This window comes from Spirosoma luteolum (assembly GCF_054778875.1).
Window position 1 is genome coordinate 1 of the sequence record NZ_BAAGZE010000006.1, and the last position, 57,671, is coordinate 57,671.

A 57,671-nucleotide genomic window follows, 5' to 3' on the forward strand; every position below is an offset into this window, starting at 1 on the left:
CACACATTATTGGCTCAGCGTATCGAAACCTTGACTGTTTTTCAACGAACTGATCCCAAACTTGGTGACGCTTAGTTCAGTACCCAACTTTACGACGCACAGCAGTACCTGAACCTTTACACACCCGTTTGGTTAGGCTGCAAACTTTCCTCACCGGCGAGCCTCCTGCCGCCCGAAGGCTACCATCTTTTTGCAGATTCAAAAACAAAGTCCTGCGACAAAAAATATGTAACAAAGGCTCATGACAATCATAAATATTTTTAAAGGCTCAGTCGATAGCTTTAATACATTGAATCCAAAATTACCAGTCAGCAATAAGCAGGGGACAAAGCCAAGCCAACCAATTCCACACAAGAATAGGACGATTAAGATTTGGATGATTATTGTTTCATGCCTATTCATGCTCACTACTTAATGCTGCCAAGCGGAAAACGAATGTAATTACTCTGTCGTACGGACGCTGCCCCGCAAACCTAAACCTGCTCAACCGGGATGATTCTCGTGTCGACTGAAGCTGAGCAACGAGCCAAACAGTTACCCTGTCGAGCCGTGACCCCTGTCGACCGAAAGCTCACCACTACGTTGTTTTTCAGCTTGTTGCACCACCCAACGCCACGAAGGGCTGATGGCCACAAGATAAGACAAACCCAAGTACGTCCCCCTCACCTTTTCACCCTTCGCCGGTTGGGCTGCCGCGTTAGCACTTCGAGTGATGCCTGTCAACGGGAAGATACCCCACGCGAAGCGCATACAACACACGGTCCGCTTTCGACGCCGAGCACGAAGCCAAACAACATAAGAGTGTGTTGGGGAATCTAAAAAGCTGGTAGTCAGGTCAACTTTGTAGCGACTAAGCAACGAAAGCATGACCTCTCAGTGGCAACCACTGACTGACTACCAGTGGGCGACAATATCGCCTTTTTTTGATCTTCAGCGCAAGCGCAAACATGACCTTCGCCAGATAGTCGATGCAATTTTATGGCTGCTTCGCACCGGCTGTCAGTGGCGCAATCTGCCTCCCGACTGGCCCCACTGGCAGGCGGTTTACTATTACTTCGACCGGTGGAAGGCTAAGGGTACCTTCGAGCAAATGAACGCTGCCTTAAATCAACTAAACCGAGTCAACGCTGGGCGCGAAGCCTACCCTTCGGCATTGTGTATTGATTCACAATCGGTTAAGCTGTCACCACTGATTAACAGCTACCGGGGTACTGACCCGAATAAACGGATCAATGGGCGTAAACGCACCTTCATCGTTGATACGCAGGGCCGACTCTGGCTGGTGGATGTGGACGCGGCCAATCAAGCCGATGGCCCGCTCGCTAAACAGCTTATTGTGTCAATCCTTTGGCGAGTCGGCGAGCGGCTGGAAAAGATTTTTGGCGACCAAGCCTACAATGGGGTGTTTGCCCGTGAGTTGGCGAACTGGAGTATTGATTTTGAGAAAGCCTCTCGACCTGAGTCAGCCCGCGGTTTTGTACCAGTGGCTAAACGCTGGGTGGTGGAGCGGAGCATTGCTTGGACAAATCATTTTCGGCGAATCGTCAAAGATTACGAACATACGGTATCTTCTTCGGCCAGTTGGCTATATCTGGCCAACAGCCAGATCATGTTACAGCGTATCGACGATCATTACCAAACTTAATTCCCCAACACGTTCTAACAAATCCGCTTTTCATCAACTGGTTTCACCGAACAGTCGGCCTATCGGCCCCAATATACCTACGCGATTAGACAAATCTGTCGAAACGTTCGACCAATTGTTACTGGATGATGAATAACTCTACAAAGTAATCTTATTTTTACTAATATATATATTTAAGTCCTCCATCCAACTTGGATCATTTTGTCGAAATTTCTTATATATTATGCTATCTCGATCCATATCATTGCTGACATATTTGATTAGTTTTCTTAAAAATAATTGTTTTTGTTTAAATTCGTGAGCCCACGAAAAGTCACCTTTCAAAACATTCTGTAAGTTATTTCTAATAATGTAAGCAATTTTTTCTAATTTTATTTTTGCGTCGTACCAAGCGTTGTCCTGGTATTGATCCGGGAGCAAATGTTTGTATACTGCAAGAACCGGATATTTGCTGTCATCTCCCAAATCTTTAGGATTAATAAAAAAACAGTATATATCTCCTCTGTCATAAGAGATATTAATTTCACATAGATTATTATACAAAATATATTGCCCTTCCTTTAAATGTTGAAAATTGAAATTATTTCTATCAATAGTTTCTTTAAAAGCTGTTTTAATATCATTCTCCAATTCTGGGTATTCCAGCAAAATATTCATATTTTTATTTTTTTATGGGTGGATTTATCCAACCGTCTTTATAGTCAATCGTGTAACCTTTATCGGAGAGATATTGCATCTCCCTGCCAAAAAAAGTTTCTCCCTTTACAACGTTTCCGTCTTGATATATTAGCATATCATAATTTGGATCATCAAATAAACGAAATCTCTCACCTTTTTCGACGACTTTATCCAAATATGGTTTATTGTGTTCATTCCAAAAATGCTCTCTGCCCTCTAGTGTTTTAAAACTTCCTAATTGTTTAAATTTTTCATCAGCTTCTAAGTTAGCGTTTAAATAAGCATACCGTGCATCAAATTCCTCCGATCCCTTCAACCTACCCCAGTTTCCCCGCCCTGCTCCAATAGATGGAATCTTACTATAGACTATTTCTCCAACTTCTGCCGTTTTCTCTACTTTTTCAATTCCAGCAGCTCCTTTTACAGCTTCGGCAAATTTAGCAGTTTCAACAACCTCCCCTGCTACGGCTACTTTTGCTTCTGGAACAAGTAATAATTCAGCAATAAATTCGGTTGCTTTTCCTATTACTTTACCTTTTTCGTAAGATGATGCTTTTTCATAATTATCATAAATATTTCCTAAGTAATCTTTAATCTCTACCCATGTTTCTCTCTTGGTTAGCGCAATCCATCTTTCTTTCTTGGATAAGGTAAAAATGATTGATTCCGCTAATTTGAAAATAGATTTTATGGTTTCTATTGGGTGGAGCAATACATTTATCAATCCTTCTACAGTATTGATTACTCCGCCAACAAAACCAACAACTAACCCCGCTTCAAATTTAAGATTGTCAAGGAATATATTAAGGAACTTTGCAAAGAATGATGGAGTCGTAAATGTCGGTCCTCCAATTAATACTGTTGGACAACCTACCACGATTCTTCCTCCATGAACGGTCATATCACCCAAACGGGCAGCCATCATACCGTTTATCAAAACTGTCTGGGCGCCCTGAACAATAATATCCGGGGCACTCGCACAAAGACAGCGGTCAGTAATGGTGGCCGCAGGCATTCCCCCAATTAGCACAGTGGGTTTACCTGGTGGCATTACTGCCCCCCCCAACATGCGGTTTAGGGCCATCGAACATTGGGCAAACGTGCATATCCCCTACACGAGCAGCGGGTTGTCCCATGCTTTTTTATGGTTTTGGTGTGAATGATATTTTTAAACTGTTATGATCGCAATCATCGACAATTGCTAGCAAGCCTTGAACTTAATCTCGTGTCGACCGAAACCCGCCTAACGAGCAAAAGCTTGACCACTGAGCCGTGCAACCTGTCGCCGAGACGCTGCCTTGCAAGTTAATTTATAGACCCGCACCCAACGACCCCGAGTGTCGCCCGCCAGCTAACCCACGCGAAGCTATTTTTGCGCCAACTTCATCAACAAGGTCTCGCCTTCAGACTTCGGCCGCTGGTTCTCCACAAGAGATTTGGCTGCGGCCAAATCTTGAGGAACTGGGCCAATCCCCCAACATCCGCACGAATAAAAATTATAGTTCTGCAATGAAAGATACTCAATGGCGGCCCACTTTTCGTCCGCTTTACGAGCGGGTAGTCTCAAGTCTTTGCCTAAGTTCTTCATCTCGCCCCCACAATCTGGACACCTCACAATATCACTGTCACGCCGGTCTTGGGGCAATATATCCTTGTCTAACCTGCGTTTGAATCCCTTTCGACAGGTGAAGCAAGCATAGGTGTCTTTGTAAGCGTTGAATCCGTATCTGCACATAGTTATTTCTTTACTACCTGCCTAACAGGTGCGTTTTGACTGTCGCACGCTACGTGGCCAATACACTTTGTAGTCGACCTAGCGGGGGCGTTTCTCGTGTCGACCGAAATAAACCAACGAGCCAAACAGACTAACTTAGGGACGTGCAACCTGTCGCCCGGATGCGGGAAATGAAAGCCCTGTACAGACGAACACTCAACGCCCACAGGGGTTGATGGTGAACACACTACGTTACTGAACAAAAACCAACTCCCAACCTTTACACTCCTGTTTGGTTGGGTGCTTGGCTTCCCAACCGGTGAGCATCCTGTCGACGGTAAGCTACCCCACGCGGAGCTATTGTTTGCTTTTGTTTCGCTCTTCTTGGTCTTTGTTGATCTTCTTTACGGTTTCCATTGAGATCACATTCAACTGGTTTGTTTCACAATTCCAGATATTTAAATATTTGGCTGATACTACGTTGTGCGTTTTCCACTTTGCATATTTTCCGTAAAGAATTAAAGTACATACATCCGTTGCAGTGATCAAGTCTCCTGTCTCCGGTAGATGGCTGTGCATGGTTGCCTGAGTTTGCTTATCGTCATTTTTATAAGGGATCGGTATGATATTTTTATGTAGCTGTTGCTTTGATTTTAGTTTGTTGTTCTTATCAAAAAGAAGCACGTAGTCATTTCCAAAAATGACTACTCCGTTTTGCTGTGGGCCGGTTAATACATATACCTTTTTATCGTCACGAATAATTATAGGGATAAGGTTTAGGCTCGTGTTATTATATTTTTTGAACAAGGTGTCTGAGTTAATCTCAGTTAAAGCAATTTTTCTTATCTCAAATAGATCTTTTTCTAAAAGTGTAAAATCCCTTTCATTCAAATCAACTTGGGCTGTTTTCTCATTAAAAGTGCTATCGAAAGATATAGTGCCAATGATTTTCGGCTCAGTAGATTTTGAGAAGAAAATATTCTTGGTTGTTACCCCTTCAGTATAAGATAGGTACCCACCAACATTGCTTCTGTCCTTATACTTTTCTAAAAATAGGTCTGTGCCATGCCATGAAGCTATCTCCGATTTATATAGTAATTTCCCTTCTTCAACAATTGATTGGGCTAGTTTGGAAGGGTCTTTCTGTCCAAAGACGTTAGTTGATAGGAGGGCAAGGATAAGGACTAAAACTTTAGTCATGGTTTTAGATCGATATGAATGGTGTAGACGGACTAAATGTACACTTTGTTCGTGAAAATATTCTCTATTGAAATGTGTTTGGACTGCCTAATTGGGGCATTTCTCGTGTCAACCGAAGTCGACTAACGAGCCTAAACCACCCTGTCGTGGGACGTGCCCACTGTCGCACGAAAGCCCACTGCTACGTTATTTTTGGCTACTATGTTCACCCAACACATCCATGTGCTGATGACGAGCGTAGCGAGACATTTACACACATGGGATGTTGGGCTGTCAACGCTGGCTCTGCGGCCCGCTGCCTGTCGCCTGCCCACGCGGATAGTATAGCAATACAGTTTATCGAACAACTGCACGTAGGCTTTTACCATCTGTGCCGCTATACATTTATTGACTTTTTGGTGAGTTCACTCACTCTCAATGCAAGGGATTTTACTATTTTAACATCTGACTTAATAGCAAATAGTCTGCTTATTTCAGAGTCTCTTGTTTGTATTAATATTTTCATTTGGTAATTTTTTCCGAGAGAAGACCTTTCTAGTTTCTCGATAGCATCCTCAATCGTCTCGTACTTGCTTTGTATTTTTACAGGAACAGGCATTCCTCCAAAGTGTTCCTTTAAAAAACCATCAATACCAGAATTTCTTTGAACAGGAAAAGCATTAATATCCTGCAATATCGCTATTTCTTCTTCTGTTTTTTCTAAATATTCATTTGAGCCTTTATTTAATAGATTCGATTCCGATATTATCATTTCCTGCAAACGAGAATTTGCTAACTCAACTGCGCTGGCTGATATATCAATTCCCAAATAGCGTCTATTTAAAGATTTAGCAGAGACGCAAGTTGTTCCACTACCACAAAAAGGATCTAGTACTAAATCTCCCTCATCAGTCGCTATATTAATAATTTGATTTAAAAGTAAGACAGGTTTTTGAGTTGGGTATCCGGTTCTTTCTTTTGCCTTCGGATTCAAGTAAGGAATATCCCAAACATCTGACAATGGGACACCTTTTTTTTCTTTCCCAAGTATTACATTACCATTGATATCTTTCTTATAAACGGACTTTCCATTTATGTTTCGTTCTCTGTCTTGTAATATTTGATCGAGATTCGTTGTTGCCGAATAATCAGTATATATAGTATTAAATTTAAAGTCTTCTGATTTTGAATAAAAGAATATTACCTGATGAGAGTTTAATAATCCCTTTTTAGAATTGGACCATCTTTTATAAGACCATATAATTTCACTTTGAAAATTTTCTGGTCCAAAGATCTTATCTAATGCTATCCTAATATAATGAGATGCAGTCTTATCACAATGCAAAAAAACACTTCCAGTATTTTTTAAAACTCTTTTACATTGTATCAGTGTATTTTCGATCAGCATTATGTATTCCTGTAATGATGGGTATATATCATTAAATTCGTATTTTTTTGAGCTATCTCGATTTGAAAGAGAATGCTTTTTTTGAGTAAAAAAAGGAGGGTCAAAGTATACTAAATCAACTTGGCAAGACTCTATGTCTCTGAGTCTGTCTGTGCAATTGCCCTGAATTATTTTATTTACTTCCATTTCCACTATCACTTTTTTTGATTTCAGCAATGCCTTCATTTAATTCCATACTTACGATGGGCACTCTTTCGTTGGCAATTTCCGTCAATACGGCTTTAAGATCAACTCCAGTGTATTCATGTAAATAGTTCCAAGCTTCATCCCCTCCGTAATACTCTCCGTCAAGGCCTGAATACAGTGTTTTCAACGTTTCTTGAATTTTGATAGCTTGTCCTCTCTGAGGATAATAAAACATCACCCTTATTGGCTTATAACCATGCTCTCTAATAACTTTAGCTCTAGTATGTTCCTTCGTGATATGGTCTCCATCTGTGGTTGCATCTCGCCACTTGATTTCTATTGCATCTTTGTCGTTTAAGAAATCTATTTCAAATGTAGCTGGGCGTTGCCCTTGAGTATTTTTTACCTTTGTTTTAACCCCATCTGGAAATTTATAATTGAAACATAAAGTAGCTGCTTCTTCTAAAAACGAACCTGCATATTTATAAAGAAAACGCCCTGTGTTTTGGTAAAGATCTATCTTTTGTCCTTCTTCTGTAGTTATGCCTAACACCCTGTATATTAGGTAGTGTGAGTTGTCGTCCGCCTTCATTTCCTCTGTTCTTTCCTCAATCTTCTCTTTTAGATTGGCAGAGTAGCTTTCGGCTAATTGTTGTATTTTTTCTTTTAATTCGTTCATCTGAATAGTTATCGTTTACAGTCGCAAAACTACGAAAATTTGCCTGCACGAAGGGCTTTAAGATGGCGCTTAAGTTTGAAATGGCACAAACTTGGTTTGCTATGAAGGAGCGAGTGTTGACCAAAACCAGACCATCGAGCGAAAGTTGTCAAACAAGCCTAAATCTGCCTGACTAGGGCTTTTGCCCTTTCGAACGCAACTTAAACCCCAACTGCCAAGACGTGCCCTTGTCGCCCGGTACGTTGCACACCCACAAAAAGGCTACCTACCGGGGCGTTTCTTGTGTCAACGGGAGCCCGAAATGGACGCCTTAGAGTTCGCTGTCCGAGCCGGACCTTGTGTAGACCAACGATGGCATAGAAGCACTGCTTTTGCTGTTCACCGTAACAAGTTAATGTACGCAAAGTAACTAAACTACAAGAAGCTCACAGTCAGCAGGATGTAGTTTAGTACAGTACCGTTCATACCTTTGCGGATGGAATGCCGTAATGATAGAAAGTTGGTGTAGTACTTGCAAATTTATGGCTCGAAAAATAGCTGCTACTTTACTAATCGTACGTGCTTGGGATATTGACGGGTTCCCCAATTACTTCTTCGGGGCCGATAACGAGCTATATCGCTACGATTCGCGGGGAGCTATCCATAAAAACAGGCGGTTGGTGCTGCGCTACACGCAGGGCTATTCGCTGTGTGGACGATTTTACAGCCTGTCGCAGCTGCGCCCCCTGCTCCGGCGGCACGTACCTACAGATCGTCCAGCGGACTTTTAAGCTGGCTGATCTTGTCGGCCGTTACGTGCGTATAGCGCATGGTGGTCAGTATGCTTTCGTGACCGAGCAACTGCTGTATGTACCGAATGTCGGTGCCGGCCTCCAGCAGATGGGTAGCAAAGCTGTGCCGAAGCGTGTGGATTCCCCCTTTTTTGCGGATGCCGGCGTGCCTGACCGCATCGCTGTACACAAACTGGATGGTGCGGTTCTGCAACGGCTCGGCCCGCTCGGGCTCTTCAAACAGGTAGGTGGCTGGCCGATACTGCGTCAGGTAGGTGTCGAGAACGGCCTGGAGTTTAGGTGTCAGCATGACAACCCGGTCTTTCTTACCCTTGCCGCCCCGAATCGCTATAAGGCCCCGGTGCCGGTCGAGGTCGGTTCGTCTAAGTCGGGCCACTTCGCTTAAACGCATCCCGGTGGCATACACCAGCTTAAACAGGGTTTGGTATTTCATGCTGGTTGTGGCCCTGAACAGCGCCTGCACCTCGGCAACGCTGTAGACGGTGGGTAGTTTGGTGGCCTGTCGGGGGTAAGCCACATCGTAAAACTCTTTGTCGCGCTGGAGCACCTGCTCGCAGTAGAACTTCCAGGCGTTGATATGGACGTTGATCGTGGCCGCCTGTAACCTCCGTTTGTCGATCAGAAAAAGCAGGTAGGCCTGAAAGTCGGCTTTAGTAAGCGTTTCGACCGGCCGGGGCTCGGCGTAGCGAATCAGCGCAATCAGGGCCTGCCGGTAGTTTTTGTAAGTCTTAAAACTGTATTGCTGCACCCGCAGGGCTTCGGTAACGGCCACAATAACGGGGTGCTGGTCGTACTCCCGGGCGGGAGGCAGGTACCGGAAGCGCAGGCGGTGGCGGGTAGCCCCGCGCTGACCAGGCGGGGGCCAGGCCGGGTTAGTCGCCTGCTCGACTTCTACGGCCGTGGCTGCGGGTTTGTACAGACGCACCACGGCCTCATCGAATCGGCAGTAGTCCCGCCCGAACAGGTGCCCCAGCTTTACGACCGATGCGCGGGTGTTGGGCACCAGCCAGCCCTGTCGCGAGTAGCTAAAGCGCCGGCCCGGCACCTGCCGGATCAGGTCGTTGCCAATGGGGTCTTCCGGAAAATACACGCCCAGCCAGGCCGAGTCGCGCTCATCGATGCGTATCGTGATCATACGTACTACGTTCAGGTGTTTAGCGCCCCTGCCTACTCCGGCGATACTGGCGGTCCCACTGCGTGCGGATGATGTACACTCCTCGGGCCGACAGAATAAAATAGCCGTCGTTGCGGGCAGGGTTACCCCGCTGGGCGCCGGCAGGGTTGGGCGGCAGCCCCAGTTCAGCGCGCCGGTCGGCGAGAGCGGCCGTAAGGGGGTCCAGCTGGGCGGGATCGGCGTAGACGGTGCTGACATCGTCCAGATAATCGCTCATGACGTGGGTATAGGTGCCTTCGAGGTGGAGCCGCCATCGTTTTTGACTGACCAGCGGGATGCCCAGGCCGTAGCGCAGCAGCCCAGGCAGGCGATTATAGGCTACGCCTTCGGTATGCCGCGGGGCCAGCGCATAGCATTGCCCACCGTAATCGGTTCGGGGCGAGAGGTAGGTTAGCCCCAGGCCCGCCAGCAGATACGGGCTATGGTGAACGGTCCGGTGGCTGGTGGGCCACCAGTCGACCTGAACACCCGCCCATACATCGGGGTTCAGGCTGTGAAACGAGAGGTTATTGTATTCGATTCGGGTGTACTGATGCCGCCCGTGGATGTAGTAGAGCTGGGCTTCGGCTCGCAGCACCACCCGCTCTGACAGCCGATACCCCGCCGAGAGGGCTACGGCCGTGCCGAGCCGCAGGTGCGACAGGTCGCCGGGCTCGTTCATGTCGCCGGTATAGCGGGTGGTGCCGAGCGCCACGGAAGCCAGCCAGGTATGGGTTTGTTCGCGGTAGATATTGTCTTTCTGAGCATAAACCGGCGGGCTGGCCCATAGACAGACCAGCCCCAGTACGAAGGGGGTTACGGATGATTTCAACGGTGGACAGGTTACGGTAGCAAGCTGTCACCAATATAGAATTCACCGATTACTTCACCTAAAAAAATGTTCGTAAGCGGTAAGCCTACCAAATCGATAAACCACTATCCATCAACCCGGTACACACTGCCGTTAGGCGCTTCACCCGGCAGCCAGCCGGTCGATAAGTCCTGCCAGCTGCCGGTCTTTTTCCGTGATGGTATTGCCGGCATCGTGCGTTGTGAGCCGGATCGTTACCTGATTATACACGTTGGACCACCACGGGTGGTGATCCATTTTTTCGGCCACCAGCGCCACCTTCGTCATAAAGCCAAAGGCTTCGGTAAAGTCGGCAAACGTAAAGTTGCGGACGAGTTCGTTGTTTTCTTCCTGCCACATACATCGAATTGGTTGATGAATCTCAGTACAACGGCTGCCGTCGGAGCAGCCCTACCCTACCCATTTGGCCACCCCGAAGGCAGCCGCAGCCGCCAGCGCCCCAATGAGCATGACCTTCACGGCGCCGGCCAGCGGAGGTTGGCCAGTTACCCGGCTTTTGAAATACCCGAACACAAATAAGCTCACCAGCGTCAGCGCGCACGAATACAGCAGCGCCTGCGCCGGCACGTCGATCAGGAAGTACGGCGACAGTGGCAGTAAGCCCCCCAGCACGTAGGCCCCGCCAATGGTGAGGGCGCTGCGCGTGGCCCGGTTGGGGTCGGGTTCGCTCAGGCCCAGCTCGTACTGCATCATGAAATCGACCCAGCGGGTTTTATCTTTTGCCAGCTCGTCGGCAATCTCATGCTGCAGGGCTTCGCTCAGCCCCATGGCGGCAAATACCTCCCGCACCTCTTCCTTTTCCTTTTCAGGCACGGTTTCGACTTCGGCTACTTCGCGCCTTCGCTCCGACTCGTAGTGATCGGCCTCGGTGCGGCCGGCCAGGTAGCCGCCCAGCCCCATGGCGATGGAGCCGGCCACAATCTCGGCAATGCCGGCCGTGACCACCAGCGACGAACTGGCCACGGCCCCGCTGAGCCCGGCCGCCAGCGCAAACGGAACAGTCAGGCCATCGGACATGCCGATAACCACATCGCTGATAAAATCGGAGCTGCGCAGGTGCTCCTCGTGGTGGTGCAGGTGCCCCGGCTGCACGCGGGTCGGATGCTGATCGGCCATGGTTATTCCTCTTCTTCGCTGTTGTTAAGTTTGGCCAGCAGGCTGTAAGCCCCCTGCACCACAATGGGTGTTTTGGCGGGGTCGATGGTGGCGGGCAGGCTGATGGCCACAAAGCCGTTTTCCTGCACGCCGGTTTTTACTTCTACCTGCTGAAACGTGTAGGCAACCGGGCTGCCCCCCTTCTGCTCCAGCACATACACGTATTTTTTGCCCCCGTAATTCACAATCGCGGCTTCGGGCAGGGCGGGCATAGGCTGGGTTTTTACGTCGACCTGGGCCGTAATATAGCCCCCCGGCATGTAATCCGGGCTATAGCCGCCGTCGGGGTGGGCCAGCACCGAAATGGTCCGGTCGGCTTCGATGGCCTTGCCGATCAGGAAAATCTCGGCCCGGTGGTTCATCGACTGGCCGGCTCCCATGCCGAACAGTACGCGCTGCCCGTTGCGAATCTTACTGATGTCTTTCTCGAAGATGCTCAGCCGAACGTGGGGGTGCGTGACGTCGGTAATCTGAACCAGCACATCGGCGGGGTTCACGAAGCGGCCGTTGTTGACGGGAACGTCCGTTACGTAGCCCGAAACCGGCGAAGGCACCGTCACCGTACGGGTCAGACGGGCGGGCGTCAGCGTGGCCGCGTTGATGTGCAGCAGCGCCAGCTTCTGGGCCTGGCCGGCCAGCTGGGCCTGCAGACTCTGGCGGTTGGCCCGCGTTTGCTGAAACACCTTCAGGGCGCCCACGTTGTCGCGACTCAGCTCCTGCTGCCGGGCAAACTCCAGGTCTTCGTACTCGAGTTTGGCTTTGGTGTCGAGGTAATCCTGCTGCAGCTGAATGTAGTCGGGGTTTTCGAGTACCACCAGCGTCTGACCTTTCCGGATCGCCATGCCGGGCTCGAGATCGATCTGGCGGATGTAGCCGCCAAACGGCACCGTTACCGACACCTGATTCTGAGCCGGCACGTCGAGCGAGCCGTTGACGCGCAGGGTGGTGCTGAGGCTACGCAGCGTAGGTTGCCCCAGCTGAATGGCAGCGACATTGTACTGCGCCTGGCTGAGCGCGACCCGCACCGGTTCGCCCGGTCTGGCTGCCGAGTCGGGGGTGGCCTTGTCGGCTTCGGCCTTGGCGGTGCTTTTTTCGGCCGACTGGCAGCCCGTCAGCAGCAGGAGCCCAACCGCCAGAACCGTCAGCGAGTGGGTAATAGGAGTAAGCTTACTGGAATGGATCATGAAGACTGTTCGGTGGAACGCACGGCTCAGGGATTGCCGGCGAGGTAGTTGATGTAAAGAACCGATTGGTTGTACTGGTGCAGCAGGTCGAGGTAGTTGAGCCGGATGGTCAGCGCCTGCTGGATAGCCAGCGAAAACTCGACGTAGCCGATGTCGCCACTGCGAAACGATTTGCGGGCGCTGTCCTGAATGAGCTGCGCCTGGGCCAGTCCGTTCTGCTCGTAGTAGGTGAGTGCATCGCGGTACTGGTTATACTGCGCCAGCGCCTGCGCAGCCTGCTGCTGAAGGGCAAACTGCTGACTCTGCAGCTGGGTCTGCGCCACCTCCTCGCCCACCCGGGCGGCCTGGATGCGGGCTTTGGCAGCCCCCGTCAGCAGCGGAATCGATACGCCCAGCTGCCCGCCCATAAACCGGTGGCCGGGCCCATAGTAAATCTCCTGCCCGTCGATGAGCTGGTTGCCGATAAGTGTCTGCGAAAACACGCCGATCAAAAAATCGGGTTTGAGCCGCGCCTGCTCCACCGAGCGGGTTTGCTGCGCCAGCTGTATCTGGGCCTGCAACTGGCTGAGCAACGGATTTTTCGCTATCAGGGCACTATCGGTGGGGAGCGTCAGCGGTAGTTTGGGCAGCGCCTGATCCGGAATGGTCAGGGGTTCGGGCCGGTAGAGCAGGGTCTGCAGCCGGGACCGGGCCGCCGTGGCACTGGCGTCGGTCTGCGCCTGCCGTACCCGCTGATCGGCCAGCTGACTCTCGGCCGTGGCTTTTTCCAGATTACCCGTTTCGCCCACCCGGAAGCGGAGGCTGGCGGCTTTGACAAACTCGGTCAGGATGGTGTCCTGCTGCCGGAAGAGGCTCTTTCGCTGCTGCAGATAAACCAGCTCGTAGTAGGTCGCCTTCACCTGATACTGCACGTCGTTGCGCGTTACCAGCCCTTCCGACTGCCGCACCGCCACCGTCTGATCGTTCAGATCGGCCAGCCGGCGCATGAGCGTCGGGTTTGGGATCGACTGGGTCAGGGTCAGATTATTGTCGAACCGGCGGCTGTTGTACTGCCCGAGCTGGGCCGTGGCCGACAGCCGCCCGGCGTCGTAGGCGGTTCGGCGCAGGGCCTGCTGCTGACTTACGTTGAGCCCCGACAGTTGAATCTGGGCGTTGCGGGTGCCGGCCTGTTGCAGCGCCTGCTCCAGTGTCAGGGCCTGCATGGCCGGCGACTGCGCCCGACCGGTCAGGCTACCCAGTACCAGCAGGGCCATTACGGTCAGCGTGGTTGTTTTAGCCGGCGCGGGCTGGGCGGCAGCGGCCTGGGCTTCGCGGGCGAGGGCCTTGCGTTCCATGAGCGAATACAGAATGGGAAGAATAATGAGCGTGAGCAGCGTAGCCGTCAGCAGCCCGCCAATGACCACGGTGGCCAGCGGTTTCTGCACCTCGGCCCCTGCCGAGTTCGATACCGCCATCGGGATAAAGCCAAACGACGCGACCAGGGCCGTCATGACCACAGGGCGCAGCCGGATTTCGGCACCCTGCCGGATAATGTCGATCATATCGGTCAGGCCCTCCTCGTGCCGGAGTCGATTAAATTCGGCAATCAGGACAATACCGTTCAGCACCGCCACGCCGAAGAGCGCAATGAAGCCAACCCCCGCCGAGATGCTGAACGGCATGCCGCGCAGCAGCAGGGCAAACACGCCCCCGATGGCGGCCATCGGAATGGCCATGAAAATAAGCAGGCTTTGCCGCAGCGAGTTGAACGTAAAAAAGAGCAGGGCAAAGATCAGCGCCAGCGCCAGCGGCACGGCAATGCTCAGCCGCTGCTTGGCGTCGACCAGGTTCTGAAACTGACCGCCGTAGGTTACGGAGTAGCCGGCCGGCAGGCGTATGTTCGCATCGACCTGTTGCTTTAGCTCAGCCACGATGCTTTCGACATCGCGCCCCCGCACGTTGAAACCAAGCGTAATGCGCCGGTGGGTATCGTCGCGCTGGATCTGGTTGGGGGCCTGCTGAATGCTGACCTGAGCCACCTCGGAGAGCGGAATCTGCTGCCCCGACGGGCCGGGCACGGCAATGTAAAGGTTGCGGATGTCGTCGATGCTTTGCCGCTTGCTGGCCGCCAGCCGCACCACCAGCCCGAAGCGCTTTTCCCCTTCGAATACCTGACCGGCGGTCTGACCGGCAAAGGCGGTGTTGATGGTGCGGTTCACGTCGGCCACGTTCAGACCATACCGGGCAATCTGGTTGCGGTCGATCTTGATCAGAATCTGCGCCAGCCCGGCTACCTGCTCGACGTACAGATCCTGCGCCCCGTCGATGCGTCGGATTAGCTTGCCTACCTGCCCGGCCAGCTGTTCGAGCCTGTTGAGATCTTCACCGTAAATTTTCAGGGCCACATCCTGCCGCGCGCCCGTCATCAGCTCGTTGAAGCGCATCTGCACCGGCTGCTGAAACCCGAACGTAACGCCCGGAATCACCGACAGCGCCTGAGCCATTTTTTCGGCCAGCTCATCGCGCGTGGTGGCCGATGTCCACTGGTCTCTGGGTTTCAGAATAACCATCTGGTCGGCGGCTTCGATGGCCATGGGATCGGTCGGTATCTCGCCCGACCCAATCTTGGCCACCACCTGCTCCACCTCCGGAAACTGCTCCAGCAGAATTTTCTCCGACTTCAGCGTGGCATCGACCGTTTCAGATAGCGAACTACCGGTCAGGGTGCGGGTGTCGACGGCAAAATCGCCCTCGTCGAGCTGCGGAATAAACTCACCGCCCATGCGCGTAAACAGGAAACCCGCCAGTACCAGCAAGCCAACGGCACCGGCCAGAATAGGCAGGCGGTGGCGCAGTGACCACAGCAGCGCCGGCTCATAAACCGATTGGATCCGCTTCATGATCTTGTCGGAGAAGGTTTCCTTGTGCACCACGTTTTTGCTCAGCAGCAGCGCCGAGATCATCGGCACGTAAGTCAGCGACAGAATAAAGGCGCCCAGAATGGCGAAGGCGACCGTCAGGGCCATGGGCCTGAACATCTTGCCCTCGATTCCCGACAGGGCCAGAATGGGCAGGTAAACGATCAGAATAATGATTTCGCCAAAAGCCGCCGACGACCGGATGCGGCTCGCGGCTCCGAACACTTCGTCGTCCATCTGCTGCTGGGTCAGGGTCTGGTCTTTGTTGCGCAGGATGATATGGTGCAGCGTGGCCTCCACAATAATCACCGCCCCGTCGACGATCAGGCCGAAGTCGATGGCGCCCAGGCTCATCAGATTGCCCGACACGCCAAACAGGTTCATCATGGCCAGGGCAAACAGCAGCGCCAGCGGAATCACCGACGCCACCACGACCCCCGCCCGCCAGTTGCCCAGCAGCAGCACCAGCACCAGAATCACGATCAGGGCGCCTTCCATCAGGTTGCGCTCTACGGTCCCGATGGCGCTGTTGACCATCTTGGTACGGTCGAGAAACGGAATGATCTGCACGCCTTCGGGCAGCGTCTTGCTGATATCGGCAATCTTTTCCTTGACCCGTTTGATGACCTCCGAGGAGTTACCGCCCTTGATCATCATCACCACCGCCCCCACGGTTTCGCCCTCGCCATTGCGCGTTACGGCCCCGTAGCGCACGGCCGACCCCATCGTTACCTGCGCCAGGTCGCGCACCCGCACCGGCAGCCCCTGGTTGTTTAGCTTGACCACAATGTTGGCAATGTCGTCGGTAGAGCCGATAAGTCCGTCGGAGCGAATAAAATACGCGTTGGGCTGTTTGTCGATGTAGGCCCCGCCCGTGCTCTGGTTGTTTTGCTGCAGGGCTGTGAAGAGGTCGGTGATGGTAACGCCCACGCTTCGCAGCCGGTCGGGGTCGACAGCAATCTCGTACTGTTTGAGCTGCCCGCCAAACCCACTGACATCGGCAACCCCGGGCGTTCCCAGCAGCCCCCGCCGGATAATCCAGTCCTGAATGGTGCGCAGGTCGGCCAGCGAGTAGCGGCTCTCGTACCCCTTTTTCGGCGATACCGTGTACTGGAATATCTCACCCAGCCCCGTTGTCACGGGGGCCATCGTTGGCGTGCCTACGCCGGGCGGAATGTCGCCGGCCACGTTTTGCAGGCGCTCGGCAATCTGCTGCCGCGCCCAGTACACATCGGTGGCATCGCTGAAAACCACCGTCACGATTGACAGGCCGAAGCGCGAAAACGACCGGATTTCGATGAGCCCGGGAATATTGGACAAACTGACCTCAACCGGAAACGTCACCAGCCGCTCTATGTCTTCAGCCGCCAGTGATGGACTGCTGGTTATCACTTGTACCTGGTTGTTGGTGATATCGGGTACGGCGTCGATCGGGAGTTGCGTTACCGACCAGCCCCCCCACCCGATCAGGGCGAGAGTCAGCAAGCCGATAATAAGCTTGTTGCGAATTGAAAATTGAATGATTGCGTTCAGCATCGTTGGTTACGAACAAATAAAGACCACGAAAACAGGCAGGCATCGACCGCGTGGAAAACGGGCCAAAAAACGACAGACAGGCCGTAAGCATGCAGGCGGAACTGCGTACCCGTCGGACGGGGTACACAACAGGGGGAGAATTGACCCGAACAGGCACACTACGGCCTGCCGGCACGCATCAGGCGTGTCGGGGTGGGTTGATCAGCGAGAAAACGCCCAGAAATGAATACAGATTGGCGTACCGGAAACAGGCTGTTTTGGCCAGCATAACGACCTGCACAGGTATGGATACCAGCAGTCGAATGGGTACGGGCGTGAAAGCCGCTACGGCATGACCCGCTGCGGGCAGGTTACTGTGGCTGTGGTTGGGGTGCTTCTGGTGCTCAGCGTTGGGGCCGTAGTGCATCTCCAGAAAATCGAGAAAGCCCAGCGAGGGCTGCTCCTGCCGGTGCTGCTGGTAGTGGTGCGCCAGTCCGGCCAGCCGGGTCGACTGGTCCAGCCCGAAGCCCGGAATCAGACTGTTTCCCAGTACCAGGGTCACCAGTAAAAGAGTCAGCACCACTTTCATAACCAGCTATTCGCGCGAAGCGTCTGCAAGGTAGGCATGAATGCCCGTAAAGCCGCCCCATTCGGTAATTTAGAGGCAATCCAGTCTGAGCCTGATGTTGCCCATCAGGGCCAGGGCGGCTGCCGGTGCGGATCAGCCCCGCGTCCGTAACGGGTCGAACAACCGCCCTGGCCCAAAAATCGCGACCAGCTTGCGACATGTACGTGCGCTTCGGGGTTATTCATGTATAGGCATTCATTCATTAGTCACGTATTGGCTATCGGCAGGCCTGTATTTTCTGACAACCGGTATGCCACAGTTGGTTCAACACGGCACGTACAACTCGTTTATCCTACAGCCCGGTAAACTGTTACCAGCTGTACATAGCAGAAATATTTCGGATTTTTTTCTGCGAATTGCTTTTTATTCATTTGGACAACCTGACCAACCGCATTGCTCAATTATTATGAAAAAAACATCATTTTCTTTTGAAACCGATCGCTATCCTACCCGCCTGCCCACGGCACAGCACGACGTTGTTTATGGACTCACTTACACCAGCGACGGACTGGAAGACTGTCATTTGCTCCTGAGTAGTTACCAGAATCCGGACATGAGTTCGTTATCGACTGACTCAACGTTAATTATTCTGTCAAAACGCGATGCGCTCCGGCTGGCGGCCGATCTGGTAAAATTATATGCCGATAATTAGGAACGGCTAGCCGGATTGATTAAGGCTGTTCATGAAAAAAGGGAAGTTCTTATGACAAGAACTTCCCTTTTTTTATACGGATACAGGTAACCTACACGGCTGCATCTTTCCGCTTACGGCCGCGGGGCTTGCCGGTGTAAGGCGCTTTAGGAGCCGTGTCTTCCAGTTGCAGTTCATAGCCGGTTACACCTTCCTGATAGGTGAACGGCTTGATCACAAACGTGTATTTAGTATTGGCGTAATCAATTTTGCTTTTCTGCAGAATCAGGGCGAGCGAGATGGTATAACTCTTGGCAGCCTTCTCCATCCGGAACGCACCGGTTTCGTCGGCACCGGCAGGCACCAGATACAGCACATTCACTTTCCGTTTGCCCTCCTGCGCCCCAATCATGAAGCTAACGTCTTCGGGGGTCAGCCCCAGTTGCTCAACCGATTTGGCGGGAAACACCAATTTGCCAGCCCCGGAAATATAGCCGGTGCTCACTACTTTTTTAGCTGTCGTTTTTTTCGATTCTTTTACAGCGGTATTCTCTTCGGGCTTGAAAAATTGAATGTTCTTTGCTTTCATCGTGTGTCTGTTCTAATTAGCCTGGGCAAATGTAATAAAGCTGACGTAGGATTCACCAGTTTGGGATCTCTTTTTAGCAGATTTCAAGAAATCGCCATCTGTATAAACCAAAACTTTCGCTTTCCGGCCCCTATTTATCCCGACTGACAGAAACACGATACACATTCGCCGGATCCTGCCCCAATTGATTACCGGGTCGGTGTGAATTAATCGATCGTCAAAAAAAAACGGATGCCTGACAGCATCCGTTTTTGCAAAAAGCCAGATCCGAACCAACAGAAGTTCAGTTGCTTACCGGGCGTTTATTTAGGCAGCATAATGCTATCGAGCGTTGTGTACCGGGCGCGATTTTTTTCCGTTTCGACCCGCGACTCTACGTTGACGTGCATAACCTCGGCCGGTTTGTTTGGTACAACAGCCGGCCATTTTGGTAAACCCTTTCCATTCGGGTCGCCGGTTTTAATAAAATTGGCGAAGTATTGCTGCATCGTCTCCGAGACTTTATAATCGTCGGGTGTCCAGGCATACACCGAATTGGTGGGCAGATTACCCAGGGCGTACTCGATCTCGGCCGAGTGAACGGCCCCGCGAGCGGCCGGCATTTTAGGTGCGGCCTCGGTGGTCTTCACTACGCCCCCGGCCAGCCCCGGCACGGCATTACCCATTTTTTCGGTCATGGCAGGACGCGGGCGCTCGTAATAGTAGCGGTAGACGGGCTTACCCCCGGTACGGCTCTGCACATCCGACCATTTCCACGTACTGAAGCCAATAAAGCGGTCGCCTGCCAGATCGGTGGCTACCTGGGCTACTTCTTCGTCCGTTCTGGCCGGATACAGCGTCATGATCTCGGCAGCCTTCTCCGGATACGCTTTCTGCACGGCCTTGGTGTAGTTCTGGACCGTAGCGGGCTCCTGCCCCATCAGGGCGCGATAATTCATTTCTTCGGAGTTCCAGCCCACCAGCAGCGGCACATGGGCCTGCTTGCCCGCCGTGTAGAGTGCAACCGGGTTACTTGGAAAGAAATAACCATCGACAACGATCGGGAAGCGGGGCACCGCCGGATTAGCCGTAGCAGCCAGCAGTTTCTCGGCCGGCATAGCGCGCAGATCAGCCAGTGATGACGCGCCAACCAGTCCTGCGAAGGCCACGCCAGCCTTTTCGCCTTCGGCCAGCGACACGGGCGGCAGTGTACCCATCAGCGAACCGCTCTCGCCAATGGCCCCCGCAATCATGTCTTTCGACAGGGGCGACACCATCAGGGCGCTAACCGACATCGACCCGGCCGACTCGCCGGCGATGGTGATGCGGGCCGGGTCGCCCCCAAACTGGGCAATGTTCTCACGCACCCACTTCAGGGCCGCCTGCTGATCGAGCAGACCGTAGTTCCCCGACGCTTTGTGGGGCGATTCGCGGGTCAGTTCGGGATGGGCCATAAAGCCAAACACGTTGAGCCGGTAATTGACCGTTACGGCCACAATGCCCCGGCGGGCCATCTGCTCACCGTCGTAACGGGGTTCCGACCCGTCGCCGGCCATAAAGCCCCCGCCGTAGTAATAGACCAACACGGGTAGTTTTTCGCGGTTTGTTTTGGCCGGAGTCCAGACGTTCAGATACAGACAGTCTTCGCTAACGCCGTTGGAGCGAAAACCCATATCGCCAAAAATAGGGCGTTGCATAGCCCGGGGACCAAAGGCCGTTGCCGGGCGCACATCCTGCCACCTGGCGGCCGGCTGCGGTTCGCGCCAGCGCAGGTCGCCAATGGGCGGTGCCGCAAATGGAACCCCCTTAAACGATCGGATACCGCTCGGCTCCAGCGTGCCCTCCAGCGTGCCGTTGGCCACGGACACACGCGGTGACGTGCCGGTATTCGACTGGGCCATACTGGTCAGCATCAGCGGGCCGGCCAGCAACATAGTTAACAGAACAGGTTTCATGGGCAGTTTTGTCAGATAACAGGTTTAGCGTGAAAATGACAGGAGTAGACCGATCAGCAGCCCTGGCCGCTGAAGAATCTATGGGTTGAAAAGTAACCCATCTTTCGTAAACTACTGCTATTTCGTCGGAATGCCGCCGACCGGCCGGGCCTGACCGACCGTGGCCCCGTTACCTGCCCGCAAAAGCCGCCCGATCGGGTAAACGTGACGTGGTTGAACGCTACAGCCGGTCCGCCATAACCAGCAGCAGCAACACACTCGTCAGCGCGTAAAACGAGGCCGCTGACACGCATTTGAGCCGGCACTTCAGCCCGCGGGTCGTTTGCCAGGCCTCCCGGCCATACACAATAGCTATGCCCAGATTGAGCAGTACCGACACTATAAGGAAGTAGTGAGTTGCCATATAATTACCTCTCGATTCGTCTATGTGTACATACGTATCAGCGACTCATCTGGTTTTGGGCTCATCCCCCCCTGTCCACCCGGCATAAACCCGGGCTCGTAGGTGGAATAAATTAAACCCACGCCGGGTTGCCGTGGCCTACCACATGCTGGTCACTACTTTGTCACCAATGATCATTTTTGTATTATATTATTTTAAATTTAAACTATACCAACACAGTTACTATTTATGTTTCCAAACGTCTCCATTTGGAAACACAGGATACTACCCAGATAGCCCCTTTTTTGGCTTCTGCTACCGTGCTTTCACGAATACGCATACTGGCTTACCGTTTACTATGCTGAGACTTCGTATATACCCGGCCGAATTTGTTACGCTCCTGGCCTTTGTTGGTTCGATTAGTCGAACGTACGGTCATTTATCAGCGCTGCAGCAATCAGTTCCTGTGGTGGTCCTGCTGGAGTATGGGCGAAGCCTGACGCTGAAACGCATCTTTACCTGGCAGCGACGGCCACGCGACAAACAGTTTTTGCTGGAACTCCCCCTGCCGGTGGCCTGTTCGCTTTATCAACTGCTCCGTTTTTTGCCATTAACCACCAGTCAGCAAGCGTTGCTGGCCCACCTTGAAGGAGCCATACAGACTTATACCGGACAAGTCAGTACGGAATAGCTTATCTAAGCGCCGACCCCACTCCTGCCATCCATTTTCGCAGTATCCGACAAGGCTTCGTCAGGGCATCCGTATGCGTTGCCTCCTGATTGGCGATAACCAGCCACGGCCCTGCCAGTCAGACCCGACCGTTCACTGGCCGAGACAGCAGGCGGAGCTGGGTCGGGCTCATTTTATTGTCGCGACGGGCCTGCGTCCTCAGGCCGGTGTAGTATCGACAGGCACCGGAAAGTAAATACTGAAGGTGGCTCCCGCCCCCAACGAACTGGTTGCCAGAATCCCCCCGCCATGATTGAGGGCTACCTTCTCACAAATGGCCAGCCCGATTCCTGATCCCGGAATGGCTTTCTGATTATGGAGTCGCTGGAATACCTGAAATATCTTATCGGCATACTGCTGCTCAAAACCGATTCCATTATCGACCACATCGATCCGGTAAAACTGCAGGGCATTTCCCTCACGCACCAGGCCCACGGGCAACTGTTCAGCAGCGATGCAGGTGGTTGTGACGACAATCTGGGGGGGCACTTCCGGACGCCGGAACTTGATGGCATTGCCGATCAGGTTCTGAAACAGTTGCTCCAGCTGCCGCCGGTCGCCCGAAATTACCGGCAGATCGGCAACCGACAGTTGGGTGCCTGTTTCGGTCATCATCAAATCGAGGTCATTTTGTACTGCTTCGATCACCTCATTCAGCGCCACCCGCCGATCCTCTTCCCGGCGGGTCGAGATGCGCGAATAACTCAGCAAGTCCCGAATAAGCATCGACATGCGTGATCCGGCGTTGACGATCCGGTTGAGCATATCAATGCCGGCGCTATCCATACCAGCGCTATACCGGTCGATGAGCAACGCGCCGAACGACTGAATTTTTCGGAGTGGCTCCTGCAGATCGTGAGACGCCACAAAGGCAAATTGCTGCAGGTTACTGTTGGAGCGGATCAGCTGCGCGTTGTAACTGGCCAGATTTTCGTTGGCTTCGCTTAGCTGATTGTTTGTTTGCTGCAGCTCCTCCGTACGCTGCTGTACCTGCTTGTCGAGGTCGCTCACCAGTTGCCGGTATCGCTCTTCGCTGGCCTTGCTGGCGGCATTGGCCTTACGCAGTTCGAGTAACGTCATCACCTGCCGGGCCAGAATCCGCAGGCCATTGAGTTGCTCGGGAGTCAGTTGCCGGGGCTTCTGGTCGAGTACGCACAGCGTGCCAAGCGCCATCCCGTCGTCGGTCGTGAGCGGCATGCCTGCGTAAAAAACAATCTCGGGTTCGCCCGTTACCAGTGCATTATCGACGAAGCGGGGATCGTTGCGGGCATCGGTAACGATCATGGGTTCGTACGGCGTTGCGAGCGCGTGGGTGCAGAACGACTCCTGACGGGGCAACTCGCCCAGCACAACGCCATGGTTCGACTTGATCAACTGGCGCTCATCGGTTAGCAGGGTGATCAACGAAATAGGTGTCTGGCAGAGCTGCGATGCCAGCTGGGTCAGATCGTCGTACTCCTGCTCAGGTAGCGAGTCCAGAATTGAATAGGCATTAAGCGTATCGAGCCGCGTGCCCCCCGCCTGCAAAACTTTGTTCATCTTACGTGGTAAACTATTCCTGGCAGGACTTGTACAAACCCGAAATGCCCTCTGATACGTCTATGGCTGCCGCTGTGCTACCAGCCAAAAATACCAGTGCGCCACTTGTTTCCGCCTGTTTACTATCAGTAAAAGCAAAATAAGCGTTCATAGGTTCAACCCCTCGTGCGGACCGGGGCTGTATCAACTAAACCCGGGCCGTTACCGTGGGTTGCAGGCAGGCACCAACGGGCAAAGCCATCCTTGCGGGTAACAACCAGGCTTCCTGTACCCATCGATTACCGGCCCAAACGGGCCCTGCCAGAGTCAAACCCGATGGGCTGATCAGGCCCGACAGCCCCGCACGCAACGGCTGCCACGAGTAGCCTGCACTCCCGATCCGGTACAAACACGTATATAGTTGAGCGGTTTATTATACGATCGGCCTACCCAAGCTTTTACATGAGTTGCCGGATTATCAAAAGCTGCGCTGATCAATCATAGACAGTGTAGGTTCCCTTACACACGTCTGCCCGGAGATAGCGGAAAGCATTGGCCTACGTAGCCTGCCGGAGACCCGTCGGTACGCCGGCCGAGCCCTGCTCCATCGAAAAGAAACGTAAGCGGTAATTACAACATCAGCAACTACGACTGCCCATATATTTATCGGCTCCTTCGGAATTACTCTTCAGCGTATGTTTACCATTTTCCTCGTCGACTTAACCTGAATTTTCCACCACGGTTACACAGAATCTTATCTGTAAAAACACAAGAAGTCTGTATCGATCTGCTGTTATTTTTCGACTTTTCGTTCAGGAACAGCACCATGTAATTGACATATTGCCAATATAGATATTTGTTTTTAAGACATGCATAGTCAAGCCGGTCAGCGAGTAACGTATATACCCACCTCTAAGCTGAATATATAGCCATTTAGCAACGTTTCCCATTTGCTCATTTTCTCATAGCAGGGGGTAACAATCATATAAATCGCCGGTTATTTGTACTTAAGGTCTTGAGCCGTTTTTCAAAAGCTGGCCGACTAAGTCTTCCAACTACCTACTCGCCAAGTGCTTCGGTAACGCCAGCTAGGAAAGGAACTTACCCAACGTCCCGACTGGCCTTACAAAGTGGCGCTACAGGTCCCTATTTACTAGTCTACCGACACAGCCTGGTCTGGATGGTTTTCCTTCGTCTGTTTCTGAAATAGTTGATCGCATTTCAGAGACAGACCATGACCACCTGTGTCCGTAATGCGCGTTCATCGTTATGCAAAAAATGGTCTACCTACGCCAGTCTCTTGCTGGCTGTTTAAAAATCACCGTGCTAATCCCGTTAGCCCAGCTAACTTTTTCACCCCTGAACAGCTGTCTGGCTCAATCGCAATCCGACGTATACCGCCCGGTATTGTCACAGGCGGAGCTTGGCTACTGGGGTTCCTCTACACCCGAAACGCCGTTCTGGTTTCAGACAAATCAATACGGCACGGTGCCGACCCAATCGGCCACGGGCTGGTTACGGGCCGCAACTACCATTGGCTATCGCTCCGACTCCGCCACAGCCCGCCGACCCCGCACCGACTGGGGTGGTGGGCTGGAACTGATTGGTCAGGTCGGCAGACAGCAACAGGTCTTGCTTACGGAGGCTTATCTGAAGGGAAAGCTGGGGGTTTTTGAGCTGTTTGCCGGTCGACGCAAACAGGTACTGGGTTTGGCTGAAAGTCCCCTATCCATGGGCTCTTTCAGCTGGTCGAGAAATGCCCAGCCAATGCCCCGCGTTCAGATCAGCATTCCCGTTTTTACACCACTTGGCTTTACGCGCCAGTTTGTAGCACTCAAGGCTTACTTCAGTCATGGCTGGTTTGGGCAACAGACCTACGTGAAGGGTTCTTTTCTCCACCAGAAAGGCATTGCTATCCGGCTGGGCAAACCAACTGCCCGTTTTCATGTCATGGGTGCTTTCGACCATCAGGTTCAGTGGAGCGGCTACGCCCCTTTTCTGGAGACGGACCCCAATACCGCGTTTCACGGACAGCTGGCAACCAGTTGGGAGGCCTTTTACAACGTGGTAGTGCCCGCTAAAACCGATGCCCTAAAAAACCTCTCCAAATTTACCACCTACGATCAAAACCGGGTTGGCGATCACCGCGGCACGGCCGAGCTGGCCATAGCTCTCAACTTGCCGGCAACGACCGTTACCTTTTACCAGCAGCATTTTTACGACATTGGTCGTAAGCTGTACAATTTTCGCAACATCGAGGATGGTCTCTACGGGCTTCGACTTATGAGTAAAAAACGGTATGCCAGGGTGCAGGATGCCGTTGTCGAAGTTTTCAATACCCAGAGTCAGGGGTACATACACTTTGGCAGAACCCTCGGGGGCGAACCCGAAAACTATTACATCAACGGCCAGTACCCCGATGGCTGGTCGTATCGGGGCAGAACCATTGGTAATCCATTTATCAGCCAGACGGCCAGCACAAATCCGGCCCTGGGCGGACAGCCTTTTTATGGCGATAAAGCCGATGGGACACGTATTAGTGGCTTATATGGTATTAACAACAACCGGCTGCTCGCCTTCAATGGGGCCATCATGGGTTACCTGCCTACGCAGTCCAGAAACGGTGTGGTGCGTTACTGGCAATACCGCCTGCAAGCGTCTTACAGCCAGAACTTCGGCCTGTTTTCCAGACCGTTTCCAGGTGGCATAAATCAGTTTTCGGCACTGGCGTCGCTCAGCAAGCCGGTCCGCTGGCTGGGCGGGGCCGATATTAGTGCTTCGGTCGGCTACGATGCCGGTCAGCTGCTGCGTTATCCGGATCAGGCGGGATATTACATCGGTTTGCGAAAGCAATGGCTTACTACAATGGTAACCCGGTCCAGAACGACCCCTGCCCGTCCGGTCAAGCAGTCCTGATTGCCGTGCAGGCGCGAAGCCAGTGCTTCAACAGGCCTGACTTCCGCTACTTTTTTGGCACCCGATAAGACAACATGCTGAATACTTGTATCCACCTGCCCTTACTCGACACCTCCGGTAAGGAGCAGGTGGCCTTTTTACAGCACCAGGAAACATTTTCGCAGGAGTTCCGTTTTTCCGAAAGCCGGCTTCATCCATTCTGTCTACAACAGAAATCAGGCTAAGCCTTCCAATTACCTGCTCGCCAAGTGCCTCGGTAACGCCAGCCAGGATAGGAACTAGTAATTGCCACGACTGGCCAAACGGGGTCGTAGTCATATCAGCTAACCCTTTTTGTTTTCCAGGCCCTACGGCTTGATACGTACGCTTGTGTACTTCAACTCTCTGTTGGATACGCTCTGCGCACCGAACCATTTTGCGTGAGTTACTTATCCACTTACTTAACGTTTACACTATGAATCCGATCACGTTTATATTCATGATGCTGGGCACCCTCATGACAGCTATTGTTACGGGTGGCTTTTATCTGGCCCTTACAGATTGGTTCACAGACCTTAACCAGGGCATTTACCGAACGAATCACCTGGAGTGCCTTCTTGAAACTAGCCTTCTAATGGTATATATCGCGCTGGGGATTCGGCTTTGTCGTCGCGTTATTGCCGGATAGGTTCTTCACGCCTGTTTGCCTCTGATACCTTGGTAAGATTGACGTTTTATGATGACGATCATCTACGATCGCTATCAATAAATCCTTTCACCATTCACTCCCTATCAATCGCCTGCTATGCAGGCAATCCTTTGACAGACAGCCGGGCCTATTAGCCGGACTGCCTTCTTTTTAGATAGGGTAAAAATACTTGAAACGACTCAATGGCATCATTTTCATGGGGATCGGTTATATTTTTGTTCTTTGCATCGATTTAATCGATCGATTTACTACTGTATGCCTGCCAATCCGTTAATCCTGTTCATCGACGATGATGCTAATTTACGAGGCATCGTCACCCGGGCGATGAGTGCTTCATTCCCGGCCGCTGCAGTTGTTTTTCTGACCAGTGTGGCTCAGGCCAGAGCCTACCTTACTGATTCGGATAAGCCACTGCCCCGTCTTATTCTGCTCGATGTGCATCTGGATGACACATTCACCGGCTTCGACGTTTTGGCATTGGTGCGGCAAAAACGCCGAACCTTCTCCATTCCGGTCGTTATGCTTACCACGGACACATCAGCTCACAACGTTAAAAAGTCGTATGATGCAGGAGCGTCCAGTTTTCATTTTAAGCCCCACAGCTACGCTGGCTGGAAAGATTTCCTGGGACTGATACGAACCTACTGGTTTGACACTGTCCAATTACCACCAAAGCTTCATAGCGAAGAGGAGGAGGATCATGATCTGGCTCAAGTAACAATAAAACCAAAACAGCATTCCAGCTGGTAGACTTGTTTTCTCTTTTTTAATTTCCCAATTCGCCATAACCTACCGAGCCAGGCCGCACAGTCTTGGTCTGCTTTTTTTTAAGTAGGTACAAGATAATACTACATCTTGGTACGTCACCTGTCAACAGTTAGCCGACATTAGCAAACCGGCAGGTAAACACTGAACGTTGCCCCTTCGCCGGGCCGGCTGGAGGCCGTTATAGCCCCGCCGTGACTAACCGCCACGCGCTGACAGATCGCCAGCCCAATGCCGGTTCCTGCAAACAGGCCTTTTTTTTCGAGTCGCTGAAAAACCTGAAAAATCCGGTCGAGGTATCGTTCGTCGAAACCGATCCCGTTGTCACTTACCTCAATCCGGTGGTAGGCATCCGCCTGCCGGCTCGGCTTGATAGCCGCCGGTAATTGATCGGCCGCCACCCGGTACGAAGCAATGCGGATGTGGGGCACTGTTTTGGCCCCAGACTGGTCCGTGCGACTAAACTTAAGTGCATTGCTCAGTAAGTTCTGAAAGAGCTGGCCCAGTTGTACTACATCGCCCGCCACAACGGGTAATGCACCAACGTCTATGACAGCCTGTGATTCGCTGATGACCAGTTCCAGATCAATCATCGCCTGACGGACAATTTCGGATAGCGGTACCTGGCTGGCGGCCTGCTGCCGGGTTGAGATCCGTGAGAAGGTAAGCAAGTCCCGGATAAGCCGCGACATCCGGCTGGCAGCCAGCTGCATCCGCTTCAGGTAATCGGTTCCAGTGCCTTCCAGTTGATGGCCATACTGGCTCATAAGCAGATCACCGAACTGCTGTATCTTACGCAGTGGCTCCTGCAGGTCATGCGAGGCTACGTAGGCAAACTGCTGTAGATTATCGTTGGATTGCTTCAGATCATCGATGGCTTCGGCCAACTCACGGGTGCGCTCCTGCACGCGCAGTTCCAGTTCTTCGGAAAGCAGGCGGTACCGCTGCTCACTTTCCTTCAGCAAAAGCATTTGATCGGTTATGTCGGTCGCGGTATTGATCACACCGTATATCTTGCCGTCGGGTGTGTAGGCCGGACTGTAGGCAAAATTAAACCAGGATTCTTTCCATTGACCGTCGACGGCAATGCGGGCTGGTTTCTCGGCATGGTGGTAGGTTTCGCCCGTGCTGAATACTTTCTGCAGTAGCTCAACCATGGGCTCGGCGGCCAGGTGCGGCAGCGCCTTGGTGAGCGGCTGACCAACCACCGTTTCGTCGGCGCCCCAAATGCGCAACATGGGCGCATTAACGCTTTCAATAACGATATCCGGGCCCACAAACAATACCGTGGCCGTCGGGGAGTTCACAATCAGACTGTTGAAACGAGCTTTGCTGATTTCGAGCTGCTGGCGGATTTGTACCTGGGCCGTTACATCACGAACTACGCCGGACAGCCGGTAAGCAGACCCGACTATATCGATATAAGCGCGGCCCTGCATATGGAGCCATCGTTCCGCCGAGTTTTCAGTTGCCATAACCCGGAACAGATCGTCGTATAGGCCCGACAAACTGGGATCGAGCGCGGCCTGAATGTTATCGTTGACCCGTTGCCGATCCTGCTCATGAATGACACTCAGAAACGCCGAAAACTCAACGACAGGCTGCCCCTGACAACCGAATAGCTGCTGACAACTTGTATCCCACCATATCTGCTGGCTGTCGACACTGAGGTTCCAAGTGCCCAGCTGGGCGGCCCTGATCGCATGGTATAATCGTTCCTGAGCAGCCTGTTGACCCGACCAGAAAGGAAACAGTTCCGAATTTTCCGTCATTAAGTTTGGATAAGCCTGTATGCTTTAAATGAACATTTGTAGGCTAAGATTCGATCACATCTGTTTTATCGCACGGCAAAAAAAGAGCGATCAGTGAGCCCGCAGTCGGCTGTTGAGTTCAAAAAAACCTTTGAGCATGCGCACCACCACGGGCTGATCGATATCCTCGAGCAGCGTGACCTCCGGGTCGATGGGAACAATCGCCCGCACTTCATCATACTGCTGCGTAGTCAGCGTTTCATACCCCATATACCACTGGCTGAACAAGCGCTGTATGATTGGCCGTTCGAGTACGGTCCGCACATCGGTGTGTCTATCATCAGCCTGAATGCGTTTGTACAATGCCTCAACGGCCTGCTGTTCGCCTTCCAGTACCTGAACGATGTGCCCGTTTATGTACAGCAGTACACCGGTAATGTTGAGGGAAGCATTCTTGGTCCGGCTCACATTGACGATGTCGACGACAACCGGTTCAGTCGTTGTGGGAACCGCCGTACTGAAATAGGTTATGCAATAATCCATTGGTAAAAGATTGATTTAAATGGCACCTGGTGAATGGCTACTCTGCTTAATCAGGTCTGCAAAACTAGGCACGCTCAACTCAACCAATCGTTTAAGAAGGATGTTTCTACATTAATCCTATTCAGTAGCCAGACTAATACTTAGGATGCGCCTGCCAGATAGGCGCCAATAGGCTCAAGGATGGGAACTATTGGGGCTATCCTGTTACGGACTTTCTACGGCTGGTTATTCAACCAGTACGTAGGCTGTGGTGTCTGACTCGGTGTGATGATGTCGCTCTCGGCATGCCCCGTTCCGGTCTTATGGGGTACGCTGGCCATCCACCGCCGGAATTTTTTGGCCCATAGCACGTCGAAATCTTCGGCCGGCAGATTCAGGGCTTTCCCGTGGATGGGGAAGTCGATCAATTTCTTACGAACCCGTTCATAAACATCTACAGTCCCGGGGCTCAGCTTGGACTCCGGATCAGCCGCCGAATCGCGCAGGTAGCGTTCAAAAACAGTCGTCATTGGAGAGTGTACTTTACCCTGATGCCAGTAGGCCCGGTAGATTTTTTCGGCCGTGATGGCCTGCTTGTCCCAAATCAGGTCGTTGTTGATGGCCAGCAGCCGCTCGTGCATGATACCGAGGTGCTCGTTTTTGAAGTCAACCTGCGGATCGCTCTGGGTGACTTCACGACCATCCCAGTGGCTGTCAACAATGGTAACACCGGTCGAACCAATATTTGTCTGTGCGCCCCCTTCGGTAATGCGGCAATAAAGTTGGAAGAATCCGACCCATCTTCTTCTACGATGCTCAAATAGAACATTCATTTGCCTGTAATTCAGGCTTCCCCGTCATTTTGTGAGAGGTGGACAGACGACCAGATGTCACTATCCTGACCTACACGTCGCTTGATTTTACTGACGGCAGGGTATATTTTGTGGACGGTAGGGGCGACTATGCAACGGGGTGGTTACTTGAATGGAGTATTTTACACCCAGCCTGGTCTTTCCGGCTTAGAAAAGGCAAAAAAAAGCCCGCTACAGGGTCTGTAGTGGGCAACTCGACGGGTTAGTTCAGACTATTTGCAGAGAGGAAGGGATTCGAACCCTCGATACGGTTGCCCGTATACACACTTTCCAGGCGTGCTCCTTCAACCACTCGGACACCTCTCTATACGCTCAGAAAATGACTGCCTACTGCCAGCCAGGCCCTAATTGTGCCGCAAAGGTAGGCAGAATGACCCTTGTATGCAAGGTCAACCAGGTACGGAGTGGTTTTCGCAAAAATTTCCCGTGAAACCATATCTCCTCAACAGATTTAAATCCTTGCACTGCCGAAAACCGTACATCTCACCGTAAACCGTCCAACAACTACTGATGAAACGAATTAACCTGCTCGATCAGGCTAACACCATAACCCACTTAACAAGCAATAATAATTACACCACTGTCCATCTGTCGGACTCAACGACCTGGCTGCTGGCCAAAACCCTGAAGGCCTGCCTTCTCGAATTACAGGACTTTGTCCGAATCCACCGTCAGTTTGCCGTCAATCCAGCCTACGTAACGGCTACCCGGTTGCTGGCTCCCAAGCTGGCCGAAATTGCCATTGGCGATACATGGATGCCGGTTAGCCGCCGTCTGTTTGCCGATGTCGACCAGAAGCTGGGCCTAGCCAGTGTATCCCGTGGGCGCTGGCACTACGTCGCTCAACAAAGAGACAATTGATTTCTTGTACGGATTGATCCGAACAAAAAGTGGTTCAGAATCGACAGGGGGCGATTCTGAACCACTTTTTTGTCTTCCTCGAAGACTAGCCTAACCGGTGAGCGGCCTCATTTTAAAAGCGTCCAGACGACCGACTGCCAGCCGCTTCATACCGTTTAGTAAATACAGACATAATTATCGTGTAGGACTATAAGGCTGCTGGGGATATAAGTAGATTTGCTTACCTCTGAAAACCATAATACAGCCATGAATATGTTCATATCCACAGGTTTACTTGCAGGAGGGCTCGTTCCTGCATGCCTGTTCCTCTACCGGTTTACCCTCAGTAACCGCTGTCCATCCTGCGGAAGCACAGTCGATCTTGATCGTGTGTCGCGCCCCGCGCTCGTCAAGAGCCTGCTCTTCTTTCTGCCAACCAAAGGATTTATCTGTTACCGGTGTCGGCGCAAGTTCATTAAAGTAGGTAACTGATTGCCTGGGTGAAGCTCAGCAGGGCCACTTCCTCACATTTTTTTATCTATTTAAGAACATTTTAACCCATCGTAGTTAGATAGTACGAACCATCATTAATCTCGCTATCATGGGCAACTTACTGTACACCATCGCAGTCGTACTGATCATCATCTGGCTGCTGGGCTTTCTTGGATTCAACAGCTTTGGCCTGGGTGGTCTGATCCACGTACTGCTTGTTATCGCTGTTATCGCCATCATCCTGCGCCTGATTCAGGGGCGTGGTGTCTGATCGGAACACCCTCATCTCCCTAATGAAACTGCCCGTAGCTGCGCTTTTGCAACTACGGGCTTTTAGTTGTATCCGGTTACGGTCTGATAGCAGCGTTATAGCTGGCGTCTAGGCCATTGCCTGCTGCCGACCCATGTTCTGGTCGCACAGCCGGCGCACTTTATCGCGCGAGCGTTTCAGCCGCATCTTCACGGCACATTCATTGATATCAAGCTGCAGCGCGATCTCTCTGATCTCAAGCCCTTCCTGATACTTCAGTTGCAACAGCATCGACTCCTGGGGCGATAGCTGCGTCATGGCATGGGCCAGCTGTTGCAGCTGCTGTTCGCGCAGTTCTGCTTCTTCGGTGCCCGTAGCGTGCCATTCTTCCATTGTATCGGCAAGCGGCATTGTCATCGTCCGGCTGGCTCCCCGCAGCTGATCCATGCAATAGTTATACGAAACCGAGTATAGCCAGGTCGAGAACGTCGAGCGCCCCTTAAAGTCGTTCAACCGCGCAAATACCTTCACAAAAATATCCTGCGTGTAGTCGTGCGCTTTGTCGGCATCTTTCGTTAAGGAATAACAGCGGCTATAAACCTTCTTGACATATCGATTGTATAGCGTTTCGAAACAATCGTTTGGTTTCGTATTCAGATACAGCCGGATAACTTGCTCGTCGTTCAGAATCGTTTTCATAGCCTTGTCGGTGGATGCGGTTAAAAATGTACCGGTACGTGTTCGCCGTTGTTGATACAAGAATGGCGTTGGCCGACCGCTTCGGGCTATATATTTCGATGAATAGCAGTTTTTAAGCCTTTTTTGGCAAATCTTCCAGAAAAAAATATTTACGTTTTAAATATTTCGGTAACTTAGTGATATATATTCGAATCAACGATTCTGCCGGCCGTTCCTGCACCGGGTGACCAGCACTCCACAAATCAAATGTCCGCTTTAGACAACACACCGATGAATGATCAGAAGAAATATGATAAGTTAGCCTATCGGCTAAAAATACTGGCGCATCCCGTTCGGATGCGCATCCTGAGCCTGCTGAACGAGGAGGGCGAGTTAAACGTGTCGTCGATTGGTGAGCGGCTCGTGATCGAGCAGGCCCTGCTGTCGGCCCACCTGAGTAAAATGAAAGATCGGTCGATTCTGGTCAGCCGGCGACAGGGGAAAGAAATCTTTTACGCGCCCGGCGATCCGGTCATTACGCAGGTACTTACCCTGCTTAGTGCCGAACCGGAAGAAAAAGCGGCCTGACCGACTCCATGGTTGCACCCGGGCCGCTTGGCAGGCCAATCGGCAGGAACTGGCCCGGGAACTCGTCTGGCTTTCAAGCAGCGCCTTTACGCCTGTCCTGCCTGACCTGGCCCGGCAGGTAACTCATTCCACTCACTAGCCACGTAAGCGCGGGTTTCTGAAACCTGATGCCTGCGCAGCTGCAACCGCGCAGGTGCCATGAGCCACTCCGGTAATACCCACTGCCCGGGGCAAACAGCGGTTCGGCAGTTCAAAAAAACGGCGAAAGAAAAAAGCGCAACAGATTGACAATCAATCTATTGCGCTTTAGTTTGGCAGAGAGCGAGGGATTCGAACCCCCGGTACCCTTGCGAGTACTTCTGATTTCGAATCAGACCCGTTCGACCACTCCGGCAGCTCTCTGTGTGGTTTGGGACTGCAAATATGTAGGGTTGCTTTTACATACGCAATACCGAAACCGAAAAAATTTTCAGACCGTCATTTCACCACATAGCGGGATGCCCAGCAACGCCCGCACCCGCGCCGGATCGGTTTCCCGGCCCAGCAACACCATCAGCTTCGTGATGGCGGCTTCGGTAGTACTGTCGGCTCCGCTCACTACGCCAATCTCAGACATGCGTTTACTGGTCTGGTAATGCCCCTGCGTTACGCGCCCTCCTTCGCACTGCGACACGTTATAGATCACCAGGCCCCGGTCGATGGCAACTTTCAGCAAATCCAGAAACCAGGTGTCGGTGGGCGCATTGCCAGCGCCGTAGGTTTCGAGCACCAGCCCGCGCAGACCAGGGGTATTCAGCACGGCCCCTACCACTGCCGGGGTTATGCCGGGGAAAAGTTTCAGGATGGCCACGTTGGTATCGATTTCGGTTTGCAGCGCCAGGGTGGCCGTGGGCTGCACCGGGCGGATGTAGGGCCGGTTGTAGTCGATACTGACGCCGGCGTTGGCCAGGTGCGGGTAATTTTCCGAGGCAAACGCGTTGAACTGTACACTCTCCTGCTTGGTGGATCGGTTGCCGCGTAACAGCAGCGAGTTGAAATATACGCAAACCTCAGGCACAATAGGCTGATCGCCTTCGCGGGCCGCGGCAATCTCCAGGGCCGTAATGAAATTTTCGCGGGCATCGGACCGCGCCACCCCGATGGGTAGCTGAGCCCCCGTCAGGATAATGGGTTTGTTCAGGCCCGACAGCATAAAGCTCAGTGCCGATGCCGTATAGGCCATAGTGTCGGTACCGTGTAGAATCACAAAACTGTCGTAGCTGCTGTAATTTTTCTGGATCAGTTTACCCAGCTCGACCCAGATCGCCGGGGTCATATTCGACGAATCGATGATCTCGTTGAGGGTTGTAATGGTGATGTTGAAATCGAGCCGGCTCAGCTCGGGCAGGCGGTCGAGTACCTGTTCGAAATCGAAGGGAATCAGCTGGCTGGCTTTGGGGTCGTAGACCATGCCGAACGTACCGCCCGTGTAGATGACCAGCACCGACCGCGCCGGCTGCGTAGTGGTTTCGGCTCGTGGCTGGGCAGGAGTTAGGCAAACGGTTTTGTAAGTCATGCCGCAAAAGTAAGGCCGATTCGGTAAAACCGGCCTGGTTTTACCGAATCGGCCCGTATGCCCCGGCTTAGGCGGGCGTGGCTGCGCGGGTAGTCTGGCAAAGCGCCAGCGCGTTGGCGGTAGTTTGGCGGGCCAGTTCGGCCACGGGTAGCTCCAGCAGATCGGCCACGCGCTGCGCAATCAGCGGAATATAAGCCGGCTCGTTGCGCTTGCCCCGATACGGAACAGGCGCCAGGTACGGCGCATCGGTTTCGAGCACGAGGTGTTCGGGCAACAAATGCGGCAGTACCTTGTCGAGCCCGCTGTTTTTAAAGGTGCTCACGCCCCCAATGCCCAGCTTGAAGCCCATTTCGATGGCCCGGCGGGCTTCGCTGAGCGTGCCGACGAAACAGTGAAAAATACCAGTCAGACCCGGCAGGGCGAGTTTTTCGATGCAATCGGCGGCTTCGGTAAACGCGTTGCGGTCGTGGCCCGAGCGGGTGTGCATCGACACAAACAGTTTCCGCTCGGCGGCCCAGCGCAGTTGCGTTTCGAAGGCCATAAACTGCCGGTCGACGTGGGTCATGTCCCAGTAGAAATCGAGGCCGATCTCCCCCACGGCCAGAAACGGCCGCTTGTTCAGCCACGACTCCACGGCGTCGAGTTCGGCATCGACGGTTTCGTTGACATAGGCCGGATGCAGGCCCATCATGGGCAGACACACCCCGGGATATCGGTCGGCCAGCGCGATCATGGGATCAATGGTTTCGCGGGCGCAGTTGGGCATCCAGATCTGGCTAACGCCCTGCTGCTGCGTGTGGGCAATCAGGCCGGGCTGGGCATCGGGCGCCAGCTCAGCGGTAAACTGCGCATCGTAGATGTGCGCATGGGTATCGATAAAAGTCATTCGTACGTTCGTTCTTTCCAGCGAATCCGGACCGGCCACCAGTAATACAGCACAGCCAGAGGGCCCAACACCAGTTGGTAGCCCTCGAAAAAGAACGCATAGGCCCACCAGCTGGTTCGGCTGATCTGCCGCAACCCGCCCCAGATAATCCCCGTCTGCACGATTAGGTGTACGGCGTAGATCGCGACCGCCCAGGTTGGTGATACCCACGCCAGCAGCATTAGCAGCGGCAGCGCCAGGTACTGGGTGTAGAGCCCGGCCACAAGCCAGGCGGGTAGCTGGCTGGCGCCCCGCATCCAGCGTTTCCGCTGATTGAGCCAGGCGCCCAGCGTGTCGACTGGTTCGGTGTGGGCCAGTACGGCCGCGCTGACCCGGTTGCGAAAGCCGTACCCCTGTCTCGTCACGGCCCGAAACAGCGCGTAATCCTCCACCACCGAAAACGGGAGCTGTTCGTAGCCACCCACCGCGTCGTAGGCCTGCCGGCTAACGGCCATGTTGTTGCCCATGGCCGTTACAGCAATCCCCTGCCCGCTCAGCCAGCTGCTGAGGGTCAGGTTGTAGAGCCAGTCGATGGCCTGCAGGCGGTGGAAGAGCGCGGGGCCGTCGGGCAGGGTGACGCCCGTCCAGATGCCCACCGGCCGTGACCCCGGTGTACGGGTATTGGCTGCCGACCAGTCAGCGCCGAGCAGCGACTCGATCCAGTCGGGTGGCACCCGCGTATCGGCATCCGTAAAAAACAGGCATTGGCCCCGGGCCTGCTGCGCCAGCTGGGCCAGCACGTTGGCTTTGCCCCGCAAATGCCCTTGCGCAGGTGCAATGCTGACCAGTCGGAATGGGGGGCGACCGGCAATAAAGGCCTGCACCACCGCGGCTGTATCGTCGGTCGACTGGTCGTTGCCAATCAGCACCTCCAGCCGCTCGGGTGGATACGTCAGTTGGGCCACTGCCCGCAGGCAGTGATCGATGGTATGGGCTTCATTCCGGGCGGCAATCAGGATGCTGACAACCGGTAGTTGCTCAGTAGCCGGCATAGATGGGCTGCGGTACGGCCCGGAAGGTGTAGCCGCGTTCGGCGAAGTGGGCCAGCATGCGGGGCAGCACATAGCGCATGGTCGGCCAGGCTTTCAGGCTGTCATGGAATACGACGATCGAACCGGGTTCGGTCAGCTGAATGGTCTTACGCAGACACACATCGGCCGGAATCGACGAGTCGAAGTCGCCGGTGAGCACATCCCACATCACAATGGCGTGGTGTTCGAGTACCTCGGCTACCTGTGTCTTGCGAATGCGGCCATACGGGGGGCGAAACAGGGCCGTTTCGAAACCGATCTGCTCCTGACAGGTTTGGATATTTTCGAGATAGACCGCGTCGTCGGTTTTCCAGCCGTTGAGGTGATTGTGGGTATGATTGCCCACCATGTGACCCGCTTCGAGCACCTGATACATTACATCGCGGTGTTTCCGAACGTTGTCGCCGATGCAGAAAAACGTAGCCTGTGCCGCGTACCGGTCGAGCTGTTCGAGCACAAATTCGGTTACGTCCGGGATGGGTCCATCGTCAAACGTCAGGTAGATCGTTGGATCAGCATCCCCCTCCACCTTCCACCAGAATTCGGGGTAAACGGTGCGTAACAGGAAGTTCGATTTGTGCAGAAAGAATCCCACGGCGGTTTTCGTTAAATAGAACTAGTTGGACATTGGACCAGGCCCATCGGGCAGACCGGACCTAAACGGCTTTGGACGTTGGGCTGGCGAAACGATCATTCCAGCTTACGGCCTTTCCAGCGGTAGCCTTTTCCCTGCGCCACCATGCCGAAGAAAAGAACGTACAGCGGATACACCAGCTGGGTAAGCGGGATGTACCATACAGCCGGTTTTTTTTGTAAAAAAACAAGAACCCGCCGTAAAAACAAAGCTTCCGGTACGACCTTCCCTGCTACAACCAGAAAGAACGTCATTCCGTTTAAACTAGTTAGCCACCAGCCCAGCCCCGCCACCACTGGTGCCAGGTTGCTCAGAAAAATAAACACTGCCAGCACCGACGGACCGTAAGATTCATAGGCGCGCCACTTGCTCGCCCAGCGCTTACGCTGCTGGTAAAACGCCGACCACGACCGGTGGGGTACGGTCTGCACCACGGCCGCCGGGTCGCTCACGAAGCGCACCCCCTGCGGGTGGCGCCGGGCAATTTTATGCATCAGCAGCTCGTCGTCGCCCGAAGCCAGGTGGTCGACACCAGTGAAGCCCCCGACCTCGGCAAAAACGGCTTTCTCGTAGCACAGGTTGGCGCCGTTGCACATGGTGGGCCAGCCCAGTGCCATCGTTACGGCCCCCGACCCGATCAGACTGGCGAACTCCACGGTCTGCAGCTGATCGGTGAGGGTTCGGGCTTCTGTAAACGTAACGGGTCCCGAGAGCAGTCTGGCGCCCGTTTGCCGGTACTGCTGCACGAGTACCGCCAGCCAGTCGGGGCCCACGCGGCAGTCGCCGTCGGTGGTGACGATGAGTATACCCGACGCCCGGCCGATGCTCTGTGTGATCGCCCGCTTCTTGGGCGACGCCGTCCGCTCGTCGGTTAGCGCCAGCAGGTGCAGCGGGTACGGAGCCCGGCTGGCGGCTTCGGCGACAATGGCGCGGGTGTCGTCGGTCGACGCATCATCGGCAATGATCACTTCATAGTGCGGGTAGGTCTGTCGGGCCAGATCGCTCAGGAGGGCACCGATGCCGACGGCTTCGTTGCGCACGGGCACGATCACCGTCACCAGCGGCCCACCCGTCAGGTCGGGAAGCGGGGCCGGGCGGGGCATCTGCCGCCAGGTGTACCACAATATCAGGGTAAACAACGCGTAGGCCCCCGTGATCAGCAGCAGTAGCCAGCTCATGCGGTGGTTAGTTTGAGCCGCCACACCCACAGCAGTCCAGTCAGCACCGGCAGCAGGACATTGACGAGCCAGAGCGTGAGCGTAGCCGTGAGCAGCACCGGTGCGGGCAGGCCCGCGGGCGCAAACACCCAGAGGGCCGCGGCTTCGCGCACCCCCAGATCGCTCAGCAGGTTAAAGGCCGGCGTAATTGTTTTGACCAGAAAGACCAGTCCGATCCCCGACACGGCCAGATCGACCGGCAACACAATGCCCGTCAGGCGCAGGGCCAGGTAGAACTGGCCCGCAAACACCACATAGCGTAGCGTGGCGGCCACCAGCGCTTTGGCCAGTTCGGCATTACTGTAGGCAACCGCAATGGTCCAGTAGCCCGACCAGCGACGCAGCCGCGGCCGGTTGGCCAGCCCCTGCAGCAACGGCCGGCGCACCAGCCCAAATACGATGCCCAGCGCCGACAGAGCCAGCACCAGCCCCAGCAGCCAGGCACTCGTGGCTGTTTGCCGGGCGGGCACCACCCGGAGGTACTGCCACCAGGCCAGCCCCCCCGCCACAAGGGCGACATAGAACTGCATGCCGCCCGACACGAGGGAGGCTCCGACGGCAGCCCCCCGCCCCGCCGATCGCAGCGACAGTACCCGACCGGTTGTATCGCCAAGCTGAGCCGGCAGCGCAAAACCAAGGGTCAGGCCGGCCAGCACGCCCTGGTAGGCATCGGCCAGCGACACGGCTTCGACCCGGCGGATGAGCAACTGCCACTTCAGCGCTTCGAAACCCCAGTTGATGGGCGTCAGCAGCAGCAGCGCCATGGCCCAGCAGGCCGGATCGTCGACGGTACGCCACTGCCGCTGCACCACCACCCAGTCGAACGGCTGCTGCCATAATACATGCCCGATGTAAGCCAGCAGGCCCGCAAAAACGGCGATTTTAGCCCAAAAACGGATTTTATTCGGAGCGATCAGCGACAAAATGTAGGCGAATACGTTACTTTGCAAAACCCCTCAACACCCGTAGCCATGGTAAAATCATCCAGCACCAGCCCCATCGTTCCCGAAAAAATCATTCTGGGTATCGATCCCGGCACGCAGATCGCCGGTTACGGACTGATCGCCGTGAAAGGGGGCGTACTGAGCATGATTCAGTACGGCGTCGTTGAGTTGAACAAATATAGCACCTACCAGCTGAAGCTGCAGAAACTCTTCGACACCATCATCCGCCTGATCGACGAATACCACCCCGACGAAATGGCCATTGAAGATCCTTTTTTCGGTAAAAACGTGCAGTCGATGCTCAAGCTGGGCCGTGCCCAGGGGGTGGTTATGGCCGCGGCCCTGTCGCGCAACATTCCCATCATCGAGTACGCTCCCCGGCGCATCAAACAGTCGGTAACCGGCAACGGCAACGCCACCAAAGATCAGGTGTCGCACATGGTGGGACAACTGCTGAAAGAGGACTTACAACCCAAGTTTTTCGACGCAACCGATGCGCTGGCCATTGCGGTGTGCCACCATTTCCACGAGAATGCCCTGCCCACCGTATCAACTAAGAAAACAAAGAAGGGCGCCTGGGGTGCCTTCGTCAGCGAAAACAGCGACCGAATCGCCTGATTTTGAAACCTTCTCAAACGCCAAAGCGGGTGTCCTGTAGTCAGGACACCCGCTTTGGCGTTTAACGGTAATCGGTTAATACGTCTCGTAGCTAAACAGCAACGTTTCGGTGGTAGTGCCCGACGTGCTGGGGGTGGTTTTGACCCGGCGGGTTGGCAGCCCGCTACCGTCGTACTGGTAGGCATAACTTACTGACTGCCCATTACTGAGGATTTCGGTCAGCACGTTATTCTGACTGAGCGTCAGCGCATTATCGACCCCGCCAAAATAGGTAACGACAGCGCCGGGGCCAAACGTCAGGTTGATGAAGCCGCTGGGGTATGGGGCCGGAATAATGAAGCGACCGAAGAAGGGATTGGTTTTGGTGTCGTAGGTCAGCGTACTGCTAACCCCAGACGGCGGACCAGCGGGGCCACCGTGGCCGGCTACGCTGACACTGGTCGAATAACTGGTCAGGTTGCCGCCCATGAAGGTATAGCTATCGCCCCCGCTGATGATGAGGCCACCGGTCGAGAAACTACGCCCGGCTCCCGTCAGCTGACCGGCCCCATCGTACCGAAACGCCAGGGTGTACCCGTTGGCGTAAGCAAGGCTCGTGGCCTGTCCGGCCTGGTTGTAGGTGTAGGTGTACTGCTCGATACTGTTGGGCTGGCTGCCGCGCGGGAACAGCCGTGTCTCGCGCCGAACGAAAGCCAGCCGGTTCTGAGCATCATACTGATAGGTTGTGTAGTCGACAGCCGCCTGCGTGCTGTCGGGGGTCTGGTAAGCAATTAGCCCCGCCAGCCGACCCGTTGCGTCGTAGCTGAATGAGGTTACGTTGGTAATTCCATCGCCCTTATCGAGCACAATGGTTTTCACCCGTTGCCGGGCAGCGGGCGCGCCGGGCGCAATGCGGTGGTCGGTGCAGGCCGTCAGCAGGGCAACAAACAAGAGTGTCAGGGTGGTAATGGATCGAAGCATAGCGGTGGTGTACAGGTTTGGTGGGGCTTAATGTAGCCATTAACTTGGTGCCTTCAAGTTTTTCGGACAACCGGTTACTTACCGGTAACCGGGCAAACGCTTTCCCCTTTTCTGCTATGGCTTTTATCCAGCACACCATCCAGCTGCCGGCCTTTCCGCGAGGCTTTCACCTGATTACGGCTCCCATCCTGCGGGCGCTGCCAGCCATCCGGCACTGGCAGGTGGGTATGCTGCACGTTTTTATACAGCACACTTCGGCCAGTCTGAGCATCAACGAAAACGCCGACCCGACCGTGCGGCAGGATTTCGAAAGCTTCTTCAACCGAGCCGTTCCTGAAAATGTGCCTTATTTCAGGCACAATTACGAAGGTGCCGACGATATGCCGGCTCACCTGAAAGCGGCTCTGCTGGGCCACGCCGTTACCATTCCGATCACCGACGGACAGCTTAATCTGGGTACGTGGCAGGGCATTTATCTGGGCGAACACCGGGACCGGGGCGGCTCCCGCACGCTCGTGCTGACGGCCTGGGGCGAATAGCGAACCGGTAAATCAACGAAAGCCGCTTTCGCAGTAGAGACTCCCCGAGTCATTCTTCTGATTATGAATCCGTTGCACCAAATAGTTGCGTATTACCGGCCCTTCCTGCCCGGCCAACGTGGCAACGCGTTCCAACTGCTGCCTTCCAGTGGGCGTCTTACCGGTATAGACCGCTGTCTCCGCCCTGTCAACGCTGCTTCGTATGCGCACTACGTTCTCCGCTGTCCTGCTTACCGCCCTGCTTCCGGCGGCCTGCGCTCACCATGAGCCCCCCACCTTCTGCGACCAATGGCCTGCCAACCGTGGGCAGCCGGCCGCCGAAACAACCCTGTTCGGTGGGGTCGATCGCTCCATTGCCGATTATCTCGACACCCTCGACCCCACCGAACCGATGGACCATAATCTCCACGCGTTCGAGCACTGGCTCCAGCAACAGCCTTGTCTGCAGCAGGTGGGTCTCCCCGCCGACTTGACAACCCTGGCGCCACCGGGTCAGGAAATCAGTCTGGTTCACTGCAATGGCAGTCACCGTACCGTAAACGTGGTGTTTACGCCCGACCGGATTTACCTCGACCACTGCCACTGACCCCGGTGTGCGGCCCCGGCCTACTGCAGCAGCGGCCACATGGCCTCGACCGAGGTAACCGGCAGCTGGCAGGTTCGGTTGTAACAAACATAGATAGCGGTCTGGCCGGCCACCAGCCCCCGGTCCTGCAGGAGTGGCAACTGACTGCGGTCGGTGGTGCCGCTCAGCACTTTGTTGGGGTAGTAGACGGTATCGATCTCGGCCCGCAGTGCGTCGGCATCGGGGCCGACGAGGGCGATTTCGGCGGTGGGGCGAGCCCGGAGCGCCAGCAGACCGGCCCAGTGCGCCAGGTAATCGGCATTCTGCTGCACCAGCGGCAATACCCGACCCAGCATGCGGTCGGCGCGGTCAGCGTATTCCGGGCGTTCGAGCAGCAGACTCAATGTGAGCAGGTTTTCGGCTATCATGGCATTCGACGACGGTATGACGTTGTCGAACAGCTCTTTTTTGCGGGCAATGAGTTCTTCGCCGTTTTTGTCGGTAAAAAAGAACAGCGGGTCGGCCTGATCGCTGTCGGCGGGATCGCTGAAGTTGGCGAGTACGTACTGCATCAGTCCGTCGGCTTCGGTGAGCCAGCTTTCGGTAAACGTGGCCTGATAGAGCGCCAGCAGGCCGTCGATCACGGCGGCATAATCGTCCAGAAAACCAACCTGTTTGGCGCGACCCAGCTTGTAGCTGTGCCAGAGCCGGTTGTTGTTGCGGCTGTCGCGCATCTTGCGGAGCAGGAAAAAAGCCTGCCTAAGCGCCAGCGTCAGAAACTCCGGTTCGCCAAATACGCGGTAAGCCGTGGCCAGTCCTTTCAGCATCAGCCCATTCCACGAACACAGGATTTTATCATCCAGGCCCGGCCGGATGCGTTCGTTGCGCACAGCCAGCAGCCGCTCGTGCGCGCCCGCCAGCCGCGTGGCCAGTTCATCGGCCGACCACCCCATGCGCCCGGCAAACAGTTCGTCGGTTTCGGTGCGGTGCAGAATATTGACGGGCGGCTGGTTGTGGCCCGGATCCCAGTTGCCGCCTTCGGTCAGGCTGTAGAGGTCGGCAAACCAGTCATAGTCCTCGCCCAGCACCGCCCGCAGCTCGGGGGCGGTGAAGGTATAGAACTTACCCTCTACCCCTTCGCTGTCGGCGTCGAGGGCCGAATAGAAGCCGCCCTCGGGGCTCAGCAACTCGCGCTGGGCAAAGGCGATGGTCTGGTACACCACCTGTCGGTACAGCGGCCGGCGGGTCAGGCTGTAGGCTTCGGCGTACAGCGTCAGCAGCTGCCCGTTGTCGTAGAGCATTTTCTCGAAGTGGGGCGCCAGCCAGTCGGCATCAGTCGAATAGCGGGCAAAGCCACCCCCTAGCTGGTCGTAGATGCCCCCCAGCGCCATGCGGTCGAGGGTAAGCAGGGTGGTACGCAGAGCCGCGTCGATCTCCGGTGCCAGCGGATTCAGCCGGTCGGCCGTGGCTTGGTAGCGCAGCAGGAACCGCCAGATAACGGGCATCGGAAACTTGGGCGCACGGCCCGTGCCCCCTTTGGCAGCATCGGCCTTCACCAGCACCTTCCGGGCCATGGCATCGAGCAGCTCAGGGGTGATGTGGAGGTCGCTACCCACCAGGCCGTATCGCTCGGCATCGCTCAGGTTCAGTTCCTGCGCAAACCCCTCGGCCGATCGGGTCAGCTCATCGCGGTGGTCGACAAAGGCATCGCGGATGCTGCCCAGCAGGTTGACCCAGTTCTGCGGGGGCAGGTAAGTGACGCCGTAGAAGGGCCTGGCATCGGGCATCAGAAAGACATTGAGTGGCCACCCGCCCTGCACCCCCATCGCCTGCACGGCGTCCATGTAAATCGCGTCGACATCGGGGCGCTCCTCGCGGTCGACTTTGATGCAGATGAAGTGGGCATTCATAAGCCCGGCAATACCTTCTTTCTCGAATGATTCGCGCTCCATCACGTGGCACCAGTGACAGGCCGAATAGCCGATACTGACCAGAATGGGTTTGTCTTCGTCGATGGCCCGGTTCAGGGCTTCGTCGCCCCACGGATACCAGTCGACGGGGTTGTTGGCGTGCTGGAGCAGGTATGGGCTGGTTTCGTATTGAAGCTGGTTTGGCATACGTTGGGTTGGTTAGGGCGGTGATTGCCGCCTATCGGGTTAACAGCACCCGGCTGGTCTGACTATCGCGGCCCTGGCTGATGCGCACCACGTAGACCCCGGCGGGCCAGTCGGCTACGCTCAGGCTGGTTTGCTGGCTGCTTACAGCCAGCCGGCTGAGGATGCGGCCCGTGGCGTCGGTCAGCGTTAGTTCCGTGCCGGCTCTGGGCGGCTGGCTCAGCGATACGGTCAGCTGGGTCTGGGCCGGGTTGGGCGACACAGTCACCACGCCCAGCGCGGGCTCGGTAGCCGTTACCAGGCTCCGGTCGAACCGGCACAGGTACACCTCGCGGCCGGTTAGTTCGATCACTTGCTGCCAGTCTTTGTAACGCACGGTCAGGCTGGTTTTCTGGCCCTCGGTAGCGTAGGGGTTCTGGGCGGCAATCAGAATGTTGTTGCCCTTTACAAGGCCCCGCCACACGGGTTGCTTACCCGCCAGCAGATCGCGCGCAGGGGCGTCGATGACGGGTTCGCTGCCCTGCAGCATATCGTTGAACTGCGACAGGCGGTAGAGGCCGTGCGTGAAGTGTTCGTAGGCCGCCAGGACATCGGTCGTGCGGGTGGTTTCGAGCGTCGGATCGTCCCAGAGCCACAGCCCCCCGGCCCCCGAAAAAACCGGGAAAATGGCCAGGGCCTCGGCCATCGTTGGCTGGATGAAAGCGGGAAATGTACTGGACGACGATGCGTAGCGAACGCTCACAAACGGCACGACGGGTTTGGCGCTCCAGGCCCGGTTGACTTCGATCTGAAACAGCAGGTAGGCCAGATAGTCGGGGGCCAGCGGATTGGGGTAGTCGTAGTCGAAATAAGCCGATGGCGACAATTCATCAAGCTGGTCGTAATAAGGCCCCCCTACCCGCACCTCGGTCGAATCCTTGACGAGGTAGTTCACCCGGCCGAGGTTGGTGGTCCAGTCGGCCCAGCTAAAGGTCGGGATGTTGAAATACGTATTCAGGATGGGCGCATCGGCGTAGCTGCCCAGGGTGATACCCGTCAGGTCGGCCCGCTGCCGGACGTAGCGCGCCCCGTCGGCGTAGAGGTTACGAATGGCCCGTTTGTAGGCAACCAGAAACTGGGCGTCGGGCAGGTTGCGGTAGGCAACCGGCACACTCGGGTTGGCTTTCAGACGGAGTATCTGCGTGTCGGTTTCCAGAATCCGTTCAATGTCGAGCAGCAGCCGCCCGACCGGCAGCACGTACTGGCCGGCGGCATTGGTGCGCCCGCCCGACAGATCGCGCAGCCACGCATCCCATTTGCGCTGGTAGGCGGTCAGGTCGTTGCCGAAGGGGCTTTGCAGTGTTTCCCAGGGCTGATTCAGGCCCGTGGCAAAGCCGTAGTAGATGGGCGCCCACTGCCGGGGCTGTACCAGCGTGCCAAACTCAGCCGGAGCAACCTGGTTGAGGTAGCTGAAGCCGTGCCGCAGCGGACTGGCCTGCGTATCGCCCAGCCGGGGGCCGCAGTAGACCACCGGAAAGGCCAGCGAAAAGTCGGGAAACTTACTCCACTCGATGCGGTTGGGCTGACTAACGGGGGTAAACGTGAGCCGCTGAGCGCACTGCTGCTGCGCGCCGGCCGCCAGGCCGTACGCTAAAAGCAGCCCTGTTCCGATACCTCTTAAAACCGTCGATAGACCCCGCATACGTTGGATTTTGGGCAAATCTATGGAAATTTAACCCCGAACCGGCGCCCGGCCGGGGGCCACTGGCTAAACAATGCCTGACCCGATGGGTTCGTTATCCGATCAACGCTATGCATGCAACCATGACTAATACGGCTCTTTCCCTTTCGCGGTTGCTGACCGCCCTGCTCCTGTTGACGACCGGCCTGATGGCCTGCTCGGATACCAATAGTCCGGCTCCCACGGCCGCTTCCCAGACGGAGTTGCTGGTGGGCAACAACTGGCGGGTCAGCAACGTAACCGATGCCAGCGGTGCCACCCTGAACCGTAACCGGCTCAACCTGACTACCAACCTGCTGTTCGACCTGAACATGCAGTTCCGGAACGACAACACCGTGCGGGCGCTCGACCCGACGCAGGGCAATATCGTGGTCAACGGCGGCACCTGGACCCTGGCGACGGACAACAAATCGATCGATGTCGATGTGAAGCAGTTTAAAGGCAATTTTCCGCTTATCGAGCTGAACCGCAGCAAAATGATTCTCCGCCAGAGCGCCCCCGTCGACGGCAAAGACACGCCGATCAATCTGGAGTTCTCGCCGGCGTTGTAACAATTGTGATTGAGTACCTTGTGTGATTGAGTGATTCGAGCCGGGCACCTGCCTCTTTGGAAACTACCAAAATGGTCGCTATTTGCAGGTTCTAATGCATTTCTGTTACCGCAAAACAGCCTTAATCGCTCATTCACTCAATCACACAAGCGCACCATGAAGAACAACCCCCGTACGCTGCGGGCCTGGACTTTTTATGACTGGGCCAACTCCGTACACTCGCTGGTGATTGTGTCCAGCATTTTTCCCGTTTACTTTTCGGCTACGGCCCTCAACGAAGCGGGCGGGCCGGTAATCGACTTTCTGGGGCTGTCGATCAAGAACTCGGTTCTTTTCTCCTACTCCATCTCGGCGGCTTTTCTGTTTACGGCCCTGCTGTCGCCCATCTGCTCGGCCCTGGCCGACTACAGTGGCCGCAAAAAAGCGTTCATGAAGGCGTTTTGTTACCTGGGCGCCATCAGTTGCAGCCTGCTCTATTTCTTTACCCGGGAAACTACCACCTTCGCCGTCCTCTGCTTCTGGCTCAGCCTGATCGGCTGGAGTGGCAGCATCGTTTTCTACAACTCCTACCTGCCCGACATTGCTACCGAAGACCAGTACGACCGGGTCAGTGCCCGGGGGTTCTCGATGGGGTATATCGGCAGTGTGCTGCTCATGGTGCTAAACCTGGTGGTGATTCTGAAACGGGAGTGGTTCGGCAACGTCAGCGAAGCGATGGCCTCGCGGCTGGCTTTCCTGACGGTGGGCCTCTGGTGGGTGGGTTTCGCCCAGATTCCGTTCAACCGCCTGCCCGATGTGGCCGGCACCGGAGCAGCGCGGGCAGTTGCAGCGGTTCGATCAGAGGGCTTTCTGCTGAATGGATTCCGCGAGCTTCGGCGCGTGTGGGCCCAGTTGCAGCAGCTCCCGCTGGCCCGGCGATTTCTCGTCGCTTTCTTTGTCTACAGCATGGGCGTGCAGACGGTTATGTACGTAGCCACCATCTTCGGCAGCGACGAGCTGAAGCTGCCCGCCCAAAGCCTGATCATTACCATCCTGCTCATTCAGCTGGTGGCCATTGCCGGTGCCTACGGGTTTTCGCGGCTCTCCGAACGGCTGGGCAACACCTACGCGCTGATGATTGCCGTACTGATCTGGACGGGCATCTGCGCCGGGGCTTACTTCGTGCAGACCGAGTACCAGTTTTTCGGGCTGGCTGCGGTGGTGGGGCTGGTGATGGGCGGCATCCAGTCGCTGTCGCGCTCGACGTATTCCAAACTCATCCCGGCCGGCACCGATACGGCTTCCTTTTTCAGCTTCTACGACGTCACCGAAAAGCTCTCGATCGTGCTTGGCACGCTGGTGTACGGGTTGATGGAGCAAGTAACGGGTAGTATGCGCAACTCCGTGCTGGCCCTTTTGGTACTGTTTATCATTGGGTTGGCGCTGCTGGCCCGGATTCCGTCGCAAAAAGTTTACCGGGTGCCTTTGGAAGCCGGCGAAAATGCCTAATTTTGCACCAGCAAAGGAGGTTAGCTCAGTTGGTTCAGAGCGCTGCTTTGACAGAGCAGAGGTCAGCGGTTCGAGCCCGCTACTTCCTACCAAACGCCCCGCTTACGACCTGTAAGCGGGGCGTTTTTTTGTGCATTCTTTCCATATGAAAGGACGGGTCTTCGATCCAAATCCGTAGTCAGGGAAATATAAATTCCCCTAAAACCGGTTTACAATCGACTGGAAAGCGTACTTGGCGACGATGCCGAAGGAAAGCCGACCGAATACATTGCTGTCGGCCTGCTGGCTGTTGGTGATGTCGGTGGCTTCCAGATAGAGTCCACCCAGAAAATTGCCTTTGCGCACGTTGTAGAGGTTGAGCGCCGTTCCCAGATCGATACGGCTTTTGGCCGCCTGCTCATCGAACGACACAAACGACCGGGTGTAAAGGATATTCCAGGCCAGCTGGTTATCGGAGTCGGGCAGCGCCTTGAAATACAACAAATCGGTACGGATGTTGGCCCGGTCGTAGAGCCGGAAGTCACCCGAATAGCCCGTGTATTTGGTTTCGCTAATGAGTTGCTGGTTGCCCACCGTCTCGGTTGTTCGTATGGTATAGTCGGTGCTGGCCAGGTTATCGAAGGTGTTGGCCCGTTCGTAGCCCACCGAAGCGCCCAGCAGCCAGTGCGCCCGAAAGTCGTAGTTGACACCTAGGTCGACAAAGCCACCCCGGTAAGCCGTGCGTGTGAACCGGTTACCCGGCGTCCCGGCCAGCGACGGGTCGTACAGGCGAAACGACGACGCGTTGAGTCCTCCCGACAGGTACAGGAGCCGGTAGCGCCGGGGCACGTTCAGCTCATTGATCTGCCGGGTCAGCCCCAGCCGGCGGGCAAACAGCGCCTGCACGTCGGCGTCGAGCCGGGTGGCGGCCTGCTCCCGTGCCCCGACCAGATCGCGGATGGCCCCAACGGCTGCGCTTCGGGCCGGCTGCGTGCTAGCGTACACGCTCCGCAGCGAATCGAGCGACTGGACCAGCGCACGCCCCGTCGTGGCGTTATCGAGCAGCCCGTCGATGGCTTTTTTGATAGCGACCCGGTCGACCAGCGTCAGCGTTTTCTGCCGACTCAGCAGCGAATCGATGGCGGGCCGGTGGTTTTTAAGCGCTTTGAGCCGGGCCACGGCATGGGCGTCGGGCACGTTGCTGAGCTGTTGCCGCAAATACGCCAGGTCGGTCTGGTCGCGCCGGCTGATCTGTTTGGTGCGTATGCCTACAAACCCCTGCAGCCGCGACTGGGGCTGAAACTTACCCGCGCTAAACAGGGTCCCGACCCCGTCGGCGTTGCGTGCCGACGCCGACAGCCCCCAGAGCCGTTGTGGCTTATCGGCGATTTTAAACGCCCGGAAATTGTTGTAGCCAACCGAGAGCGCAGCTTTGGCCAGGTCGAGGTTGACCGAATTGCTGTACTGCACGATCGAGGTTTTACCCTCGGCATCATCGGCCAGCACCTGCCCCGATACGTAATGCGCGGAGAGGGCCACCAGCAGGCCAGTCAGTAATAGTAGTCTGTTCATCGATATCAGGCGAGTTGGTGAAGGTCGGCATGGTTGGCATTGCCGTTGTCGTTGACCGTTAATTCGATCGGATTGGCGGGCAGGGGCTTGTTGTTGACAAACACCGCCAGCGACCAGCCGTTGCCATCGGCACCGTCGGCCTCGACTTCCACCATCAGCTTATTGTCGATACAGAGTACCTCGTCGAATTTGCGTTTGCCGGTCCTGAACACGTTTGGATCGGCCGGGTCCTGATCGGCCGCCAGATCGACGGGCTCGAAGCCGAACGCGATGCGGCTCACGGTGAGCGCCGGGGTGGTGGTCAGTACGTACCGGACCCGCACGAGGGCACTGCTGTCGAGCACCGCCCGGTGAAAGGCAATGGAATTGGTGGCGCGGTCGGCCAGCAGATCGAACGCGTGACTAAGCGGTTTCTGGGGTTGCTTTTTCATACAAACGGGGTTAGTCAGAAAGCCCTGAAGATAAGCGGCCCAACTGGCCACTGCCAGGGGAAATGTACCCAAAAAATAGGCGCGAATTACCCGTAAATCAAGCCAGAATCAACGGATTAACCTACCCGACCAGCCTTATCATTTCCCCGCCCCCAGGCCGCCATGCGGCCAGCGCTCCTGACGGCAGAGTCAGCGTCGGCAACCTGGTATCCGCAACCTTTCTGCGTACGAACCGTTTACGATGCTGACCCGTAAACGCCCCCAGCCATGCCGACTAAAACCAGTACCTCGACCGACAACGCCAAAAAGCGGACCAGCAAGAAAAAAGAGAATTACGATAAACCCGAGTTGCGGGAGCAGCTGAAAGAACAGATCAAAGCCGGTGACAAAGGGGGTAAGCCGGGGCAGTGGAGCGCCCGGAAAGCCCAGTTACTCACCCACGAATACGAAAAAGCCGGCGGAGGGTACCTGAGCGACCAGAAAACGGGCGAGCAGGAGCACCTGACCAAGTGGACCGATGAACACTGGCAGACCTCGGACGGCAAACCCGCCGACCGCCCCGGCGGCACCACGCGATACCTGCCCGAGAAGGCCTGGGATGGCCTGTCGCCCGCCGAGAAAAAAGCTACCAACGCCAAGAAACAGGCTGGCTCCAAAGCTGGCGAACCGGTTGTCGACAACACAAAAAAAGCCAGGGCCGCCCGCAAAAAAGCGCAGGACTAGCCCCGGCCAGAATTCAGTTGGCAGACGCCCTACAGGGTCATCTCCCACCCTTTCTCATACGTGCGGGCCCAAAGCTTCATAGCGTCTTTGTCGTGCAGAATATGGCCATTGACCGGGTCGCAGGTCAGCGTGCGGCCCGTGCGGTAGGCAATGTTGCCCAGCTGCGGCAGCAGGGTCGATTTCTGGCCTTCGGTGATGGGCGCCGTTAGTTTCGCCTTCCCCCGTATCGACTCCACGAAGTTTTCGAGGATGATGCTGTCGAGCTTTTCGCCCATGCCCATGGTATTGGTACGCTGCGCTTCCTGCAAACCGGTTTTCACGTCTTTGGTGAGTTTGTTTTCCAGGTCGTACACTTTGTAATCGTCGCCCCCGGGTATCACCATCGTGCCGGTCGAGCCGTAGAAAATAACGCCCCGGCCCGCCCCTTCGCTGTTGAAGCCGTTGGCGCTACGCCCTTCCCACTGCGCCATCTTGCCGCCCGGAAATTCGAAGGCGATGGTCTGGGTATCGGGCGTCTCCCAGTCGTCGCCCGAGTAGGCCAGCCGCCCCCCTGTCGAGCTAACTTTGGTGGGGTAATCGACGCCGAGGCCCCAGCGAATCACGTCGAGTTCGTGGGTGCCGTTGTTCAGCGCTTCACCGGTGCCCCAGTGCCAGAACCAGTGCCAGTTGTAAGGCACCAGATTGTCCTGATACGGCCGGCGGGGGGCAGGGCCCTGCCATAGATCGAAATTGAGCGTGGCCGGAACGGCTACCGGCCGGCCTTTGCCAATGGGTTTACGGGCGTTGGCATACCAGCCCCGCGCAAAATACACCGTGCCGATAGCGCCCTGATGCAGCGCCTGCATGGCTTCCATGACCTTCGGAAATGACCGGCGCTGACTACCCATCTGCACCAGCCGGTTATACTTGCTGGCCCCGGCCACCAGCAGTTCGCCCTCGGCCGGATTGTGGGCGCAGGGTTTTTCGACGTACACGTGTTTACCAGCCTTAAGCGCCAGCATGGCCGCCGGCGCATGCCAGTGGTCGGGCGTGGCAATCAGCACGGCATCGAGGTCTTTTTCCTCGAGCATCTTCCGCAGGTCGGTATACCCTTTCGGTTTCTTCCCGCTTAGTTTCTCGATTTCGGCCACGGTTTTGGCCACCACGTTGCTGTCGACGTCGCACACGTACCCGACCTCCACATTGGGCAGCTGGGCAAACATACGCGATACAAAAAAGCCCCGACTGTTGGTGCCGATGGCGCCAATAACCACTTTTTCGTTGGGAGCCCCTTTGAAGATGGGGATGTGGGGCGCTACCCACAGGCCGGCCCCGGCAACGGAAGCCTGCTTGATAAATTCACGACGGTCTTGCATACCTGAGAAATAAAGGTCCGGCACGGGTTACGACCCATGTACGGCTCAGAAAGTAAGCCTTCGCTTTTCCTTACCTATAGGGCCAGGCCGGAGCCTGCCCGTATGGATCAGCCGTGCAGCCCAACCAGCCACCGTCGGCAGCACAGCAACCAAGCCCGGTCAGCAGGCCCATCCTGCCTGCCGCAATCGACTGCGTTCGAAGCCGTAACGACATCAGTACCAGACCACCACGTCCTGAGCCGGCTTGCGGGCAATGTCGGGCACGAGGGCATCAGGGGCGGGGTAGCCCACCGGGATCAGCAGAAACGGCTTTTCGTTGGCCGGTCGGTTGAGCAGGCGGCTCAGAAAGTCCATCGGGCTGGGCGTGTGCGCCAACGCCACCAGACCCGCCTGGTGGATGGCCGTCAGCAGCAGGCCACAGGCCAGGCCCACCGACTCCATCACGTAATAATTGGGCCGCTTCTGATCGCCGTCGAGTGCGTAGATCTGTCGGAACGCGACAATCAGCCAGGGGGCCGTTTCCAGAAACGGCTTATGCCAGTCGGTGCCCAGCGGAGCCAGGTCGGCAAGCCATTCCGACGACATCCGGCTCGTATAGCTCTGGTATTCCTCGGCTTCGGCCGCTTCGCGAATTCGGCGCTTCAAGGCCGGATCACTTACGGCGCAAAAGATCCAGGGCTGTTTGTTTGCCCCGGAAGGCGCTGAGGCAGCCGTCATGATAAGCTGCTCGATAACCTCCTTCGAGACGGGCCGGTCGGAGAAATCGCGGATGGAACGGCGCGTTGTCATGGCCGCCTGAAACGCGCTCGTACGTTCGAGCAGCTCGGTCTCATCGGGCGCGGGGGCAGACTGGTAGGGTATAAAGGACATAGGTGAAACTACAGCTTTCCCGCCACATTCTCAACGGCCCGGTGCCTGCGTGGGCGTAAGTGCACTGTCGGTTGCGGTGAATACGCCCGTTTCGGGGTTGAAGTCATACTGGTGCGGCACGCCCGTCATCAGTTCAACCTGCTCAATGGCGTCGGGACTCAGGTTTTCGAGTTCCATCAGCAGGGCGCGCAGGCTGTTGCCGTGGGCGACCACCAGCACATTTTCGTTTTGCTGCAGATGCGGCAGTATAGCCGTCTGGAAATAAGGCACGACCCGCTGGCGGGTATCGGCCAGGCTTTCGCCGTGGGGCGGCTGGTCGACGTAGCCCCGGCGCCAGCGAAACACCTGGTCGGCGCCGAAATGCTGCTCCGCTTCGGCTTTATGCATACCCTGCAGATCGCCGTACATGCGCTCATTCAGGGCAGCATCGCGCTCGATCGGCAGATCGGTCTGCCCCGTTTCGGCCAGGATAAGTGCCATGGTTTCGATAGCCCGGTTCAGCACCGACGTGAACCCGATGCTGAACCGGTCGTTGCGCAGTCGATCGCCCGCCTGCCGGGCTTCCTGCCGTCCCTGATCGGTAAGGGGCGTGTCGACCGAGCCGGTAAACCGGTTTTCCAGATTCCACTGCGACTGCCCGTGCCGAACAATAACGAATAAAGCCATACCGATGGAGGTGGGGTTGAAAAGCCCCCGTCGGGTCAACTCGCGGCCGGGGTACTTCGTTCGGCCAATCCCCGAAAAGCCTTACCGCTGGGCCAGCACCGGTTCCGGCGCGGCCGTAACCGACTTCTTCAGAACGTACTGGGCCACCACCGGAAAATGGTCGGATACGGTGATGCCCGACAGGGTGCGGCAGGACCGGACGGCCCAGTCGGCGCTGAAAAACTGCTGGTCGATCCGTACACAGTACGGATGGCGGTTCAGCGTAAACCCGAAGCCTTCGCCGGCTTCCTCGAAGGCATTGCTGAAGTTGAGCCGCAGCTTGCCGTAGGCATAGCCAAACGGCGTTTCGTTGAAGTCGCCACAGATAATGACGGGGTAGCGGCTGCCTTCGACGTAGCGGCTTACCTCGGCCACCTGCTCGTCGCGCTTCCTGAATCCTTCCTTGAGTCGCGAGAACGTATCGGCCAGCTCCGTGACCATGCCCGACAGGTTGCCCGCCCGGGCCGAATCCAGCGCCTGGTTAATGCGCACCCCCATCGACCAAAGGTGTACGTTGACAATCCGAACCGTATCGCGTCCGTAGGCCACGTCGGCCACCAAGAATCCGTTGATAGCCGGTGCGCCCGCGCGCTGCCAGATGCGGCCGTAGCGGTTCACGATCGGGAAGCGCGAAAACAGCGCCAGTCCAATCTGCTGCTGATCGGCAAACCGGGTCAGGTGCGTTAGTTTGTCGGTATATTGAGCCTCCAGCCCGGCGTTGGGCGAGTATTCCTGAAAACAGGCAATGTCGGAATGTTGGGCCGCCTGGCTGATGGCGGCATTGTGCGGCTCCCGAAAACATTCGCCGTTGAAACTCAGCACACTGAGCGAGGGGGCTGCCACGGCCAGGGGCGCGGGGGTACCCGTACCAACCAGTCGTTTCACAATGGGCAGGGTCAGCGCCAGCCACACCAGCCCCACCGTTCCCACCAGCCGCTCCTGTTTCCGCAACAGGTATAGGCTGGCCGTCAGGCCCGCCAGCATCGCCACCGGCAGGCTCATCATCATAAACCCGCCCAGCCAGTGTTCGAGCACGGGATGATAGCAGAATGCCATCGTTAAAAACAGGTAGGCCAGGGCGGTGTACGAACGCGGGTACTGCCGGTATCGCTGTCCCAGTGCGTGTACGCCATCGAGAAACCACTGACCCAGCAGCAGCAGCAGGCCAGCGCCTATCATTAGTATTTCTTTACTGCGATTGCTCATAAGCCGGATGACCGAACGACATAAAATGATGAGGTACTGCACTTGCCCGGCCCGACGGACCCGGCAGAACCGGTCCTTACCGCATCTCGAACGATCCAGACCCGATTTTAAACCCTTCCGCATACAGCTCGGCCGTGTATCGGCCCGGCTTGTAAGGAAGGTCGCGCCGGTAGGTCAGGTCGACGCGCTGATCATTGTTTTCAAACAGAACGGGTTGCCGCAGGCTGTAGCCTAGCTCCTCCCCTTCGTAGGTCAGTATGCCGCCGATGCCGGTATCGCTCAGTACGCTGCCATTGGCATCGAGCAGGCGGAGGTAAATGTCTTTGGTGGTGCGGGAAGCCAGCGAATTGGCGGCCAGCACGAAGCTGATTTTCAGGCGGTCGGTTTTCGACGACCGGTACACGCCCCCCCGCCGTTCCTTACCGCTTTCGTTCAGCGACAGTACCTGCAGGTTGATGGCTTTCAGGGCCGAGGCCACCGTTACTTTCTGCTTGAGGTCGTCGTTCTGCGCCGATACCGTGGCCACGGCTTTGGCCAGCGTTTCGCGCTCGAAACGGAGCCCCGTGTTTTCGCTCAGCACTTGTTCGCGTTCCTCTTCCAGCGCCCGGGTGCGGCTGATGAGTGTGTTCTTCTCGGCCAGTATGGCTTTGAGGTCGTTTTCCTTAAGGGCCAGAAAGCGCGTATAGTCGCGGATTTTGTCGTCGTATTTCTGTTGCGAAAAGCTCAGGTCGTAGGTCAGTCGCTGCTTGTCGTCTTCGAGCTGCGCTTTCAGTTTTTCCAGACTGGCCACGCTTCCACCCAGTCGGCGCACGTCGGCGATACGCGTGTTGAGCACACCTGTGATGGAGTCGAGCCGGATCTGGGTAGCCGACAATTGCTCGACCTGGGTGGTTAGCGACTGTTTGAGCTCCAGCGTGTCGTTCTGAGCCCCCAGGAACAGGTACACCAGCAACGACGACACGCCCAGCAGTACGCCCATGATGATGGGGCGAATGCCTTTGCTCGGTTTGCGGTCGGTGGATGGCGGGTGGCTGATAACTTCCATGGATGGTTGACGTCTAGGCCACAAAGCACGCCCCCGCAACTTAAGTCCGACTTAATCTGACTTTAAAATTACCTTAAAATCGGGGTGAGCCGGGGCGCAACGCTGCCAGTGGTGCCAGCCGTACCCGTTACACCCCGTTTTCAGGCGCAACGGGCAGTTCCAGCCGGAAGGCGGTGCGGTCGGCGGTCGACTCGACGGCGATCGTGCCCTGGTGAAGCTGCACGACCTGGGCCACGATGGCCAACCCGACCCCATGCCCCGGCCGCGACGACGCGGTGGCGTTGCTGCGGTAGAATGGCTTGAAGATATGCGGCAAATCGGCGGCCGGGATACCGGCACCGGCATTGACCACGTCGACCCGGATCACCAATCCGGTTGCCCGGAAGGTGACCTGAGCGGTCTGATCGGCCGAGAATTTACAGGCGTTGTCGAACAGGTTGATCAACAGAATCTTCAGCGCAGCCTCGTTGCCATGCACCAGCAGTGCCGCTTCGTCGTCGGGGAAGTCGGGAAACGCCAACTCGATTCGGTAGTCGGGCTGCCATTTCTGCACCTGCATCTTCACTGCCCAGAGCAGTTCATCAAGCCGCACCGACGCCATTGGCAGCGATTGCCCGTCGATGCCCACACTGGCCAGACTGAGCAGGGTGTTGGTCAGCTCGGTGAGCGAACCGATGTCGTCGCGCAGCGAACCCAGCGTATCCTGATACACTGCGGACGGCCGTTCTTTCAGCAGCGCCACGTCGATCTGCGAACGAATCTTGGTCAGCGGGTTTTTCAGTTCGTGCGACACGTTGGCCACAAAGATTTTCTGGGTCACCAGCGTTTGCTCCACCCGGTCGAGCAGGCGGTTGAAGGTCTCGACCAGCGTACCGATCTCATCGTCGGGGTTGGCGTAGTCGACCCGGCGGGCCACGTTGGCCGGAAAGATCGTGTTGACCTGCCGGATGATGCCCGACATGGGCGCCAGCGCCTGCCCCGCAAACACCCAGCCCGCCAAACTGAGCAGCAGCGCCCCAACGGCCACCATTACCAGCAGAATACGCTGCAAATCGGCCAGGGCCGCCAGTCCGTTGCGGTCGATACCGCTGATGA

General features: G+C 55.6%; 51 protein-coding genes and 3 tRNA genes (1 of these 54 running past the window's edge). 15 read left to right on the top strand and 39 right to left on the bottom strand.

The window, feature by feature from the left end; translation table 11 throughout:
• Window positions 1-865 precede the first annotated feature (865 nt).
• Window positions 866-1,645, top strand: coding sequence for an IS5 family transposase (locus ACYVAC_RS10515; RefSeq protein WP_461097607.1), 780 nt, complete (start codon window positions 866-868; stop codon window positions 1,643-1,645).
• Between the two features lie 138 nt (window positions 1,646-1,783).
• Here the strand turns inward: ACYVAC_RS10515 and ACYVAC_RS10520 are convergent, their stop codons facing one another.
• From ACYVAC_RS10520 to ACYVAC_RS10575, 12 genes are all read right to left on the bottom strand, one after another.
• Entirely contained in the window at window positions 1,784-2,302 is a 519-nt protein-coding gene (locus tag ACYVAC_RS10520) for a hypothetical protein (protein WP_461097608.1), read from the bottom strand.
• Window positions 2,303-2,306: 4 nt separating this feature from the next.
• Complete coding sequence (locus tag ACYVAC_RS10525; protein WP_461097609.1) at window positions 2,307-3,407, bottom strand: PAAR domain-containing protein; 1,101 nt, start codon at window positions 3,405-3,407, stop codon at window positions 2,307-2,309.
• Window positions 3,408-4,394: 987 nt separating this feature from the next.
• Window positions 4,395-5,237: a hypothetical protein gene (locus tag ACYVAC_RS10530; protein WP_461097610.1), complete on the bottom strand. Its 843-nt coding sequence runs from the start codon at window positions 5,235-5,237 to the stop codon at window positions 4,395-4,397.
• A gap of 376 nt (window positions 5,238-5,613) precedes the next feature.
• On the bottom strand, window positions 5,614-6,849 hold the full coding sequence (locus ACYVAC_RS10535) for a DNA-methyltransferase (protein WP_461097611.1): 1,236 nt from the start codon (window positions 6,847-6,849) through the stop codon (window positions 5,614-5,616).
• Window positions 6,797-7,489: an ApaLI family restriction endonuclease gene (locus ACYVAC_RS10540; RefSeq protein ID WP_461097612.1), complete on the bottom strand. Its 693-nt coding sequence runs from the start codon at window positions 7,487-7,489 to the stop codon at window positions 6,797-6,799. Before ACYVAC_RS10540 ends, ACYVAC_RS10535 begins: the two co-directional genes overlap by 53 nt.
• Before the next feature lie 744 nt (window positions 7,490-8,233).
• Window positions 8,234-9,415: a tyrosine-type recombinase/integrase gene (locus ACYVAC_RS10545; protein ID WP_461097613.1), complete on the bottom strand. Its 1,182-nt coding sequence runs from the start codon at window positions 9,413-9,415 to the stop codon at window positions 8,234-8,236.
• A gap of 19 nt (window positions 9,416-9,434) precedes the next feature.
• The gene (locus tag ACYVAC_RS10550; RefSeq protein WP_461097614.1) at window positions 9,435-10,265 is read right to left on the bottom strand and encodes a hypothetical protein; all 831 of its coding nucleotides are present in this window, start codon (window positions 10,263-10,265) and stop codon (window positions 9,435-9,437) included.
• Between the two features lie 141 nt (window positions 10,266-10,406).
• The gene (locus ACYVAC_RS10555; RefSeq protein ID WP_461097615.1) at window positions 10,407-10,643 is read right to left on the bottom strand and encodes a 4a-hydroxytetrahydrobiopterin dehydratase; all 237 of its coding nucleotides are present in this window, start codon (window positions 10,641-10,643) and stop codon (window positions 10,407-10,409) included.
• 51 nt (window positions 10,644-10,694) lie between these two features.
• On the bottom strand, window positions 10,695-11,420 hold the full coding sequence (locus ACYVAC_RS10560; protein WP_461097616.1) for a VIT1/CCC1 transporter family protein: 726 nt from the start codon (window positions 11,418-11,420) through the stop codon (window positions 10,695-10,697).
• Between the two features lie 2 nt (window positions 11,421-11,422).
• The gene (locus ACYVAC_RS10565) at window positions 11,423-12,643 is read right to left on the bottom strand and encodes an efflux RND transporter periplasmic adaptor subunit (RefSeq protein WP_461097617.1); all 1,221 of its coding nucleotides are present in this window, start codon (window positions 12,641-12,643) and stop codon (window positions 11,423-11,425) included.
• Window positions 12,644-12,669: 26 nt separating this feature from the next.
• A complete protein-coding gene (locus tag ACYVAC_RS10570; protein WP_461097618.1) occupies window positions 12,670-17,076 on the bottom strand; it encodes a CusA/CzcA family heavy metal efflux RND transporter in 4,407 nt (1,468 codons plus the stop codon).
• 178 nt (window positions 17,077-17,254) lie between these two features.
• Window positions 17,255-17,644 carry a hypothetical protein gene (locus tag ACYVAC_RS10575; RefSeq protein ID WP_461097619.1) on the bottom strand — a complete coding sequence of 130 codons (390 nt, stop codon included), beginning with the start codon at window positions 17,642-17,644 and terminating at the stop codon, window positions 17,255-17,257.
• Window positions 17,645-18,089: 445 nt separating this feature from the next.
• Here ACYVAC_RS10575 and ACYVAC_RS10580 point away from each other — a divergent pair, with 445 nt between their 5' ends.
• The gene (locus ACYVAC_RS10580) at window positions 18,090-18,335 is read left to right on the top strand and encodes a hypothetical protein (protein ID WP_461097620.1); all 246 of its coding nucleotides are present in this window, start codon (window positions 18,090-18,092) and stop codon (window positions 18,333-18,335) included.
• 91 nt (window positions 18,336-18,426) lie between these two features.
• Here ACYVAC_RS10580 and ACYVAC_RS10585 read toward each other — a convergent pair whose 3' ends face one another.
• The 3 genes from ACYVAC_RS10585 to ACYVAC_RS10595 form a co-directional block, all read right to left on the bottom strand.
• Complete coding sequence (locus tag ACYVAC_RS10585; protein WP_461097621.1) at window positions 18,427-18,903, bottom strand: hypothetical protein; 477 nt, start codon at window positions 18,901-18,903, stop codon at window positions 18,427-18,429.
• A 302-nt stretch (window positions 18,904-19,205) separates the two neighbouring features.
• Window positions 19,206-20,837: a carboxylesterase/lipase family protein gene (locus ACYVAC_RS10590; RefSeq protein ID WP_461097622.1), complete on the bottom strand. Its 1,632-nt coding sequence runs from the start codon at window positions 20,835-20,837 to the stop codon at window positions 19,206-19,208.
• A gap of 220 nt (window positions 20,838-21,057) precedes the next feature.
• A complete protein-coding gene (locus tag ACYVAC_RS10595) occupies window positions 21,058-21,240 on the bottom strand; it encodes a hypothetical protein (RefSeq protein WP_461097623.1) in 183 nt (60 codons plus the stop codon).
• Window positions 21,241-21,577: 337 nt separating this feature from the next.
• Between ACYVAC_RS10595 and ACYVAC_RS10600 the strand changes: the two genes are divergently transcribed.
• Window positions 21,578-21,910: a hypothetical protein gene (locus ACYVAC_RS10600; protein WP_461097624.1), complete on the top strand. Its 333-nt coding sequence runs from the start codon at window positions 21,578-21,580 to the stop codon at window positions 21,908-21,910.
• A 198-nt stretch (window positions 21,911-22,108) separates the two neighbouring features.
• Here ACYVAC_RS10600 and ACYVAC_RS10605 read toward each other — a convergent pair whose 3' ends face one another.
• Window positions 22,109-23,488 (bottom strand): GAF domain-containing sensor histidine kinase, encoded by a 1,380-nt coding sequence (locus ACYVAC_RS10605; protein WP_461097625.1) that lies wholly within the window; start codon window positions 23,486-23,488, stop codon window positions 22,109-22,111.
• Window positions 23,489-24,874: 1,386 nt separating this feature from the next.
• Here ACYVAC_RS10605 and ACYVAC_RS10610 point away from each other — a divergent pair.
• Window positions 24,875-26,383: a capsule assembly Wzi family protein gene (locus tag ACYVAC_RS10610; protein WP_461097626.1), complete on the top strand. Its 1,509-nt coding sequence runs from the start codon at window positions 24,875-24,877 to the stop codon at window positions 26,381-26,383.
• Window positions 26,384-27,326: 943 nt separating this feature from the next.
• A complete protein-coding gene (locus ACYVAC_RS10615) occupies window positions 27,327-27,821 on the top strand; it encodes a response regulator (RefSeq protein ID WP_461097627.1) in 495 nt (164 codons plus the stop codon).
• A 137-nt stretch (window positions 27,822-27,958) separates the two neighbouring features.
• Here ACYVAC_RS10615 and ACYVAC_RS10620 read toward each other — a convergent pair whose 3' ends face one another.
• The 4 genes from ACYVAC_RS10620 to ACYVAC_RS10635 form a co-directional block, all read right to left on the bottom strand.
• Entirely contained in the window at window positions 27,959-29,608 is a 1,650-nt protein-coding gene (locus tag ACYVAC_RS10620; RefSeq protein ID WP_461097628.1) for an ATP-binding protein, read from the bottom strand.
• Between the two features lie 90 nt (window positions 29,609-29,698).
• The gene (locus tag ACYVAC_RS10625) at window positions 29,699-30,130 is read right to left on the bottom strand and encodes a BLUF domain-containing protein (RefSeq protein WP_461097630.1); all 432 of its coding nucleotides are present in this window, start codon (window positions 30,128-30,130) and stop codon (window positions 29,699-29,701) included.
• Between the two features lie 215 nt (window positions 30,131-30,345).
• Window positions 30,346-30,942, bottom strand: a complete 597-nt coding sequence (locus ACYVAC_RS10630) for a hypothetical protein (protein WP_461097631.1) — start codon at window positions 30,940-30,942, stop codon at window positions 30,346-30,348.
• A 258-nt stretch (window positions 30,943-31,200) separates the two neighbouring features.
• Window positions 31,201-31,287: transfer RNA gene (locus ACYVAC_RS10635), tRNA-Ser, on the bottom strand.
• A gap of 204 nt (window positions 31,288-31,491) precedes the next feature.
• Between ACYVAC_RS10635 and ACYVAC_RS10640 the strand changes: the two genes are divergently transcribed.
• Both ACYVAC_RS10640 and ACYVAC_RS10645 read left to right on the top strand, forming a co-directional pair.
• A complete protein-coding gene (locus tag ACYVAC_RS10640; RefSeq protein WP_461097632.1) occupies window positions 31,492-31,842 on the top strand; it encodes a LytTR family DNA-binding domain-containing protein in 351 nt (116 codons plus the stop codon).
• Between the two features lie 580 nt (window positions 31,843-32,422).
• Window positions 32,423-32,584, top strand: a complete 162-nt coding sequence (locus ACYVAC_RS10645; RefSeq protein WP_106138859.1) for a lmo0937 family membrane protein — start codon at window positions 32,423-32,425, stop codon at window positions 32,582-32,584.
• 108 nt (window positions 32,585-32,692) lie between these two features.
• On the opposite strand, the gene ACYVAC_RS10650 is transcribed toward ACYVAC_RS10645, so the two are convergent.
• A complete protein-coding gene (locus ACYVAC_RS10650) occupies window positions 32,693-33,262 on the bottom strand; it encodes an RNA polymerase sigma factor (protein WP_461097633.1) in 570 nt (189 codons plus the stop codon).
• A 270-nt stretch (window positions 33,263-33,532) separates the two neighbouring features.
• Here ACYVAC_RS10650 and ACYVAC_RS10655 point away from each other — a divergent pair, with 270 nt between their 5' ends.
• The gene (locus ACYVAC_RS10655) at window positions 33,533-33,829 is read left to right on the top strand and encodes an ArsR/SmtB family transcription factor (protein WP_461097634.1); all 297 of its coding nucleotides are present in this window, start codon (window positions 33,533-33,535) and stop codon (window positions 33,827-33,829) included.
• A gap of 312 nt (window positions 33,830-34,141) precedes the next feature.
• Here the strand turns inward: ACYVAC_RS10655 and ACYVAC_RS10660 are convergent.
• The 7 genes from ACYVAC_RS10660 to ACYVAC_RS10690 form a co-directional block, all read right to left on the bottom strand.
• Window positions 34,142-34,231 (bottom strand) — tRNA-Ser (locus ACYVAC_RS10660).
• A 67-nt stretch (window positions 34,232-34,298) separates the two neighbouring features.
• On the bottom strand, window positions 34,299-35,384 hold the full coding sequence (locus tag ACYVAC_RS10665) for an asparaginase (RefSeq protein ID WP_461097635.1): 1,086 nt from the start codon (window positions 35,382-35,384) through the stop codon (window positions 34,299-34,301).
• Between the two features lie 67 nt (window positions 35,385-35,451).
• On the bottom strand, window positions 35,452-36,270 hold the full coding sequence (locus ACYVAC_RS10670; RefSeq protein ID WP_461097636.1) for a TatD family hydrolase: 819 nt from the start codon (window positions 36,268-36,270) through the stop codon (window positions 35,452-35,454).
• On the bottom strand, window positions 36,267-37,301 hold the full coding sequence (locus ACYVAC_RS10675) for a glycosyltransferase (protein WP_461097637.1): 1,035 nt from the start codon (window positions 37,299-37,301) through the stop codon (window positions 36,267-36,269). The genes ACYVAC_RS10670 and ACYVAC_RS10675 overlap by 4 nt, the downstream gene beginning before the upstream one ends.
• Entirely contained in the window at window positions 37,288-37,935 is a 648-nt protein-coding gene (locus ACYVAC_RS10680) for a polysaccharide deacetylase family protein (protein ID WP_461097639.1), read from the bottom strand. Before ACYVAC_RS10680 ends, ACYVAC_RS10675 begins: the two co-directional genes overlap by 14 nt.
• A 95-nt stretch (window positions 37,936-38,030) precedes the next feature.
• Window positions 38,031-39,152: a glycosyltransferase gene (locus ACYVAC_RS10685; RefSeq protein ID WP_461097640.1), complete on the bottom strand. Its 1,122-nt coding sequence runs from the start codon at window positions 39,150-39,152 to the stop codon at window positions 38,031-38,033.
• Entirely contained in the window at window positions 39,149-40,114 is a 966-nt protein-coding gene (locus ACYVAC_RS10690) for a lysylphosphatidylglycerol synthase domain-containing protein (protein ID WP_461097641.1), read from the bottom strand. Before ACYVAC_RS10690 ends, ACYVAC_RS10685 begins: the two co-directional genes overlap by 4 nt.
• A gap of 48 nt (window positions 40,115-40,162) precedes the next feature.
• Between ACYVAC_RS10690 and ruvC the strand changes: the two genes are divergently transcribed.
• Window positions 40,163-40,753 (top strand): crossover junction endodeoxyribonuclease RuvC, encoded by a 591-nt coding sequence (gene ruvC, locus ACYVAC_RS10695; RefSeq protein ID WP_461097642.1) that lies wholly within the window; start codon window positions 40,163-40,165, stop codon window positions 40,751-40,753.
• A gap of 75 nt (window positions 40,754-40,828) precedes the next feature.
• Here the strand turns inward: ruvC and ACYVAC_RS10700 are convergent, their stop codons facing one another.
• Window positions 40,829-41,713 (bottom strand): hypothetical protein, encoded by an 885-nt coding sequence (locus ACYVAC_RS10700; RefSeq protein WP_461097643.1) that lies wholly within the window; start codon window positions 41,711-41,713, stop codon window positions 40,829-40,831.
• A 116-nt stretch (window positions 41,714-41,829) separates the two neighbouring features.
• Here ACYVAC_RS10700 and ACYVAC_RS10705 point away from each other — a divergent pair, with 116 nt between their 5' ends.
• Window positions 41,830-42,252: a secondary thiamine-phosphate synthase enzyme YjbQ gene (locus tag ACYVAC_RS10705; RefSeq protein ID WP_461097644.1), complete on the top strand. Its 423-nt coding sequence runs from the start codon at window positions 41,830-41,832 to the stop codon at window positions 42,250-42,252.
• Between the two features lie 202 nt (window positions 42,253-42,454).
• Window positions 42,455-42,838: a hypothetical protein gene (locus ACYVAC_RS10710; protein ID WP_461097645.1), complete on the top strand. Its 384-nt coding sequence runs from the start codon at window positions 42,455-42,457 to the stop codon at window positions 42,836-42,838.
• 20 nt (window positions 42,839-42,858) lie between these two features.
• On the opposite strand, the gene ACYVAC_RS10715 is transcribed toward ACYVAC_RS10710, so the two are convergent.
• On the bottom strand, window positions 42,859-44,934 hold the full coding sequence (locus ACYVAC_RS10715; RefSeq protein WP_461097646.1) for a thioredoxin domain-containing protein: 2,076 nt from the start codon (window positions 44,932-44,934) through the stop codon (window positions 42,859-42,861).
• A 31-nt stretch (window positions 44,935-44,965) separates the two neighbouring features.
• Window positions 44,966-46,612, bottom strand: a complete 1,647-nt coding sequence (locus ACYVAC_RS10720) for a T9SS type A sorting domain-containing protein (RefSeq protein ID WP_461097647.1) — start codon at window positions 46,610-46,612, stop codon at window positions 44,966-44,968.
• 110 nt (window positions 46,613-46,722) lie between these two features.
• Between ACYVAC_RS10720 and ACYVAC_RS10725 the strand changes: the two genes are divergently transcribed.
• The 3 genes from ACYVAC_RS10725 to ACYVAC_RS10735 all read left to right on the top strand — a co-directional run bounded on the left by ACYVAC_RS10725 (window position 46,723) and on the right by ACYVAC_RS10735 (window position 48,782).
• Entirely contained in the window at window positions 46,723-47,202 is a 480-nt protein-coding gene (locus ACYVAC_RS10725; protein WP_461097648.1) for a hypothetical protein, read from the top strand.
• Between the two features lie 156 nt (window positions 47,203-47,358).
• Complete coding sequence (locus tag ACYVAC_RS10730) at window positions 47,359-48,690, top strand: MFS transporter (protein WP_461097649.1); 1,332 nt, start codon at window positions 47,359-47,361, stop codon at window positions 48,688-48,690.
• Between the two features lie 14 nt (window positions 48,691-48,704).
• A tRNA-Val gene (locus ACYVAC_RS10735) sits at window positions 48,705-48,782 on the top strand.
• A 106-nt stretch (window positions 48,783-48,888) separates the two neighbouring features.
• On the opposite strand, the gene ACYVAC_RS10740 is transcribed toward ACYVAC_RS10735, so the two are convergent.
• Window positions 48,889-50,241 (bottom strand): hypothetical protein, encoded by a 1,353-nt coding sequence (locus ACYVAC_RS10740; RefSeq protein ID WP_461097650.1) that lies wholly within the window; start codon window positions 50,239-50,241, stop codon window positions 48,889-48,891.
• Window positions 50,242-50,246: 5 nt separating this feature from the next.
• Window positions 50,247-50,672: a hypothetical protein gene (locus ACYVAC_RS10745; RefSeq protein ID WP_461097652.1), complete on the bottom strand. Its 426-nt coding sequence runs from the start codon at window positions 50,670-50,672 to the stop codon at window positions 50,247-50,249.
• Between the two features lie 267 nt (window positions 50,673-50,939).
• Between ACYVAC_RS10745 and ACYVAC_RS10750 the strand changes: the two genes are divergently transcribed.
• The gene (locus tag ACYVAC_RS10750) at window positions 50,940-51,395 is read left to right on the top strand and encodes a hypothetical protein (RefSeq protein WP_461097653.1); all 456 of its coding nucleotides are present in this window, start codon (window positions 50,940-50,942) and stop codon (window positions 51,393-51,395) included.
• A 29-nt stretch (window positions 51,396-51,424) separates the two neighbouring features.
• On the opposite strand, the gene ACYVAC_RS10755 is transcribed toward ACYVAC_RS10750, so the two are convergent.
• The 6 genes from ACYVAC_RS10755 to ACYVAC_RS10780 form a co-directional block, all read right to left on the bottom strand.
• Window positions 51,425-52,750 carry a Gfo/Idh/MocA family protein gene (locus ACYVAC_RS10755; protein ID WP_461097654.1) on the bottom strand — a complete coding sequence of 442 codons (1,326 nt, stop codon included), beginning with the start codon at window positions 52,748-52,750 and terminating at the stop codon, window positions 51,425-51,427.
• Window positions 52,751-52,963: 213 nt separating this feature from the next.
• Window positions 52,964-53,620 carry a nitroreductase family protein gene (locus ACYVAC_RS10760; RefSeq protein ID WP_461097655.1) on the bottom strand — a complete coding sequence of 219 codons (657 nt, stop codon included), beginning with the start codon at window positions 53,618-53,620 and terminating at the stop codon, window positions 52,964-52,966.
• A 30-nt stretch (window positions 53,621-53,650) separates the two neighbouring features.
• On the bottom strand, window positions 53,651-54,286 hold the full coding sequence (locus ACYVAC_RS10765; RefSeq protein ID WP_461097657.1) for a 2,3-bisphosphoglycerate-dependent phosphoglycerate mutase: 636 nt from the start codon (window positions 54,284-54,286) through the stop codon (window positions 53,651-53,653).
• Window positions 54,287-54,367: 81 nt separating this feature from the next.
• Window positions 54,368-55,531, bottom strand: coding sequence for an endonuclease/exonuclease/phosphatase family protein (locus ACYVAC_RS10770; RefSeq protein ID WP_461097658.1), 1,164 nt, complete (start codon window positions 55,529-55,531; stop codon window positions 54,368-54,370).
• 76 nt (window positions 55,532-55,607) lie between these two features.
• A complete protein-coding gene (locus ACYVAC_RS10775) occupies window positions 55,608-56,576 on the bottom strand; it encodes a hypothetical protein (RefSeq protein ID WP_461097659.1) in 969 nt (322 codons plus the stop codon).
• A gap of 127 nt (window positions 56,577-56,703) precedes the next feature.
• Window positions 56,704-57,671 carry the 3' portion of a HAMP domain-containing sensor histidine kinase gene (locus ACYVAC_RS10780; RefSeq protein WP_461097660.1) on the bottom strand. Its footprint extends 409 nt past the window's final position, so only the last 968 of its 1,377 coding nucleotides appear in the window; its start codon lies beyond the right edge, outside the window — the gene reads right to left on this strand; its stop codon occupies window positions 56,704-56,706.

Coding starts and splice junctions, on each gene's coding strand:
- ACYVAC_RS10515 (WP_461097607.1), top strand. CDS start 866: ATGACCTCTCAGTGGCAACCACTGACTGACTACCAGTGGGCGACAATA.
- ACYVAC_RS10520 (WP_461097608.1), bottom strand. CDS start 2,302: ATGAATATTTTGCTGGAATACCCAGAATTGGAGAATGATATTAAAACA.
- ACYVAC_RS10525 (WP_461097609.1), bottom strand. CDS start 3,407: ATGGCCCTAAACCGCATGTTGGGGGGGGCAGTAATGCCACCAGGTAAA.
- ACYVAC_RS10530 (WP_461097610.1), bottom strand. CDS start 5,237: ATGACTAAAGTTTTAGTCCTTATCCTTGCCCTCCTATCAACTAACGTC.
- ACYVAC_RS10535 (WP_461097611.1), bottom strand. CDS start 6,849: ATGAAGGCATTGCTGAAATCAAAAAAAGTGATAGTGGAAATGGAAGTA.
- ACYVAC_RS10540 (WP_461097612.1), bottom strand. CDS start 7,489: ATGAACGAATTAAAAGAAAAAATACAACAATTAGCCGAAAGCTACTCT.
- ACYVAC_RS10545 (WP_461097613.1), bottom strand. CDS start 9,415: ATGATCACGATACGCATCGATGAGCGCGACTCGGCCTGGCTGGGCGTG.
- ACYVAC_RS10555 (WP_461097615.1), bottom strand. CDS start 10,643: ATGTGGCAGGAAGAAAACAACGAACTCGTCCGCAACTTTACGTTTGCC.
- ACYVAC_RS10560 (WP_461097616.1), bottom strand. CDS start 11,420: ATGGCCGATCAGCATCCGACCCGCGTGCAGCCGGGGCACCTGCACCAC.
- ACYVAC_RS10565 (WP_461097617.1), bottom strand. CDS start 12,643: ATGATCCATTCCAGTAAGCTTACTCCTATTACCCACTCGCTGACGGTT.
- ACYVAC_RS10570 (WP_461097618.1), bottom strand. CDS start 17,076: ATGCTGAACGCAATCATTCAATTTTCAATTCGCAACAAGCTTATTATC.
- ACYVAC_RS10575 (WP_461097619.1), bottom strand. CDS start 17,644: ATGAAAGTGGTGCTGACTCTTTTACTGGTGACCCTGGTACTGGGAAAC.
- ACYVAC_RS10580 (WP_461097620.1), top strand. CDS start 18,090: ATGAAAAAAACATCATTTTCTTTTGAAACCGATCGCTATCCTACCCGC.
- ACYVAC_RS10585 (WP_461097621.1), bottom strand. CDS start 18,903: ATGAAAGCAAAGAACATTCAATTTTTCAAGCCCGAAGAGAATACCGCT.
- ACYVAC_RS10590 (WP_461097622.1), bottom strand. CDS start 20,837: ATGAAACCTGTTCTGTTAACTATGTTGCTGGCCGGCCCGCTGATGCTG.
- ACYVAC_RS10595 (WP_461097623.1), bottom strand. CDS start 21,240: ATGGCAACTCACTACTTCCTTATAGTGTCGGTACTGCTCAATCTGGGC.
- ACYVAC_RS10600 (WP_461097624.1), top strand. CDS start 21,578: ATGCTGAGACTTCGTATATACCCGGCCGAATTTGTTACGCTCCTGGCC.
- ACYVAC_RS10605 (WP_461097625.1), bottom strand. CDS start 23,488: ATGAACAAAGTTTTGCAGGCGGGGGGCACGCGGCTCGATACGCTTAAT.
- ACYVAC_RS10615 (WP_461097627.1), top strand. CDS start 27,327: ATGCCTGCCAATCCGTTAATCCTGTTCATCGACGATGATGCTAATTTA.
- ACYVAC_RS10620 (WP_461097628.1), bottom strand. CDS start 29,608: ATGACGGAAAATTCGGAACTGTTTCCTTTCTGGTCGGGTCAACAGGCT.
- ACYVAC_RS10625 (WP_461097630.1), bottom strand. CDS start 30,130: ATGGATTATTGCATAACCTATTTCAGTACGGCGGTTCCCACAACGACT.
- ACYVAC_RS10630 (WP_461097631.1), bottom strand. CDS start 30,942: ATGAATGTTCTATTTGAGCATCGTAGAAGAAGATGGGTCGGATTCTTC.
- ACYVAC_RS10640 (WP_461097632.1), top strand. CDS start 31,492: ATGAAACGAATTAACCTGCTCGATCAGGCTAACACCATAACCCACTTA.
- ACYVAC_RS10645 (WP_106138859.1), top strand. CDS start 32,423: ATGGGCAACTTACTGTACACCATCGCAGTCGTACTGATCATCATCTGG.
- ACYVAC_RS10650 (WP_461097633.1), bottom strand. CDS start 33,262: ATGAAAACGATTCTGAACGACGAGCAAGTTATCCGGCTGTATCTGAAT.
- ACYVAC_RS10655 (WP_461097634.1), top strand. CDS start 33,533: ATGAATGATCAGAAGAAATATGATAAGTTAGCCTATCGGCTAAAAATA.
- ACYVAC_RS10665 (WP_461097635.1), bottom strand. CDS start 35,384: ATGACTTACAAAACCGTTTGCCTAACTCCTGCCCAGCCACGAGCCGAA.
- ACYVAC_RS10670 (WP_461097636.1), bottom strand. CDS start 36,270: ATGACTTTTATCGATACCCATGCGCACATCTACGATGCGCAGTTTACC.
- ACYVAC_RS10675 (WP_461097637.1), bottom strand. CDS start 37,301: ATGCCGGCTACTGAGCAACTACCGGTTGTCAGCATCCTGATTGCCGCC.
- ACYVAC_RS10685 (WP_461097640.1), bottom strand. CDS start 39,152: ATGAGCTGGCTACTGCTGCTGATCACGGGGGCCTACGCGTTGTTTACC.
- ruvC (WP_461097642.1), top strand. CDS start 40,163: ATGGTAAAATCATCCAGCACCAGCCCCATCGTTCCCGAAAAAATCATT.
- ACYVAC_RS10700 (WP_461097643.1), bottom strand. CDS start 41,713: ATGCTTCGATCCATTACCACCCTGACACTCTTGTTTGTTGCCCTGCTG.
- ACYVAC_RS10705 (WP_461097644.1), top strand. CDS start 41,830: ATGGCTTTTATCCAGCACACCATCCAGCTGCCGGCCTTTCCGCGAGGC.
- ACYVAC_RS10710 (WP_461097645.1), top strand. CDS start 42,455: ATGCGCACTACGTTCTCCGCTGTCCTGCTTACCGCCCTGCTTCCGGCG.
- ACYVAC_RS10715 (WP_461097646.1), bottom strand. CDS start 44,934: ATGCCAAACCAGCTTCAATACGAAACCAGCCCATACCTGCTCCAGCAC.
- ACYVAC_RS10720 (WP_461097647.1), bottom strand. CDS start 46,612: ATGCGGGGTCTATCGACGGTTTTAAGAGGTATCGGAACAGGGCTGCTT.
- ACYVAC_RS10725 (WP_461097648.1), top strand. CDS start 46,723: ATGCATGCAACCATGACTAATACGGCTCTTTCCCTTTCGCGGTTGCTG.
- ACYVAC_RS10730 (WP_461097649.1), top strand. CDS start 47,359: ATGAAGAACAACCCCCGTACGCTGCGGGCCTGGACTTTTTATGACTGG.
- ACYVAC_RS10740 (WP_461097650.1), bottom strand. CDS start 50,241: ATGAACAGACTACTATTACTGACTGGCCTGCTGGTGGCCCTCTCCGCG.
- ACYVAC_RS10745 (WP_461097652.1), bottom strand. CDS start 50,672: ATGAAAAAGCAACCCCAGAAACCGCTTAGTCACGCGTTCGATCTGCTG.
- ACYVAC_RS10750 (WP_461097653.1), top strand. CDS start 50,940: ATGCCGACTAAAACCAGTACCTCGACCGACAACGCCAAAAAGCGGACC.
- ACYVAC_RS10755 (WP_461097654.1), bottom strand. CDS start 52,750: ATGCAAGACCGTCGTGAATTTATCAAGCAGGCTTCCGTTGCCGGGGCC.
- ACYVAC_RS10760 (WP_461097655.1), bottom strand. CDS start 53,620: ATGTCCTTTATACCCTACCAGTCTGCCCCCGCGCCCGATGAGACCGAG.
- ACYVAC_RS10765 (WP_461097657.1), bottom strand. CDS start 54,286: ATGGCTTTATTCGTTATTGTTCGGCACGGGCAGTCGCAGTGGAATCTG.
- ACYVAC_RS10770 (WP_461097658.1), bottom strand. CDS start 55,531: ATGAGCAATCGCAGTAAAGAAATACTAATGATAGGCGCTGGCCTGCTG.
- ACYVAC_RS10775 (WP_461097659.1), bottom strand. CDS start 56,576: ATGGAAGTTATCAGCCACCCGCCATCCACCGACCGCAAACCGAGCAAA.